Below are 56,261 nucleotides of genomic sequence, written 5' to 3' on the forward strand. Positions count from 1 at the left end.
ACCGTTTGCATGAACTGGGTCATGCGCACTCGATTGAAGTGTGGGAAGGCGACGAGCTGATTGGTGGGATGTATGGCGTCGCGCAGGGCTCGCTTTTCTGCGGTGAGTCGATGTTCAGCCGACGCGTAAATGCCTCGAAAACCGCCCTGCTGGTCTTTAGCGAGGAGTTCGCGAGACTTGGCGGTAAACTGATTGATTGCCAGGTGCTTAACAGCCATACCGCTTCCCTTGGCGCGGTGGAGATCCCCCGCCGCGACTATCTGCAATATCTCGCGGAACTACGTCTGGCCCCGCTGCCTTCACACTTTTGGGTGCCCCGTCGGCTCTTTCCGGCTCGTTGAAGAATGTTTTCGGCACATTTGTATTCAGAGTGTTATAATGGTCGCTCGTAGCAGCTTTTGCCTGTTGCCCCGCCCCATCCGGGAGTCGTTCGTATCAGGGATGCCCTTCGTTTACTTCTACCGCTCCCCTTTACGGTTGCGCTTTACTGGCGCTCTGGCTGCGGCGTGCGGGGAATCGGCAAAAGCTGTTTTGCTGCCTTTTATCAGCACAAATCTTTACTTAACACACGAACTTCGGCATTATCTTGCCGATTCAAAAAATTATGGTAGTGATACCCCCGAGGATTAGATGGCCAAAGAAGACAATATTGAGATGCAGGGTACCGTTCTTGAAACGTTACCTAATACGATGTTCCGCGTAGAACTGGAAAACGGTCACGTGGTCACTGCGCATATCTCTGGTAAGATGCGTAAAAACTACATCCGTATCCTGACGGGCGATAAAGTGACTGTGGAACTGACCCCGTACGACCTGAGCAAAGGCCGCATTGTCTTCCGTAGCCGCTAAGATCTTCCGTTAGCGCAACTGCGCACCTAATTTAAAGGCCGGGTAATCCCGGCCTTTTCTGTTTCTGCTCCAGCCGCTATTTAAAAGATGGTTTAACGATCAGGGATAGTGGCAGCCGCCCCGCTCGCGACAGGCTCTCCATTCAGCGGTACCGATATCCGGGCCTGACGCCGGATCGCGACAGATTGGCCACCATTTGCTGTAGAAGTTACAGGGAGCGGCTTTTCCGGCAAGCGGAGCAAGCAGTAAAAAACTGAGTATTACAGGTATAAAAATATGCCTCATGGTATCTCCTCCTTTTTGACCAACTTCTGATTCCGTTTCATGGCAATAACCCACTTCAGCGCTATTGCGCATAAAAACAACCTACAAAAAAACGACTTACACGGCAATATTTTTATTAATATCAATAACTTACATTAGGAATGTTTGCAAAAAGTACCGCAGTTAGCTCTGTAAAACAGTTTATCTCACGGTTTTAATGCGGTGACGGGAAGGGTCTTGCGTTGACAAAGTAGAAGGTGCGCCGCTTTTTCACGCACGTTTATCGACAGGCATAAAAAAACCGGGCGCAGGGCCCGGTTTGATGAGGTTAATGCAGAGATTAATGTGCGGCTTCCGGTTTGTGCTTCTGCGCACTGTGGAAACCATACTCCAGCTCATTCTTCTCTTTATTCAGCGTGACGGTGACCTGGCCGCCATCAACCAGCGATCCGAACAGCAGTTCGTTGGCGAGCGGTTTTTTCAGGTTGTCCTGAATCACACGCGCCATTGGTCGGGCACCCATCGCACGGTCGTAGCCTTTCTCTGCCAGCCAGTCGCGCGCTTCCTGGCTGACCTCCAGCGAGACGCCCTTCTGATCCAGCTGCACCTGAAGTTCGACAATAAATTTGTCGACCACCTGGTGAATCACCTCGGTAGACAAATGATCGAACCAGATGATGTTGTCCAGACGGTTGCGGAACTCCGGCGTAAAGATCTTTTTGATCTCCTCCATCGCATCGGTGCTGTTATCCTGGTGGATAAGGCCGATGGATTTACGCTCGGTTTCACGCACGCCGGCGTTGGTGGTCATCACCAGCACGACGTTGCGGAAATCGGCCTTGCGCCCGTTGTTATCGGTCAGCGTCCCGTTATCCATCACCTGCAGCAGGATGTTAAAGACATCAGGATGCGCTTTTTCGATCTCATCAAGCAGCAGAACCGCATGCGGATGTTTGATCACCGCGTCGGTCAGCAGGCCACCCTGATCGAAACCGACATAGCCCGGAGGCGCACCGATCAAACGGCTCACGGTGTGGCGCTCCATATACTCGGACATATCAAAACGCAGCAGCTCAATGCCCAGCGCTTTCGACAGCTGTACCGTCACCTCGGTTTTACCGACGCCGGTCGGGCCAGCAAACAGGAAGGAGCCGACCGGTTTATGGTCCTGACCCAGCCCTGCGCGGCTCATTTTGATCGCTTCGGTTAAGGCCTCAATGGCTTTATCCTGACCAAACACCAGCATTTTCAGACGGTCGCCGAGGCTTTTCAGCGTATCGCGATCGCTCTGAGAGACGCTCTTCTCAGGAATACGCGCAATGCGGGCAACCACGGATTCAATATCCGCCACGTTAACCGTTTTCTTGCGTTTGCTGACCGGCATCAGCCGTGCTCGCGCGCCAGCCTCATCAATCACGTCAATCGCTTTGTCCGGCAGATGGCGGTCGTTAATGTATTTCACCGCCAGCTCAACCGCGGCGCGTACCGCTTTCGCCGTGTAACGCACATCGTGGTGCGCTTCATATTTCGGCTTCAGGCCGTTGATAATCTGCACCGTTTCCTCAACGGAAGGTTCAGTGATATCAATTTTCTGGAAGCGGCGCGCAAGGGCGCGATCTTTTTCAAAGATGTTGCTGAACTCCTGATATGTCGTGGAGCCCATTACGCGGATCTTACCGCTGGAGAGCAGCGGCTTAATCAGGTTCGCTGCGTCAACCTGCCCACCGGACGCAGCGCCTGCACCGATGATGGTGTGGATCTCATCGATAAACAGAATGCTGTTGCTGTCCTGCTCGAGCTGTTTCAGCAGCGCCTTAAAGCGTTTTTCGAAATCGCCGCGGTATTTAGTACCCGCCAGCAGTGAGCCGATATCCAGCGAGTAGATGGTGCAGTCGGCCATAATTTCCGGCACGTCGCCCTGCACAATTCGCCAGGCCAGCCCTTCGGCAATCGCGGTTTTACCAACGCCCGATTCCCCCACCAGCAGCGGGTTGTTTTTACGGCGGCGGCACAACACCTGGACGGCGCGCTCAAGCTCTTTGCCACGTCCAATCAGCGGATCGATTCCGCCCACGCGAGCAAGCTGATTAAGATTGGTGGTGAAGTTTTCCATACGTTCCTCCCCGCCTGCTTGCTCTTCGCTGCTCGCCTGGCTGCTACTGCTGCTGCCCGCGTCAGAGGATGGACCCGGCTCGTCTTTGCGCGTGCCGTGAGAGATAAAGTTCACCACGTCAAGGCGGCTGACTTCATGTTTGCGCAGCAGGTAAGCCGCCTGCGACTCCTGCTCGCTGAAGATGGCAACCAGCACGTTCGCACCGGAGACTTCGCTGCGTCCGGAAGATTGAACGTGAAACACCGCGCGCTGCAGAACGCGCTGGAAGCTGAGCGTCGGCTGCGTGTCACGCTCCTCTTCGCTCATCGGCAGGACGGGTGTGGTTTGTTCGATGAAGGCCTCGAGTTCCTGCCGCAGCGCCACCAGATCCACGGAACACGCTTCCAGCGCATCACGGGCAGATGGGTTACTGAGCAGAGCCAGTAACAAGTGCTCGACGGTCATAAACTCATGTCGGTGCTCGCGCGCTCTGGCGAAAGCCATGTTTAAACTGAGTTCCAGTTCTTGATTGAGCATAGGCACCTCCCCCAAGTTTTATTGCCTGACGTCAGGCTTTTTCCAGCGTACACAGCAACGGATGCTCGTTCTCCCTTGCATACTTGTTCACCATGGCAACTTTCGTCTCCGCGACCTCGGCGGTGAAAACACCGCAGATAGCCTTACCGTGATAGTGAACCGTTAGCATCAGTTGCGTTGCACGTTCAACATCATAAGAAAAGAACTTTTGTAGCACGTCAATAACAAATTCCATTGGCGTGTAGTCATCGTTCATTATCATCACTTTGTACATCGATGGCGGTTTGAGCGCGTCGCGCAGTTTATCTTCCGCCAATTGCTCAAAATCCAGCCAGCTATTGCTCTTACCCATCGTTAGCGCTTCATCTTAGGTTACAGGTTCCGGCGCACGTCTAATCGGCCGATTACATGAGTTTAGATGCATTTTCAATCAGCATCAGATGTCAGGCAACTATAATGGATCGCCCTGCATTTGAATAACAACATTAAGTGGATGGTTATGTGAAGATGTCCTGCTTAGTGCACATTATATGGCTCGATTATAGGTTTTTTTGGCGATCCTTGCCATTTCACCTGTGTAAAAAGATTTCAATGTATCTTATTTTTCTTTTTTTTAAATTTTAAACATTATGCTAAATAAAAAAACGAACCGCTGAGGGTTCGTCTTTTTATTTATTTCAGGACTATTTATCCAGCTCCAGTAATGACCTCGCAACATCGGCATAGAAAGCATTAACGTAAGCCTGCGGGATAACATCAAATCCCATAAAGTCGAGATGATCCCAATCGTACATTACCGGGTAATAGCTCCACTGCCCTTTTTTCGGCTGGCCATCATAGGGTTTCGCATCGGCACCAAAGGGGTAATAGCTGGAGACTGAATTCACCAGCCCGTCATTCGTCGTCCAGGTGGCATTAATTAACGATGTTTGCGGATCGGTAATGGTTTTACCCATATAGGTTGCTGACGGCACCAGCAGTGGATTGGTATAGACGCCGGGGATCTGGAAAGAGGTAAACGGCACGCCAACGGTCGTTTTACCGGTATGTGAGAAATAATAGACGTTGGGCTTCGTCTCCAGGTACTGCTTATTCGCACTGACGCCAACTACCGAGAGATCGTAAGAGGCAATATCCTTCGAATCCCAGATGCTGCTGGTAAAAACATCGCGAATATATTCAGCCAGGCTCTCATCCGGGTCGCGACTCAGGCCAAACTGGTCGAGTTTGAAATCATAAACAAATGAAGAGAGCGACGACACGCCGGCAATAGTCGCCGCTTTGCGGACCATATCTTCAATCAGGCCAACGATCAGGTTTTTATCTTGTGCAAACGAACTGCCATTATTTGGCGTTGCGACGGTAGAGACGCTGAAAACATAATCTTTCCCGCCTGCAAAAAGCGGAGAGAGCTCTGTTCCGGGGTGCGATTCATGGAACGCGCGCTCCTCTTCGCTGCCGTCCTGCAGCATATCCACCAGCTGGCGGCTGGTTAACCCGCCCATACTGTGCCCAACGAGGTGGATCTTATGGTGCTCATCCCAGTGCGGATAGATGCCGGGGTAGGTTTTACCGTAGCGGGCATGGTTCGCTTTCAGGGAATGGGCGGCGCCATAATCAACGGTGCCACCTTTAATATAGTAATAGAGCTCAACCGCGCGATCCCAGTTGCTGGAAACCGGCCCAACAACGGCGGCGTAAGACTCCACCCCATTGCTATTTAAATAGGCAATGGTGTCATCAAACCCGCCCCAATATTTGAAACCCAGCATTTCATCGGGGCCCCAGCCGACAACACCATGAACAAAAATAAGGGGATAGTGGTTTCCTTTTTGGGCCATGTTTTGTGGAGCCGCGTCGACTGTCTCTGCCGCGACGAAAGAGGAATTAATAAGCGAAGCTGATACCAATAGCGCTAAAGATAATTTCTTTAAAGTTTTCAATGTAACTTCATCCTTTTTATTTACACCAACGTTGCGACGCTAATAGTACCTTTCACGGTGCTTTTCTTTTCAGCCCTTAAAGTGGATTAATATACAAGAATGCTCTCGGATAATTTTTGAATTGTCGTATTAAGGCGAAAGGGTAATTAATTTATTTGAATTAGGATAATTCACGTGAATTAATAACTTATTAAATTACATTTTAAATCACTGGTAATTAAGGTTTGTATTGTGCAACAGATAGCTGTGGAATAGCCATATTCGAGACATGCATCACATTTTTTTACCATAGCGTTAACTGCTTCAAAAAATTGATGCGCTGTCTCCCAGAATGCTTGCCAAATACTTGACGCATTATACGAATTATCTAAATTGTAGAGTCGTGAGTTGGCGAGGTTTTGAACAACCCGCCGCTCCGCCACCGGTTCATTCCATCTTACTTAAATAAGTTTTACGAAGGATGTCGAAGCATGGAAATGGGTACTGTAAAGTGGTTCAACAATGCCAAAGGGTTTGGCTTCATCTGCCCGGAAGGCGGTGGTGAAGATATCTTCGCCCATTACTCCACCATCCAGATGGATGGTTACAGAACGTTAAAAGCCGGGCAGACGGTCCGGTTTGATGTACACCAGGGCCCTAAAGGCAATCATGCCAGTCTTATCGTGCCAGTAGAACTGGAAGCGATAGCCTGACGCCTGTGACCTCGTTGTGTACAAAGTGCAGTTAAATGCCAGCCCGGTGGGCTGGCATTTTTATTACTCGCGTGCCAGCGCATCCACCGGATCGAGCCGGGCGGCATTGCGGGCAGGAAGCCAGCCAAACAGCACGCCGGTAAAGGTGGAGCACAAAAACGCCGTTAACAGCGCAACCGGCGAAAAGCCAATCTCCCAGCCCGGCAGAAAGAGCTGCAGAGTGAAAGCGATCAGCATCGACAGCATCACGCCCAGCGCACCGCCCACCAGGCAGACAAACACTGCTTCAATCAGAAACTGTGACAGCACGTCGCCCGCACGTGCGCCCACTGCCATTCGGATGCCAATCTCCCGGGTACGCTCGGTGACCGACACCAGCATGATATTCATCACGCCAATCCCGCCCACCAGCAGCGAGATCACCGCCACCAGCGTTAAAAAGAGTTGCAGCGTACGAGTGGTTTTCTCTGCCGTTTTCAGCACCCCGTCCATGTTCCAGACAAAGAAATCCTTTTTACCGTGGCGAAGATTAAGCAGCTGCGTCAGTTGCTGCTCGGCTTGTTCACTGCTGTAGCCCTCATTTACGCGCACGGTAATGGAGTTGAGCCATGACTGGCCCATAATCCGCCCGGCAATGGTGCTGTAAGGCAGCCAGACGCGCAGGATCTTGCTGCTGCCGAACATCGACTGCTTCTCCTCCGCCACACCAATCACCGTCGCCGGCATATTACCCACCAGAATCACTTCACCCACTACGCTGGCTTTATCCGGGAAGAGCTGCCGCCGGGTATTGCTGTCGAGCACCACCACCTGCGCGCGCCTGCCCTGCTGCTCGGCATTAAACGCGGTGCCTTCGCTAAAGGTCATACCGTAAACGTTAAAATATTGCCCGCTGACGCCGTTCGCGCTGGCCGCCACGTCGATATTGCCGTAACGCAGACGCAGGTTTTGCGATACCGATGGCGTGGCTGAGCGCACCCACGGCTGCTTTTGAATGGCAAGCAGATCGTCATACTTCAGCGCCTGCTGGTTTTGCGGCTCATCATCACCAAAATCTTTACCGGGGTAGACATCAATGGTGTTGGTGCCAATGGAGCGGATATCTGCCAGCACCAGTTGCTTGGCCGCATCGCCCACCACCACAATCGACACCACCGAGGCGATGCCAATAATAATGCCAAGCATGGTAAGTAGAGTGCGCATTTTGTTGGCCGCCATCGCCCGCCAGGCCATGGTCAGCGCCTCCTGGAAACGGCTGGTGAACTGCCGCCAGCCGCCGACGGACGTAACAACGCCTTCATGTTTTGCCGCAGAGGCAGCGGTAGTTTTTGCCGGCGGATTAGCAATAATTTCACCATCGCGGATCTCAATGATCCGCTCGGCCTGCGCGGCAACCTGCGGATCGTGGGTGACGATAATCACCGTGTGGCCGCGATCGCGCAGTTGATGGAGGATCGCCATCACCTCTTCGCCGGAGTGGCTATCCAGCGCGCCGGTTGGCTCATCGGCGAGGATCACCTGCCCGCCGTTCATCAACGCACGGGCAATACTGACGCGCTGCTGCTGGCCGCCGGAGAGTTGCGAAGGTTGATACTCGCTGCGATCGCCAAGCCCGAGGCGCGTCAGCAACTCTTTAGCGCGCGCCAGCCGCGCTTTGCGCTCCGTCCCGGCATAGACCGCTGGCACTTCAACATTCTGTGCGGCGGTCAGATGGGAGAGCAGATGGTAGCGCTGAAAGATAAAACCAAAGTGCTCGCGGCGCAGCTGCGCCAGTGCGTCGCCGCTAAGGGTCGAAACATCCGTTCCCGCCACGCGATAGGTGCCGCGGGTCGGCTTATCGAGACAGCCGAGAATGTTCATCAGCGTCGATTTACCGGAGCCGGAAGCGCCCACAATCGCCACCATCTCGCCAGCGTTTATGGTGAGCGTAATGCCTTTCAGCACTTCGACCATGCCGTCGCCGGAGGGGTAGCTGCGGCGAATCTCCTTCAGTTCAAGCAGGGCGGTCATTGCGCCGCGCCCTCTTTCCGCTCGCCGATTACCACTTCATCGCCCGCGTCCAGCCCTTTGACCACCACCACATCGGTATCGTTACGCGCGCCGAGGATCACCTCCCGCTCGCGGGTCTCGCCATTGCGCAGCACTTTAACCTTATAGCGGTTATCGCCGACTGGCTCGCCGAGCGCCGCCAGTGGGATGGTCAGCACGTTTTTCTGCCCGGTAAGCTGGATCTGCACCTGCGCGGTCATCTCCAGACGCAGCACGCCCTGCGGGTTGGGCACTTCAAAACGCGCGTAGTAGAAGATGGCGTCGTTGACCTTCTCCGGCGTCGGCAGAATATCTTTCAGTACCCCTTCATAGCGAGTACCCGGATCGCCCAGCACGGTGAACCACGCTTTTTGCCCCGGTTTGAGATGAATGACATCCGCTTCGGAGACCTGCGCTTTCACCAGCATGGCGCTCATGTCGGCGACCGTCAGAATGTTCGGCGCCTGCTGCATGGCAATCACTGTCTGCCCCTGCAGAGTGGTGATTTGCGTCACCTCCCCGTCCATCGGCGCGAGGATGCGGGTGTAATCAAGATTGGTTTTTGCCGTATCGAGCGTCGCCTGGTTGCGTTTAATCTGCGCATCGATGGTGCCAATCTGCGCCTGCTTCACGGCAACATCGGTTGCTGAGGTGTCAAGATCCTGGCGCGACACCAGGTGGCTCTGCACCAGCTGCTGCTGACGTCCGTAAGTCACCTGCGCCAGTTTCAGCTCGGCCTGCGCCTGGCGGCGCTGCGCACGCAGCTCCATCAGCGTCGCTTCCACTTCTTTAATCTGGTTTTCCGCCTGCGCCGGGTCAATGATGCCCAGCAGCTGATCTTTCTTCACCTTATCGCCGATGTTGACCGTCAGGCTTTGTAACTCACCGTTGACCTGCGCGCCGACGTCAACTTTGCGAAGCGCGTCGAGCTTGCCAGTCGCCAGCACCATTTGTTGCAGCTCGCCCGGCTTAACAATCAGCGTCTGATACTGCACCACCGGCGCATTTAACTTGCTCCAGAGCCAGAAAGCCGCCAGCACTATGATGACGATCAGCACAAACAACCCTGTCCTGCGTTTTCCCTTCAGTTTCATAAAATTTCCAGATAATCGGACATGCGATGGAGAGAGCAATTTTAACTAAACAGCGGCTCAACGAAACCTCATCTTCGCATTTTCTCCCTTATCCATTGAAGAGGCGTTGAGTCAGCACCTGATGAAATTGAGATCTCTTAATGAAATGTGAGTTGCACCATGTCCGTTATCGCTACTGTTTTTGAACCTCAACGGCCGCTCCCGAAAACGGCCTGGCAGCTATTCGCTTCTCTGCTTACCGGCGATCTTGTGCCGGGACCCGCCTGGGAGAAAGGCTCCCACCGGCGTAAATTCCTGCTGCGCTCGCTGGCGATGCCTTTTGCCACCGCGCACTTTTTGTCACGTCTCGTTGACCAGCCGCACCTCGCCCGCAAGCTGCATATGCAGCCGGGTCTGCCGTGCCGGTTACACCGCCCCTGGCTCTCCGTCAACCTGACGCGTCAGCAGGCCAGCGAAGCGATTTGCTGGCATTACGACACGTTCCATCGTCTGCTGCCCGAAGGGATGGTGAACAGCTATCTCACGACGTCGGGCTGCACGCTGGCCCGGCTGACCGGAAAAGATGAGCAGAGTTACTCCATCCGTCTCTGGTCAGACGCCGCGCTGGATAAAGAGGGCGAAGCGACGCTCACCTTCTATGACGCGCTGGAGACGCCGCTGGCGCGCCTCACCTTCACCATCTGCCCCTTTAACGGCTTGACCACGCTCTACATTGGCGGGCTGCAAGGGCCAAAATCCCATGTGCCCCACGAAGCGATCCAGGGCGCGACCAAAGCCTGTCACGGGCTGTTCCCGAAGCGGCTACTGGTCGAAGCGGCAATGATGCTGGCGCAGTTCCTCGAAGTAGAAACGATCCGTGCGGTAAGCAACGAAACCCACATCTACCAGAGCCTGCGCTATCGCAAGAAAAAACTGCGCCAGCTGCACGCGGACTACAACAGCTTCTGGGAATCGCTCGGTGGCGTTGTCGATGGCCAGAGAGACTTTGTGCTGCCACTGATGATGCCGCGTAAACCGATCGAGGAAATCGCCAGCAAAAAACGCGCAGAGTATCGCCGCCGTTATGAGCTGCTCGACAGCCTGCAAAGCCAGACTGCCGCACGTTGCCAGTGTTAATCGGCTCTCCCGCGCGCCAGCCACAGCACGCGGGAGAACATTTTACGCAGCAGCGGCGGGATCGCCTCCACGCCGCGCCTGCCCGCTTCCATCGCCACCTCAATCGCCAGATCCGGTTTTGACGCGCGGTGAATCGCTTTGGTGATCACCCGGTGCGCGTTCATCGGCACGTTCGCCGGCAGCTGTGCCACGCGGTGATAGACATCATCAAACCCTTCGCGATACATAAAATGCTCCATGTCGCGCGCCGGTAGTTCGGTTAAATGAACCCGCACCTGATCGGGATGGTTATCAAGCACGCCGCGCACGGTGGCGGCATATTTTTTCCCCGCTTCGTCGCCATCCACCAGCACATGCCACTCAATGCCCATCCGGCGGGCAAATTTGATCAGTGGCTTCAGGCCGGACTGCGCGAACTCAATCACCTTTATCCCTTCAGCATCAAAGTGGTGCCCACACTGGCGCGCAAGATCGTTAATCACCCAGGTTTCCGTCTCCCCCTCGACCAGTAGCCAGCAGCGGGCAAAGAGCGCCGAAGGACGGTTGACGCGAATATGAAACGCGATGCGTCGCCCATCCTCTGCGCTCAGCCCACCCGGCCCGAGGCGCCAGGCCGCGACGCGTGACGATTCGCGCACCAGACGGCAGACATGCTCGACGGGCGTCAGCGACAGCAGTTCGCCGGAGTTAGTGGTGGTAATACGCTGCAACGGCAGCAGGTTTAACAACTGCCAGGCGACGGAGAGCATAATCGGATGCAGCCGCGTTTCGGGATCTTCCACCAGCAACAGCGGACGCGCATCGCGGTCGAGGCGCACAGAGCCTTTGGCCTGCAATAGCGTGGAAAAAAAGCCCAGCAAGATCACCCGGTACATGCGCCCACCGGGCTTATCAATCATGCGGTTGATGGTGTCGAGATAGCGCCAGCTGCGCTGCTCATCATGGGAGCGGCGGCGCATCAAGCGCGGCAGCGACGTACCGCTGCCCTGCTCGGCAAAGTAGTGCTCCAGCAGTTGCACCATCGCCGATAAGCCGTGGCGGATCTGCGCATCGGTCAGGTTTTGCGGTCTTGATACCAGCTCGCGGGAGAGAAAATCGAGCTGGCGCGCGGTGCTCTCCAGCAGCGGTGTTTCCGGCGTGCCGCCGCTGCGCAGCCGGCGCATAAAACGCGCATCGCGCAGGCGCAGCACCGGCGAGAGGCGAATCAGGTGGCGCGCCATCTCATCACTGTCACGCAGCGGCAGCAATTCGCCTTTGGTGTCGAGGAAACCGCGCAGCGTCCTTACTTCGCCCCCGGCAGAAAGCTCCCCTTCATGGCGATAAAAGAGGCGGTGATAACCATCGTCACTGGGCACCCAGCACTCCGCCAGCGGTCGGTAGCGCCGCGTTTTGTGCCGCCCCGGCTCCGATTCGCGAAAGGTGAGAATAATGTGCAGGTGGTGCTCGCGGCCGTTGATGTCCCCCGGCGGGAACCAGAAGTCATCGCGCACAAAGTGGTAGAGATCGTTTTGCGGCGACAGTAGCAGGGTGAGCGCATCCAGCAGGCTTGATTTGCCCCATGCGTTCTCACCAATCAACACGTTGTTCTGTTCAAGCTGCAATGAGAGGCGATTAATACCCCGAAATCCAACAACCTCAACTCGCTCCAGAATCATCTCTCATCCTCCTGGTGTGTTGCCCTCTCCCTGCGCCAACAGCATAACGGCATGCGGGAAGCGCCAATGAAATCTGCATTTGCATAAAATCGCTCACTTTTCGCAGCTTTACTCACTTTCAGCCTTTCTGTAGTGTGTTGCAGTGAATATAAATTTACGTAAGGATTCGGGCTGTTCATGTTTTCAGGATTGTTAATTATTCTTCTGCCGCTGGTCGCGGGCTACCTCATTCCGCTGCGCCACGAGCCCGCGCTCAAACTGATCAATAAACTGCTCAGCTGGATTGTCTACGTGATCCTCTTTTTTATGGGTATCAGCCTCGCCTTCCTTGATAACCTTAGCGCTAACCTGCTGTCGATATTGCATTATTCCGCGGTCAGCGTGGTGATTATTTTACTCTGCAACGCCTGTGCGCTGCTGTGGCTGGAGCGATCCCTGCCGTGGCACCATCACCATCAGCAGGAAGTGCTGCCGTCTCGGCTGGCGATGGCACTGGAGTCGTTGCGCCTGTGCGGCGTGGTGCTGCTCGGCTTTGTGATTGGCCTGAGCGGGCTTGCGTTTTTGCAGCACGCCACCGAAGCCAGCGAATACACACTGATCTTCCTGCTGCTGCTGGTCGGTATTCAGCTGCGTAACAGCGGCATGACCCTGAAACAGATTGTGCTTAACCGCCGGGGAATGATTATCGCGGTGGTCGTTGCTGCCAGTTCGCTGGTGGGCGGTGTGATCAACGCGCTACTCCTCGATTTGCCGCTGAAAACGGGGATGGCGATGGCCTCCGGCTTTGGCTGGTACTCCCTTTCCGGGATTCTGCTTACTGAATCCTTTGGCCCGGTGATTGGCAGTGCGGCGTTCTTTAACGATCTGGCGCGCGAACTGATCGCCATTATGCTAATTCCTGGCCTGATTGGCCGCAGCCGCTCCACGGCGCTGGGGTTATGCGGCGCGACGTCGATGGATTTTACCCTGCCGGTGTTGCAGCGCTCTGGCGGGCTGGAGATGGTGCCCGCCGCCATTGTCCATGGATTCGTACTCAGCCTGCTGGTGCCGCTGTTAATGGCCCTCTTCTCTGCCTGATCGCCTTCGGCGGTGGGTTTCTGCCGCCAAACTTGCGCTAAATCAATCTCTGCGTAAATAGCCGCTAAAAGACCTTTCACGCCTTCGCCCGCACTATTAATCTTAAACATGTATTTTAAATATAACTTTAAAGAAGGTGTGACCATGTTTTGTGTGCAATGTGAACAAACCATCCGTACCCCGGCAGGAAATGGCTGTTCTTACGCGCAGGGGATGTGCGGGAAAACCGCTGAAACCTCCGATCTCCAGGATCTGCTGATTGCCGCCCTGCAGGGGCTTTCCGCCTGGGCCTGCAAAGCGCGCGACTACGATCTGATTGACCATGAGATTGATAACTTTGCGCCGCGCGCCTTCTTCTCCACCCTGACCAACGTTAACTTCGATTCCGTGCGCATTATCGGTTACGCCCGCGAAGCGATTGCCAAACGTGAAGCACTGAAAGCCCTCTGCCTGGCGATCGATCCGCAGGCGCAGGTAGATAACCCGATGGCAGATTTACAGCTGGTGAGCGACGATCTCGGCGCGTTGCAGCGCCAGGCAGCGGAATTTACCCCTAACAAAGATAAAGCGGCGATTGGCGAAAACATTCTTGGCCTGCGCCTGCTCTGCCTGTATGGCCTGAAAGGCGCGGCGGCCTATATGGAACATGCCCACGTGCTCGGTCAGTACGATAACGATCTCTATGCGCGCTACCACAGCATCATGGCGTGGCTCGGCACCTGGCCGGCGGATATGAACGCCCTGCTGGAGTGCGCGATGGAGATCGGCAAGATGAACTTCAGCGTGATGAGCATTCTCGACGCGGGTGAGACCAGCCTCTATGGTCACCCGACGCCAACCCAGGTCAACGTCAAAGCGGTGGCGGGCAAATGCATTCTTATTTCCGGTCACGATCTGAAAGATCTCTATAACCTGCTGCAACAGACCGAAGGCAGCGGCGTCAACGTCTATACCCACGGCGAAATGCTGCCGGCGCACGGTTACCCGGAGCTGCGTAAATTCAAACATCTGGTCGGTAACTACGGCAGCGGCTGGCAGAACCAGCAGGTTGAGTTCGCACGTTTCCCCGGCCCGATTGTGATGACCTCCAACTGCATTATCGACCCAACCGTCGGTTCCTATGATGACCGCATCTGGACGCGCAGCATCGTCGGCTGGCCGGGCGTTAACCATCTTGAAGGCGACGACTTTGCCCCGGTGATCCGCCAGGCGCAGCAGATGTCCGGCTTCCCGTTTAGCGAGATCGAGCATCTGATCACCGTTGGTTTTGGTCGCCAGACGCTGCTCGGCGCGGTCGATACGCTGATCGATCTGGTGAGCCGGGAAAAACTGCGCCACCTCTTCCTGGTCGGCGGCTGTGACGGCGCGCGCGGGGAGCGCAGCTACTTTACCGATTTTGCCACCCAGGTGCCGGATGACTGCCTGATCCTGACGCTGGCCTGCGGTAAATACCGCTTTAACAAACTCGACTTTGGCAATATTGAAGGCCTGCCGCGTCTGGTCGATGCCGGGCAGTGTAACGACGCCTACTCGGCGATAATTCTGGCGGTGACGCTGGCCGATAAGCTCGGCTGCGGCGTTAACGATCTGCCGCTCTCGCTGGTGCTCTCCTGGTTTGAACAGAAAGCGATTGTCATTTTGCTGACCCTGCTCTCGCTGGGTGTGAAAAATATCGTTACCGGCCCCACCGCGCCGGGCTTCCTGACGCCGGATCTGCTGGCGGTGCTGAACGAGAAGTTCGGCCTGCGCCAGGTGACCACCGTCGAGCAGGATATGCAGCAGTTACTGAGCGCATAAGGAGCGAAAAATGAGCATGCCAACCCCTCAATGCCCGTGGCGGATGCAGGTGCACCATATCCACCAGGAGACGCCGGATGTCTGGACGCTTTCGCTGCTGTGCCATGATTACTACCCCTACCGCGCCGGGCAGTATGCGCTGGTGAGTATTGGCAACAGCGTCAACACGCTGCGTGCCTATACGCTCTCCTCGACGCCGGGCGTCAGTGAATACATTACGCTGACCATTCGCCGTATTGATGAGGGCACAGGCTCGCAGTGGCTGACGCGTGAGGTTAAGCGCGGCGATTATCTCTGGCTCTCCGACGCGCAGGGGGAATTTACCTGCGATAACGAACCGAACGATAGGCTGTTGCTGCTGGCGGCAGGCTGCGGCGTGACACCGATTATGTCGATGCGCCGCTGGCTGGCGAAGCACCGTCCGCAGGCGGATGTGCAGGTGATTTTCAGCGTGCGCTCGCCACAGGATGTGATCTTTGCCGATGAGTGGCAAACCTATCCGGTGACGCTGGTGGCGGAGCATAACGCCACCGAGAGCTTTGTGGCGGGGCGTTTAAGCCGCGAGCTGCTGATCGCTGTGCCGGATCTGAGTGCGCGTACGGTGATGACCTGCGGTCCGGCGCCCTATATGGCATGGGTTGAGCAGGAGGTGAAAGCACTTGGCGTCACCCGCTTCTTTAAAGAGCAGTTCTTTACGCCGGTTGCCGAAGCCGCCACCAGCGGGCTGAAGTTCAGCAAGCTGTCACCGATGAAAACTTTCTATGCGCCGGTGGGCAGCACGCTGCTGGAGGCGCTGGAGAGCAACAAAATGCCGGTCAACGCCGCCTGTCGCGCAGGCGTGTGTGGCTGTTGCAAAACGCAGGTGATTTCCGGGGAGTACTCAGTCAGCAGTACCATGACGCTGACTGAGAAGGAGATTGCCGAGGGGTTTGTGCTCGCCTGCTCCTGCCACCCGCAAGGGGATTTGGTTTTAGCGTAAGGTGCAAGTCAACATGCCGGATGGCGCTGCGCTTATCCGGCCTACAACAAAGGTGATATGCCTTTGTAGGCCGGATAAGGCGCTAGCCGCCATCCGGCATTTTTACATCACAACTACTTCCACGCGGGCGCGACGGAATATCGCCCTGCCCCCATAAACGCCACCGCCAGCGCGCCTAAGAAGAAGTAGACAATACTCTCAATCGCCCACGCGCCGGTCACCTCCAGCGAACCGGTTTCGCCAATGCCCACCATCAGCCAGGCGACAACCATGGTAAACGCCAGCACCAGCGCCGCCGGGCGGGTAAAAATACCGAGAATAATCAGCACCGGGCAGAGCACTTCCCCCACCAGCACGCCGTAAGCAATAAACCCCGGCAGCCCTTTTGCCGCAAGCATTCCGGCAATGCCATCAATCCCGCCAATCAGCTTATGCACGCCGTGAAACAGCATCAGCCCGCCGACGGCCAGACGCAGCAGCAAGCGCCCCAAATCCTCATGCGAAAACATCTTATTAACTGAGTTTAACAATGATTTAACCATCTGAAAGTATTCCTGTTTTCGTTGACTGACACCAACCTATGCCTCTTCACCGTCAAAATAAACCCCTGTTTCACTTATGGATATAATATTCCCGTCTCGTCAGCGGTTGATTGTCTAAGCTTGTAAGCGTGATCACAAAAAGGAGCCTCAATATGAAACAGACAGTGGCCGCGTATATCGCCAAAACCCTCGAACAGGCGGGCGTAAAACGGATTTGGGGCGTCACCGGCGACTCCCTCAACGGGCTGAGCGACAGCCTGAACCGCATGGGCACCATCGACTGGATGCCCACCCGCCATGAAGAGGTGGCTGCCTTCGCCGCAGGCGCCGAAGCGCAGGTGTCGGGCGAACTTGCGGTGTGCGCAGGCTCCTGCGGGCCGGGCAACCTGCACCTGATCAACGGCCTGTTTGACTGCCACCGCAACCGCGTCCCGGTGCTGGCCATCGCCGCGCATATTCCGTCGAGCGAAATCGGCAGCGGCTATTTTCAGGAGACGCATCCGCAGGAGCTTTTCCGCGAATGCAGCCACTACTGCGAGCTGGTCTCCAACCCGGAGCAGATCCCGCAAGTGCTGGCGATTGCCATGCGTAAAGCGATCCTCAACCGTGGTGTTTCCGTCGTAGTGCTGCCCGGCGATGTCGCCCTGCAGGCGGCACCGGAAAGCGCCAGCAGCCACTGGTATCGCGCCCCGCAGCCGGTGGTGGTTCCCGCCGAGGAGGAGCTGCAAAAGCTGGCGCAGTTGCTGCGTTACTCCAGCAATGTGGCGCTGATGTGCGGCAGCGGCTGTGCCGGTGCGCATAAAGAGCTGCTGGCCTTCGCCGGTAAGCTCAACGCGCCGATTGTTCACGCCCTGCGCGGCAAAGAGCACGTTGAGTATGACAACCCCTTTGATGTTGGCATGACCGGGCTGATTGGCTTCTCATCCGGCTTCCACGCCATGATGAACGCCGACACGCTGGTGCTGCTCGGCACCCAGTTCCCCTACCGCGCCTTCTACCCGAGTGATGCGAAGATCATCCAGATCGATATCAACCCGGCGAGCCTTGGCGCACACAGCAAAGTGGATATGGCGCTGGTCGGCGATATCAAAGCGACGCTGGCGGCGCTGGTGCCGCTGCTGGAGCAGAAAACGGATCGCGCCTTCCTCGATAAAGCGCTGGAGAACTACCGCGATGCCCGCAAAGGGCTGGACGATCTGGCGAAGCCGAGCGACAAGGCGATCCACCCGCAATATCTGGCCCAGCGCATCAGTGATTTCGCCGATGATGACGCCATTTTCACCTGCGATGTCGGCACCCCGACCGTGTGGGCCGCGCGCTACCTGAAGATGAACGGCAAACGCCGGTTGGTTGGCTCCTTTAACCACGGCTCAATGGCTAACGCCATGCCGCAGGCGATTGGCGCTCAGGCCACCTACCCACAGCGCCAGGTGGTGGCGATGTGCGGGGATGGCGGTTTTAGCATGTTGATGGGCGATTTCCTCTCGGTGGCGCAGATGAAGCTGCCGCTGAAGATCGTCGTCTTTAACAACAGCGTGCTCGGCTTTGTGGCGATGGAGATGAAAGCGGGCGGCTATCTGACCGATGGCACCGAATTGCAGGCCACAAACTTTGCCCGCATCGCCGAAGCGTGCGGCATCACCGGTATTCGCGTGGAGAAATCCTCCGACGTTGACGAAGCGTTGCAGCGCGCCTTCGCCATTGATGGCCCGGTGCTGATTGACGTCACCGTCGCCAAAGAGGAGCTGGCCATGCCGCCGCAAATCAAGCTTGAGCAGGCGAAAGGCTTTAGCCTCTATATGCTGCGCGCGATCATTAACGGGCGCGGCGACGAGGTGGTTGAACTGGCGAAAACCAACTGGCTCAGGTAAAACAGAGGGCATTACCCATCGCAAGATAAGGAAATGCCGTGATTGATTTACGCAGTGACACCGTGACCCGACCTGGACGCGCCATGCTGGAGGCAATGATGGCCGCCCCGGTCGGGGATGATGTGTATGGCGATGACCCAACGGTTAACGAACTTCAGGCCTACGCCGCTGAACTGAGCGGCAAAGAGGCCGCCCTCTTTTTACCCACCGGCACACAAGCTAACCTGGTCGCCCTGCTCAGCCACTGCGAACGCGGCGAAGAGTACATCGTCGGTCAGGGCGCGCATAACTATCTCTACGAAGCGGGCGGTGCGGCGGTGCTGGGCAGTATTCAGCCCCAGCCGATTGATGCTGCCGCCGACGGCACGCTGCCGCTGGATAAGGTCGCGGCAAAAATCAAAGCTGACGATATCCACTTTGCCCGCACTAAACTGCTGAGCCTTGAAAACACCCATAACGGCAAAGTGCTGCCGCGCGACTACCTGCAACAGGCCTGGAATTTCACTCGCGAGCGCGGGCTGGCGCTGCACGTTGACGGCGCGCGCATCTTTAACGCGCTGGTGGAGTATGGCTGCGATTTGCAAGCGATCGCGCAATATTGCGACTCCTTTACCATCTGCCTCTCCAAAGGTCTCGGCACCCCGGTTGGCTCGCTGCTGGTCGGTGATAAAGCCTATATCGCCCGCGCTAACCGCTGGCGCAAGATGACCGGCGGCGGCATGCGCCAGGCGGGCTTTTTAGCCGCAGCCGGGCTCTATGCGCTGAAAAACAACGTTGAGCGGCTGAAAGAGGATCATGAGAACGCCGCCTGGCTGGCGACACAGCTGCGCGAACTCGGCGTCGACGTGATGCGCCACGATACCAATATGGTGTTTGTTCGCGTCGGGGATAACGCCCAGGCGCTGGGCGCGTTTATGCGCGAGCGCGGGGTGACGATCACCGCAGGCAGCGCAGTGCGGCTGGTGACGCATCTGGATGTCAGCCGCCAGCAGCTTGGCGAGGTGGTTCGCCACTGGCAGGCCTTTTTGCAGCGCTAAGGAGCAAATGTGGCGCAGCGGATAGCAGTGCTCGGTGCCAGTGGCTATATCGGGCAGCGGCTGGTAACAGCCCTCAGTGAGCAGGAGCATCAGGTGAAAGCCGTGGCGCGGCGCTTAGGGCGGCTGCAAAAGCTGGCGGTGGCGAATGTCTCGCTGCATGAGATTGACCTCTTCTGGCCGCAGGCGCTGCCCGCACTGCTGGAGGATGTCGATACCCTCTACTATCTGGTGCACAGCATGGGCGAGAGCGGCGACTTTGTCGCTCATGAACGGCAGATCGCCCTGAATGTGCGCGATGCGCTACAGGGCTCCGGCGTGAAACAGGTGATCTACCTCAGCTCCCTGCAAGCCCACGAGGGAAGCGACTCCGATCATCTGCTGGCGCGACAGCACACCGGCGATCTGCTGCGCGCCGCAGGCGTGCCGGTGACCGAGCTGCGCGCCGGGATCATTGTTGGTGCCGGTTCGGCGGCGTTTGAAGTGATGCGCGACATGGTCTTCAACCTGCCGGTGCTGACCCCACCGCGCTGGGTGCGTTCGCGCACTACCCCTATCGCGCTGGAGAATCTGCTGCACTACCTGCTTGAGTTGCTCAACCATCCGACCGATACGCACCGGGTGTTTGAAGCCGCGGGGCCGGAGGTGCTCACCTATCAGCAGCAGTTTATCCGCTTTATGGCGGTGAGCGGCGTCAAGCGCCCCCTGATCCCGCTACCGCTGCCGACGCGGCTTATCTCGGTGTGGTTTTTACACCTCATCACCTCCGTGCCGCCCTCTATTGCCAAAGCGTTAATCCAGGGGCTGAAACATGACCTGCTGGCGGATGACCGCACTCTCCGCGCCTTAATTCCGCAAACCCTAATCTCCTTTGATGAAGCGGTGCGCCGGACGCTCAGGGAGGAGGAGAAGCTGGTGAACTCCAGCGACTGGGGCTACGATCCGCAGGCTTTCTCCCGCTGGCGGCCGCAATATGGCTACTACCCGAAGCAGGCCGGTTTCAGCGTTACCACCCAGGCCAGCGCGCAGGCGTTATGGCGGGTGATCAACGGTATCGGCGGCAAAGAGCGCTACTTTTTTGGCAATCCTCTGTGGCAAACCCGCGCCGCGCTCGACAGGCTTATTGGCCATAAGCTGGCACACGGGCGGCCGCAACGCCCTTATTTGCAGGTTGGCGATGCGGTAGACAGCTGGAAGGTGATTATCGTTGAGCCGGAGCAGCAGCTTGCCCTGCTGTTTGGCATGAAAGCGCCGGGGCTTGGGCGGTTAGTTTTTACCGTGACAGATAAGGGCGATTGCCGGGTGCTGGATGTGCGCGCCTGGTGGCATCCGCACGGTATGCCGGGGCTCTTTTACTGGCTGCTGATGTTTCCGGCGCATCTGTTTATTTTTCGCGGTATGGCACAACGTATCGCCAGGCTTGCGGAAAAAGGCAGTGAAAAAGTCTGAGCCCATCGCCTTTCTTTTAACAATCCCATTGCATCACGACGTGATTCACGAAAGAATGCGCGCGATAAACGCTTAACACAGTGGATTGCTATGAAGGTTCTGGTCACGGGCGCAACCAGCGGTTTAGGCCGAAACGCGGTCGAATATCTGCGGCAAAAAGGCATTGCAGTCCGGGCGACGGGCCGCAACGAAGCGATGGGCAAGCTGCTCTGCAAGATGGGCGCTGAGTTTGTACCGGCGGATTTAACCCAGCTGGTCTCTTCGCAGGCGAAAGTGATGCTCGCGGGTATCGACACATTGTGGCACTGCTCGAGTTTTACCTCGCCATGGGGTACTCAGGAAGCGTTTGATCTCGCCAACGTGCGCGCCACGCGCCGTCTCGGCGAATGGGCGGTTGCCTGGGGCGTACGTAACTTTATTCATATCTCCTCCCCGTCCCTCTATTTCGACTATCACCACCACCGCGACATTGACGAAGCCTTCCGTCCACGGCGCTTCGCCAACGAGTTTGCCCGCAGTAAAGCCGCCGGGGAGCAGGTTATCGATCTGCTGGCGCAGGCGAACCCGCAAACCCGCTTTACCATTTTGCGCCCGCAGAGCCTGTTTGGCCCGCACGATAAAGTCTTTATCCCGCGGCTGGCGCAGATGATGCAGCACTACCGCAGCGTTTTACTGCCGCGCGGCGGCGATGCGCTGGTCGATATGACCTACTACGAAAATGCGGTGCATGCGATGTGGCTGGCGAGCCAGCCGGAATGCGACGCCCTTCCCTCCGGGCGCGCCTTTAATATCACCAACGGCGAACCGCGCTCGCTGCGCACCATTGTGCAGACACTGATCGATGAGCTGGGTATCGACTGCCGTATTCGCTCCGTGCCTTACACCATGCTGGATATGGTGGCCCGCAGTATGGAGCGCTTCGGCGACAAGCGCGCGAAAGAGCCCGCCTTTACGCACTACGGCGTCTCGAAGCTCAATTTTGATTTCACGCTGGATATCAAACGCGCGCAGCAGGAGCTGGGCTACACGCCGATTGTGACGCTCGATGAGGGCATCAGACGCACGGCGTTCTGGCTAAAAGATCACGGCAAGCTGCACCGCTAAGGGACTCAAAACGGCCCGGACCTGATTTCGGAAACCCGCTGGCCGTTTTTATTGATGTAAAACCACTCACCGCCGCCCAGCGCCGTATGTTCGCCTTCGCGCTGCGGCTTGCAGCCGTTACAGACCAGCGCTTTACCCTCCTGAAACTGCCAGGCGTAATCAAACTGCGGCGCAATATGATTGCGGAACGAATCGTCCCAGTAACCCACTTTGCCATTCTGCCGGGCGCGCACCAGCCCTTCGACAAACCAGTCCGGCCCGTTATCGAAATGCACTACCGGCAGGTAGCGATCCGGCGCGCGGACATAGTAATCGGCATCCGGCAGCCCGGCCTGGCGGGTGTAGTCATACAACCCAACCCACGACATGCCATCCACAGCCTGGCTCTTTTCGAACAGCTCCGGCAGGAACAGCAGCTTGCCCTCCTGCAGAGTGGCGCAGTTGGCGAGGGTCTCGACGTTGTCGGTTTTTTTATCCCAGTAAGCACAGCTAAAGGGCGGTGTCGGCGCACTGTGAGCGGCAAAAGCCGTCATCAGCAGCGCGCCGGTAAGGATGCGTAAACCCATCTCCATTGACCTCGTCATAAGCCGGTCGGCAGAGATCACTCTGCCTGACCATATTTTTCCAGTAAAGCCTCGGCGATCGCTAAGCTTTCGGCGTCAGCTACGCCGTCCCACTTCGCCGGGCGAAAATGCATTTGAAATGCCATGATGACCCGCTTTTGTTGCAGCGGTGTCATATACGATTTGACGTCATACCCGTAACGCGCCAGCAGGTCGAGCAGTGCCGCGTTGCTGACCCGCGTGTACTCCGCGCGGCCATTGAGGTAAAAAGCCACCCGCGCCGGATCGGGCCAGGCGCCAATCCCCTGCGCGGCTAGCACCTGCCAGGGAAACTGCGGGCCGGGATCGTCTTTGCGCTGCGGGGCGATGTCCGCATGCGCCACCACATTCTGCGGCGGGATGTTGTAACGCGCGACGATATCTTTTACCAGCGGAATCAACGCATTAATTTGTGCCTGCGCAAAAGGAACGAAGGTTTTACCGCCCGACGCCTTCTCCCAGCCGCGGTTTTCCAGCTCAATGCCGATGGAGGTGTCGTTAATGCGCGTCGATCCGCGCCAGAAGCTGGCCCCCGCATGCCACGCCAGTTTCTGCTCCGGTACCAGCTGCCAGATGCGCGGTTTACCCTTATCGCGCGGCGGATTGGCCGGGATTAAGTAGTGCGAACTGACATCTTTACCGAGTAGTGTGGTCAACGAGACATCAAAATCATCTGCCGTATAATGGATCACCAGCACCTTGATGCGGGGATAAGCCGCTTGCGCCTGATAACGGGTCACCAGTTGATAGCCAGGTTTCTCAATAACGCCTTTGTTGTCATCTTTTTTATCGCTGGCACAGCCTGCCAGTATCAGCGCCAGTAGCACTATTCCCCACGTTTTCATGCTTCTCCTTTTAACCATCAATGCGTTACCAGACACATTATGAGAGCAATACACTATTCTTGAAAGGTTGCGACTTCTGAACAGAAATAAGGAAATCATTATGCGCTATTCAGTTTTGACTCTTGTTATGCCGTGCGCGCTGCTGTTAAGCGCTTGTACCACCGTTGAGCCCGCTTTCAAAGATACCGGCGCACGCGTCAATGCCTGCGTCGAAGGCGGCCCCGACAGTGTGGCACAGCAATTCTATGACTACCGCATTGAACATCCGGGCGCTAACTGGTCTTCGCTGCGTCCTTATCTGAGTGACGATCTGAGCAAAATGCTCACTGCCGCCAGCCGCGACGCGCGCAATAACGTGCTGCTGAAAGGCGACCCCTTCTCCAGCCGTAATCTGGCACCGGAGAAAGCCGATGTCGCCAGCGCTTCTACCATCCCTAACAGCGACGCGCGCAATATCCCGCTGCGCGTGACCTTAACCAAAGGCGATCAGCGCTGGCAGGACGAGGTGCTGATGATCCGCGAAGGCCAGTGCTGGGCGGTTGATGATGTGCGCTACCTCGGCGGTACGGTGCATGCCCCGGCCGGCACGCTGCGCCAGTCGGTCGAGCACCGGTAAGTATTGACTAAACCCATCAATAACCCCCGTAAAATGTCTGGCATTCTGTGAGGAATGCCGACATTTATGCCTGGTTCCCACGTCGACCAGTGTTATGTGCTAACTTTATGTAGAAACCTGGTTTATTTTTAAGTTTTAACGCACAAATATTGCATAACTATTCTGTCAACGTTACTATTTGCGGCCTCAATTGCTATCAGACTGCTTCGATGAGTATTAAATTAAACAGCATCAATTGCTTCTACGGCGCACACCAGGCGCTGTTCGATATCACACTGGAGTGCCCGCAGGGTGAAACGCTGGTGCTGCTCGGCCCAAGCGGCGCGGGGAAAAGTTCGCTGCTGCGCGTGCTGAACCTGCTCGAAATGCCGCGCTCTGGCCAGCTGACCATCGCAGGCAATCATTTCGATTTCGCCAAAACCCCTTCTGATAAAGCAATTCGCGAATTGCGCCAGAATGTGGGCATGGTGTTTCAGCAATATAATCTTTGGCCGCATCTCACCGTGCAGCAGAACCTGATTGAAGCGCCGTGCCGCGTGCTCGGATTACGCAAAGATGAGGCGCTGGCCCGCGCCGAGAAGCTGCTCGAGCGTTTACGCCTGAAGCCCTACAGCGATCGCTATCCGCTGCACCTTTCCGGCGGCCAGCAGCAGCGCGTGGCGATTGCCCGCGCGCTGATGATGGAGCCGCAGGTGCTGCTGTTTGATGAGCCAACCGCCGCGCTCGATCCAGAGATCACCGCACAGATCGTCAGCATCATCCGCGAGCTGTCGCAAACCGGTATTACGCAAGTTATCGTGACCCACGAAGTGGAAGTGGCGCGCAAGACGGCCAGTCGCGTGGTGTATATGGAAAATGGTCACATTGTTGAGCAAGGGGATGCGGGCTGCTTTGCCGCGCCGCAGACCGACGCGTTTAAATACTACCTATCTCACTGAAGACTCGGGAATAATGACAATGAAAAAATTACTGATCGCCGCACTTGTTGCCAGCATCAGCCTTAGCGCTACAGCAGCCCAGACCATCCGTTTCGCCACCGAAGCGAGCTACCCTCCGTTTGAATCGACCGACGCCAATAATAAAATCGTCGGTTTCGATGTCGATCTGGCGAACGCCCTGTGTAAAGAGATCGACGCCACCTGTACTTTCACCAACCAGGCTTTTGACAGCCTGATCCCAAGCCTGAAATTCCGCCGCTTCGACGCGGTAATGGCCGGGATGGATATCACGCCGGAGCGTGAAAAACAGGTGCTGTTCACCACCCCGTATTACGACAACTCTGCGATCTTCGTCGGGCAAAAGGGTAAATTCACCGGCATCGACCAGCTGAAAGGCAAGCGTGTCGGCGTGCAGAATGGCACCACGCACCAGAAATTCATCACCGATAAGCACCCGGAAATCACCACCGTGCCTTACGACAGCTACCAGAACGCGCGTCTGGATCTGCAAAATGGCCGTATTGATGCCGTGTTTGGCGACACGGCGGTAGTGACAGAGTGGCTGAAATCTGACGCTAAACTGGCCGCCGTTGGCGATAAAGTGACCGACAAAGATTACTTCGGCACCGGCCTCGGTATCGCGGTACGCCAGGGTAACACCGAGCTGCAGCAGAAATTTAACGCCGCGCTGGAAAAAGTGAAGAAAGATGGGACTTACCAGACCATCTATAGCAAATGGTTCCAGAAGTAATACTGAATGAATGAAATGTTTCCATTAGCAAGCGCCGCCGGGATGACCGTCGGCCTTGCCGTCTGCGCGCTGATCATCGGCCTGGTGCTGGCGATGATCTTTGCCGTCTGGGAGTCGGTCAAATGGCGACCGATTGCCTGGATCGGCACCGCGCTGGTGACCATTTTACGCGGCCTGCCAGAGATTCTGGTGGTGCTGTTTATCTATTTCGGCTCCTCACAGCTGCTGCTGTTGCTGTCGGACGGCTTTACCCTCAACCTCGGCATTGTGCAGATTCCGGTACAGATGCAGATTGAGAATTTCGACGTCAGCCCGTTCCTCTGCGGCGTGATCGCCCTATCCCTGCTCTACGCGGCTTATGCCTCGCAAACCCTGCGCGGTGCGTTAAAAGCGGTACCGGAGGGTCAGCGAGAGTCGGGCCAGGCGCTGGGCTTATCGAAAGGGGCGATCTTCTTTCGCCTGGTGATGCCGCAGATGTGGCGTCACGCGCTGCCGGGGCTGGGTAATCAGTGGCTGGTGCTTCTGAAAGATACCGCGCTGGTGTCGCTGATAAGCGTTAACGATCTGATGCTGCAAACCAAAAGTATCGCTACCCGCACCCAGGAGCCGTTTACCTGGTATATCGTGGCGGCGGCGATCTACCTTGTGATCACCCTGCTCAGCCAGTGGGTGCTGAAACGCATCGATCTGCGTGCGACGCGCTTTGAACGGAGGCCGGGATAATGCTTGAGTTTATGCCCGAGCTGTTCAAGGGGCTGCACACCAGCCTGACGCTGACGGTAGCCTCGCTGATTGTGGCGCTGGTGCTTTCACTGCTCTTCACTATCGTGCTGACGCTGAAAACGCCGGTGCTGACGCAGATTGTCCGCGCCTATATCACGCTCTTTACCGGCACGCCGCTGCTGGTGCAGATCTTCCTGATTTACTACGGGCCGGGGCAGTTCCCGTCATTGCAGAACTATCCGGCGATCTGGCGCCTGCTCTCTGAGCCGTGGCTCTGCGCGCTTATTGCGCTGTCGCTTAACAGCGCGGCTTACACCACGCAGCTCTTCTACGGTGCTATTCGCGCCATCCCGGATGGGCAGTGGCAATCCTGCGGCGCGCTGGGGATGAGCAAGAAAGATACGCTGGCGATCCTGCTGCCCTACGCGTTTAAACGTGCGCTCTCCTCCTACTCCAACGAAGTGGTGCTGGTATTTAAAAGTACCTCGCTGGCCTACACCATTACCTTGATGGAAGTGATGGGTCACGGGCAACTACTGTATGGACGCACCTACGATGTGACGGTGTTTGGCGCGGCCGGTTTAATTTATCTGGTGGTTAATGGCCTGCTGACGCTGATGATGCGCCTGATTGAGCGCAAAGCGCTGGCCTTTGAGCGGCGTAACTAAACTGCATAGGTAATCTGTAGAGGCGAGCTAATGACCCCATTACTCGCCTTTATTTTTATCTTCAATAAAATAAATAAGCATTATAGTTGCATATAAATTCATACACTGGCATTGTTAATCCCATGCCTCCGGGTAACAACAATAAGATAGACAGACAGGAGTTTACTGATGAAAAAAATGATACTGGCCGCCCTTCTCGCTACCGTTTCCGCAGGGAGCTTTGCGGCCGATAAGATCAGCTTCGGCGTGTCGGCGACCTATCCACCGTTTGAATCCCTGGATGCGGGCAATAAGATTGTCGGCTTCGATATCGATCTGGCGAATGCGCTCTGCAAACAGATGCAGGCCAACTGCACCTTTACCAATCACGCCTTCGACAGCCTGATCCCGGCGCTGAAATTTAAGAAGTATGACGCGGTGATCTCCGGGATGGACATTACTCCGGAGCGTAGCAAACAGGTGGCGTTTACCGACCCCTACTACGCCAACTCCGCGCTGGTGATCGCCAAAAAAGATGCCTTTAAATCCTTCGACGATCTGAAGGGCAAACGCATCGGTATGGAAAATGGCACCACCCATCAAAAATATTTGCAGGATAAGCACCCGGAAGTGACCACCGTGGCGTATGACAGCTACCAGAATGCGATTATCGACCTGAAAAATGGCCGTATCGACGGGGTGTTTGGTGATACCGCGGTGGTGAATGAGTGGCTGAAAACCAACCCGCAACTGGGTGTGGCCACGCCGAAAGTGACCGATCCGCAATATTTCGGCACCGGTCTTGGCATTGCCGTGCGCCCGGATAACAAAGCGCTGCTGGAGAAGCTGAACGCTGCGCTGAAAGCGATTAAAGCCGACGGCACTTACCAGAAAATCAGCGACCAGTGGTTCCCGCAGTAAGCCATTCGTTGTAGGCCGGATAAGGCGTAGCCGCCATCCGGCAATTACATCCCACACCAATACCAGATGGCGCGCTTTTGTAGGCCGGATAAGGCGCAGCCGCCATCCGGCAATTACATCCCATCCCCATGCCAGATGGCGCGCTTTTGTAGGCCGGATAAGGCGGAGCCGCCATCCGGCAATTAACTCGGCACAAATGCCTGATGGCGCTGCGCTTATCAGGCCTACGGGTTTGGCTTATCGGGCCTACGGGTTTTACGTTTAACGCCGTGCGCCCGAGGTGGCGATCGGCGTTTCGACGCGCTCCATCGCTATCGGGATGCTTTTATACGCCGGGATGCCGCTTTTAGTGTCGTGGCTGTCCAGCGGCACCAGAATATTGGCCTCCGGGTAATAGGCCCCTACCGAGCCGAGCGCCATATCGATCACCACAACCGTCAGGTTATCCATGCGCCGCGAGGTGGGGTTCCCCTCGGGATCGAGCGCCACCACATTCACCTGATCGCCGACGCGCAACTCGCGTCGCTCCGCCTCATCGGCATTGATAAACAGCACGTCCCGCCGCCCGGTCACGCCGCGATAACGGTCATTCAGCCCGTAAAGCGTGGTGTTGTACTGATCGTGGCTGCGTAAGGTAGTAAGCACAAGGTCGTGGCACTTGAGCGAGCGCGGATCCTCATTAATCCCCTGCATCACTTTAAACTCGGCAAAGCCCGACGGCGTATTCCACTCCCGCTCCGAGGCGGCATTACGCAGGCGGAAGCCGCCCGGTTGTTTCACCCGTTCATTGAAATTAGCAAACGCCGGGAAGACCGCTTCGATGGCATCGCGAATATTGCTGTAGTCGTTAATCATCCGATCCCAGTTCACCACCGTCTGCGGCAGCGTCGCTTTCGCAAGGGCCGCCACCAGCGCCGGTTCCGACTTCAGATGTGGAGAGGCCGGGTTTAACGATCCGCGTGAGGCGTGCACCATCGACATTGAATCCTCCACCGTCACGCTCTGCGCCCCGGATAACTGCTCATCGGTTTCGGTCCGCCCAATCACCGGGAAGAGGTAGTTGTGTTTGCCGAGCAGCAGATGGGAGCGGTTCAGTTTGGTCGCCATATGCACTACCAGATCGAGCTTGCGCATCGCCGGGAAGGTGACCTGCGGATCGGAGATCGCTTCAGCCAGATTACCGCCCAGGCAGAGCAGCGCATTCACTTTGCCGTCGCGCATCGCCTGAATGGCAGCCACCGCGCCGTGCCCATGCTCACGCGGCGGTTTAAAACCAAACACCCGTTCGAGGTTATCGAGAAACTCGGCAGAGGGAATTTCAGTGATGCCAACGGTGCGGTCGCCCTGCACATTGGAGTGGCCGCGCAGTGGGCAGATGCCCGCCCCTTTTTTGCCAATATTGCCGCGTAGCAGCAGCAGGTTGGCAATCTGCTGCACGTTTTGCGTGCCGTACTGATGCTGGGTGATGCCCATGCCGTAGCAGATAATGGTGCGTTCAGACTTGGCGTAAAGCCGGGCGATATTCTGGATCTCCTCGCGCTCCATACCGGAGACTTTCAGGATATGGTCCCAGTCGGTGGCGTCGAGATCGGCTTTCAGCTCCGCAAAACCCTGCGTGTGCTGGCGAATAAACACCTCGTCGATTACGCCCGGTTCGCCGTTCGCCAGCGCCTGCTCGTGCATCGACAGCAGGATCTTCATGACGCCTTTCAGCATCGCCGCATCACCGCCGACGCGCACTTTGTAGTAGGTCGAGGCGAGTTTGGTCGAGCTAAGGGCCAGCATCTCTATCGGGCTTTGCGGTGAGGTAAAACGCTCAAGGCCGCGCTCGCGCAGCGGGTTGATGGCGACGATGGTCGCGCCGCGTTTTGAGACTTCCCGCAGCGTCCCGAGCATGCGTGGATGGTTAGTGCCAGGGTTATGACCGATGCAAAGCACCAGGTCGCAGTGGTCAAAATCCTCCAGTTCGACGGTGCCTTTACCGACGCCAATCGACTCCGGCAGCCCGACGCTGGTCGGCTCATGACACATATTTGAGCAGTCGGGGAAGTTGTTAGTGCCATATTCGCGCGCAAAGAGTTGCCAGAGGAACGCTGCTTCGTTAGAGGCACGCCCAGAGGTGTAAAACTCAACGCTATTTGGGTCGTCATAGCTTTGCAGCAGCGCGCCAATCTCCTGAAACGCGGTCTCCCACTCAATCGCCTGATAGGTGTCGCTCTCAGCGTCATATTTCATCGGGTGGGTTAAGCGCCCCTCGCCTTCCAGTTCAAAGGCGTTGCGCTGCCACAGTTCGCTGACGGTGTGCGCGGCGAAAAATTCCGGCGTCGCGCGCTTGCTGGTCGCCTCCCACGAGACTGCTTTGGCGCCGTTTTCACAAAATTCGAATGAGGAGGTGTGCTGCGGATCTGGCCACGCGCAGCCGGGGCAGTCAAAGCCCTGCGGCTGGTTTACTTTAAATAGTGCAATCACATCCTGCTTGACGGACATCTGCCCACGCAGCGCATCGGCCACCGCTTTTAACGCGCCCCAGCCGCCTGCCGAGCCGCCGTATGGCGCGATCCCTACCGTTGATTGTTTCTGCTCTTTCATATTGCCCCACACTGTTCGCGTCTCTTTTGGCTTAAGCCTGGTACAAAAAACGCGCCTGTGGGGCAAAAAAGTCAGTATTTCGTCGCGCCAAATGGCGTTTAAGCGGGAGAATTAACGCCTGATAAGCAGGGTAAGCACTTCGTAATGGGCAGTATGGGGAAACATATCAAACAGTTGCACGCGCGCAACGCGGTAATCCGCCAGCGCGGCGAAATCCTTCGCCATCGTCTGCGCATTACAGCTGGAGTAGATGATCCACGGCGGCGCCATGCGGCTCAGGTAGTCACACAGCTCTGCGCCAATGCCGCGGCGCGGCGGGTTGACCAGCACCAGATCCGGCACCGACTCCTGCGCGGTGGCGAAACGGGTTGAATCGAGTGCCTGAAAGTGAAGATTGTGCAGACCCAGCGCCTCGGCGGATTGCGTTGCACAGGCGATCGCTTCCGGCGCGATCTCAATCCCGGTCAGCTTCATCTCCGGCGTGGCGCAGTGCAGGCCAAAGCCGCCAACGCCGCAGAAGAGATCCCACATATGGTTAACCGGAAGCTGGCGCACCCAGTCGCGCGCCGTGGCGTAGAGCTGGCTGGCGACCGCCGGGTTGGTCTGGAAAAAACTCTGCGGGCGAATAGCGAGCGGCACACCGTTGAAGTTCTCCGCCAGCGCCTGCTGGTCGGTAAGAAAGATCTCCCTCTCCCCTTCCATGATCGCCATATGCACCGGCTGGATATTTACCGAGATCACCTTTAGCTGCGGCAGCTGCGCCTGTAACGCTGGCAGCGCGGCGCACAGTTGCTCAATTTTCGCCTCTGAGCGCAGTACAAAACGCAGCATCATGCCGCCGTCGAGCTGGCTCTCGGTCAATAAGAGGTATTTCAGTTCACCACGTTTGCGCGCCACGTTATAGGGCGTTAACCCGGCGCGGGCGATAAAGGGTTTCAGAGCGGCAAATACCGGGGCGAAGGTCTCCGGGTAGAGCGGGCACGCGGTGAGGTCTTCCGGCGTCCCGTCGCGGTGCAGCATGCCGAGCAACGGTTTTTCAACGCTGCCGCTGACTACCATTTTGGCTTTATTACGAAAGCCCTGCTCCGGGCCGCGCACCGGCTCGCACCATGACTCCACCGCAAAGGGGGCGAGCAATGCGCGCAGATGATCCATCTTGGCGGAGAGTTGCAACGGGAGCGGCTGGTCGATCCACTCACAGGAGCGGCAGCGACCGGCGTCGAAGAGAGCGCACTGCATAGATAAAGCCTTTCAATTTGCGGGGGCGGGATTGTACCACCGTTATTGCAGGCGGAAAAAGCGTCGGCTCGGCGTCGGCACAAAGAGCAGGAACAGCACCAGCAGATCGGGGAGCTTTTGCATTATCAGGGAGTGGAAGATCTCACGGCGCGAACTGCCGGCGATGCTGAAGAGTTCCGGGTAGCCATAGCCCAGTGACGCGGCCCACAGGTAGGCGGTCGAGGTGAGTTGCGTTACCAGATAGAGCCAGCGCGCCCAGCGCCGCCCTTTTATCACCGAGAAGGCGCAGAGGATCTCGACAAAGACCAGCATCAGGCTGCCAAGGAAGATCAGCGTCAGGCTCCAGGTCTGGGCGCTGCGGTGCACGAAGTCGAGCAGCCCGCGCCAGCCGAGCAGGTTCATGATCATCAGCACGTCGACACAGCGAATGGTAATGATGGCGATAGCCGCCACCTGAACCAGCGCCGGTATATTTGGCGTCGCGTGGTGCGTGGTTTTGTTGAAGAACCCCAATTCCATGATTTCCCTGTGAAAAATGCCGCGCAAGCGCGGCATCAACGACACAATTTCCAGATTCTAATGAGTTCAGCCCTGTCTTGCACGCTGGATATCACGCTGGCGCTGTTTTTCCGTTCTCGCCATCAGGAACCAGGCAATAAGACCGACAATCCCCACCACGCCGAGAATAATCGATGCCAGCGCGTTGATCTCCGGGTTGACCCCCATTCTCACGCTGGAGAAGACCAGCATCGGCAGCGTAGTGGCACCAGGACCGGAGACAAAACTGGCGATCACCAGGTCATCCAGTGACAGGGTAAAGGCCAGCAGCCAGCCGGAGACAATCGCCGGCATGATCATCGGCAGCGTAATCACAAAGAAGACCTTCAGCGGCGTTGCGCCAAGATCCATCGCCGCCTCTTCAATTGAGCGATCCAGCTCGCGCAGCCGCGAGGAGATCACCACCGCGACATAGGCGGTACAGAAAGTAACGTGCGCCAGCCAGATGGTGAGCATGCCGCGATCCGCTGGCCAGCCGATAGCGTGTGCCAGCGCGACAAACAGCAGCAGCAGCGACAGGCCGGTGATCACATCCGGCATTACCAGTGGCGCGGTGATCATAAAGGCGAAACCGTTCGCGCCGCGAAAGCGCCCAAAGCGCACCATCACTACCGCCGCAATGGTGCCTAAAATCACCGCCATCGTCGCCGCGCAGGCAGCAATCGTCAGGCTTAAGCCCACCGCGCTCATCATCGCGTCATCGTGGAACAGCTCGCTATACCAGCGCGTTGACCACCCTGCCCACACCGTCACCAGTTTTGAGCTGTTAAAAGAGTAGACCACCAGCATCAACATGGGGGCATAAAGGAAGGTGAAACCTATCACCAGGATCAGGATGCGCCAGGGTGAACGCACTACCGGTAAATTGCTCATGCCTTCTCCCCCGTCTGTTTCTGCTGATGCTTGTGGAACCACATGATCGGCACAATCAACAGCAGCAGCATGATCACCGCCACCGCCGAGGCCACCGGCCAGTCGCGGTTATTAAAGAACTCCTGCCACAGCACGCGGCCAATCATAATGCTGTCCGGCCCGCCGAGCAGCTCCGGGATCACGAACTCACCGACCGCCGGAATAAACACCAGCATAGAACCGGCGATAATTCCACCTTTGGTCAGCGGCACAATCACGCTGAAGAAGGTTTTCAGCGGACGCGCGCCAAGATCGAGGGAGGCTTCCACCAGCGAGTAGTCAATACGCGTCAGCGCGGTGTAGATCGGCAGCACCATAAAGGGCAGATAGGCATAGACAATGCCGATGTAGACCGCGAGATTGGTGTGCAGAATGGTCAGCGGCTGATCGATAACCCCCAGCCAGAGCAGAAAGTTATTCAGCACGCCGTTGTTTTTCAGGATCCCCATCCAGGCGTAAACGCGGATCAGAAACGAGGTCCACGACGGCAAAATCACCAGCAGCAGCAGGATATTGCGCGTCGACGGCTTACTGTGCGCCACCGCCCACGCCAGCGGATAGCCGAGAAGCAAGCAGCAGATGGTCGAGATGCCCGCCACCTGCAACGACTGCAAATAGGCTTCGATATAGAGCGGATCGTCGGTCAGTTGCAGGAAATTGCCGAGATTAAGCGTAATCGTCAGTTGCCCGTCGGCCCACTCCAGCAGATCGGTATAGGGTGGGATTTGACGCGCCATCTCCGCGAGGCTGATTTTGAAGACGATCAAAAACGGCAGCAGAAACAGCAGCGTCAGCCAGATATAGGGCAGCGCAATCACCAGCTTGCGCCCGTGGCGCATTTGCAGGCGCGCCAGCCACAGCTTTACACCGCCCGGTTTTGTTACGCGGGCCGGTGGCTCGAGTGTACTCATCGCCGCTCCTTAAACCGTCAGAACCACACAACTGTCGGCATCCCAGCAGAGACGCACTTCATCGCCCCATGTTGGCGCGCCTTTGCGGTAGCGATGCGCGTTTTGCAGCTGGGCACTGATCATCTGCCCGCTCTGCAACCGCACGTGATAAATAGAGAGATCGCCAAGGTAGGCGATATGCACCACTTCGCCGACGGCAAAGTTGTAGCCATCGGCCGGCGGATCGTCGCACAGCATGATCTTCTCCGGGCGCAGCGCCACGTAGACCGGCACGTTATCCACCACCGAGGCATCGGGGTCGACTTTCAGCGGATGCACCAGCCCCGGCGACTCAATTACCAGACCATCTTCCTGACGATCCTTCAGCAACCCTTCGAAGACATTGACCGAGCCGATAAACTCGGCGCTGTAACGGGTGGTCGGATGCTCGTAAATCTCTTCCGGCTCGCCAATCTGCACAAACTTACCGCGGTTCATGATGGCGATACGCCCGGCCATGGTCATCGCCTCTTCCTGATCGTGGGTCACCATCACGCAGGTAACGCCGACGCGCTCAAGGATATCGACCACTTCCAGCTGCATGCGGTCGCGCAGCTTTTTATCCAGCGCGCCCATCGGTTCATCAAGCAGCAGCAGTTTTGGCCGCTTGGCGAGGCTGCGCGCCAGCGCCACGCGCTGACGCTGGCCGCCAGAGAGCTGGTGCGGCTTACGTTTGGCAAACTCACTCATATGCACCAGGTGCAGCATTTCGGCGACGCGGCTGGCGATCTCCGCTTTTGGCAGCTTGTCCTGCTTGAGGCCAAAAGCGATATTCTGCTCAACGGTCATGTGCGGGAAGAGCGCGTAGGACTGGAACATCATATTGATCGGGCGCAGGTAAGGCGGCACGTGGGCGAGGTCGACGCCGTCGAGCATAATCTGCCCGTGGGTCGGCTGCTCGAAGCCTGCCAGCATGCGCAGCAGCGTTGATTTACCGCAGCCCGATGCGCCGAGCAGGGCAAAGATTTCGCCTTTATAGATAGTCAGGCTGACATCATCCACGGCGTGCTGGCCGTCGAAGGATTTGGTCAGGTTACGGATCTCCAGCAGCGGCGTCAGAACCTTGCGGCTCTTCGCCTGCGGGCGGGGAATAGCGTCATTCACTACGGTGCTCTCCGGCATAAGCATCACCCTGCTTCAACAGGTTGTCATACAGATGACGGGACAGCAGGTGCGCCCGCTGTCCCGTTTTGGGGCGGCTGCACCGGCGCGGTGCAGCGCTTTCACCAGTCAGGTGATTGATTTATTTGCCGCTTTTGACTTTCGTCCAGGCGCGGGTACGTACGCGGTCGATTTTCGGCTCCTGCACTTTCAGCGTGAAGAGCTTGGCGAATACATCCGGCGGCGGGAAGATCGCCGGGTTGTTACGCACCTCTTCGCTGATCAGCGGTACAGAAGCTTTGTTGCCGTTCGCGTAGTAGACGTGGTCACTGATGTGCGCCATCACGTCGGGACGCATCAGGTAGTTAAGGAACTGGTAGGCTTCATCGGTGTTTTTGGCATCTTTCGGCATGGCGAAGACGTCAAAGAAGGCCAGCGCCCCTTCCTTCGGAATGATGTAGTTGATGTTAACGCCGTTCTTCGCCTCTTTCGCACGGTTAGCCGCCTGCCAGACGTCGCCCGCCCAGCCAATGGCTACGCAGATATCGCCGTTAGCGAGATCGTTAATGTATTGCGAAGAGTGGAAGTAGCGGATATTCGGACGCAGCTTCAGCAGCAGATCTGTCGCCGGGCCGGTGTAATCATCCGCTTTGGTGCTGTTAGGATCTTTGCCGAGGTAGTTCAGCACGGTGGCGAAAATCTCTTCCGGCGCATCGAGGAAGGAGACGCCGCAGCTCTTCAGCTTCTCAAGGTTTTCCGGCTTCAGCACGACATCCCAGCTATCGATCGGCACATCTTTGCCGAGCACCGCTTTGACTTTATCAACGTTGTAGCCAATACCGGTGGTCGCCCACAGATAAGGGAAAGCGTATTTGTTATCCGGGTCGTGTTTCGCGACCATCTTCAACACTTCCGGATCGAGGTTTTTCCAGTTCGGCAGCTTGCTCTTATCGAGCGGCTGGAAGACCCCCGCCGAGAGCTGGCGCTCAAGGAAACTGGCGGACGGCACGACGAGATCGAACCCGGTGCTGCCGGCCATTAATTTGCCTTCCAGCACTTCGTTGGAGTCGAAGACGTCGTAAACCACTTTAATGCCGGTCTCTTTCTCAAAATTTGCGACGGTGTCCGGCGCAATATAGTCAGACCAGTTGTACACATGCAGCGTCTTTTGCCCGGCGGCGAGCGTGCCGGCAGAGAGAGCCATTAACGCACCCGCAACAACACCCGATACCCATTTTTTTCTTGAGGCACTCATATCTCATTCCTTCTGGAAAGCTCGTTAAGCTACGAACTACATCTACGCTTTCTGGGATATGCAAGATTCATGCATAGTTTGTCACTCTGCTCTGCGCCAGAGAACAAAATCGCTCCGGCAGACGCCGCACGCTTTTTAAAGCAGCGCAAGAATAACTGTAGCCAGGGTTTGAGGCTATAGGGCAGATAAAAAACCGCCTTTTATCAATTTTTTATGCAATAAGTCTCTATGGGATAAGCCAGAAGCGGAGGAATGATGGTGAATCATTCTTTAAAGAAAGGTTAAATGCAGAATAAAAAATGTGGCAGCGCAACCGCTGTGGTAGTGGCTGCGCTAATTGATGCGGGAATCAGTGGAGAAAATTGTTCGGCTCTTCGTCGCCGGAAAGCGAATCTTCCTCGCCCGGCGTGAAAAGCAGCTGGTGCGCATTGGCTTCCATAATCACCATCGAGACCTGCTCTTCGCTCTGGCGCATAAACCATGCGAACTGCTCAAAGGCGACGCCGGGGCCGATGCTGAGCGTCTGACACACCACCAGCTTCGGCAGATTATCATCCTGCATATCGAGGAAAGCTTTGACCGTCAGCGAGCTGGCGTTGATCGCCGAAAGATCCGCCGCCAGCGCCAGCAACGCAGAGGGTTTTACTTCCGCCATGGCGGTAAAAAGCAGAACATCATTGACCAGGTCGACTTTCGCATCGAACACGCCGTCAAAATTCTGCATATGTGGCAGGTGCAGCGCCTGGCAGGTGTCGCACTCAAAGAAGTTAATGCTGAGTTGATCAAGCCATTGGCGAAGCGTGTCCAGACCGGGGACGACCAGTGAATCCATAGAAAACGTGCTCTGTTGGGAAAAAAATTGCCCATAGCTTACGCAAAAAGCCGTGGGCGCACCATGCTCAGGCAGGAAAATCCTCTTAGCCGCCGGTTTTCAGGCAGAATCCCGGCATCGCCTGGCGCTCGATCCAGTGGATCATTCGCCCGGCAATATCCAGCCCGGTGGCTTTTTCGATCCCTTCAAGCCCCGGCGAGGCGTTGACTTCCATTACCAGCGGGCCGCGGTTGGCGCGCAAAATATCGACCCCTGCGACATCCAGCCCGAGCGTGTGCGCCGCGGCCAGCGCGATCTCCCGCTCGCGCGGCGTGATCTCGACCACGGTCGCCTGCCCGCCGCGGTGCAAATTGGAGCGGAAATCCCCCGCTTTCGCCCGCCGCTCAATTGCTGCCACCACTTCGTTGCCGATCACCAGGCAGCGAATGTCGCACCCTTTTGCTTCCTCAATAAACTCCTGCACCAGAATATGGGCGTTGAGGCCGCGAAAGGCGTCAATCACGCTCTCTGCCGCCTGGCGGGTCTCCGCCAGCACCACGCCGATCCCCTGCGTCCCTTCCACCAGCTTCACCACCAGCGGCGCGCCGCCGACCATATCGATCAGATCGCTGGTGTCGTCGGGCGAATGGGCAATGCCGGTAACCGGCAGATCGATCCCCTGGCGCGCCAGTAGTTGCAGGGAGCGCAACTTGTCGCGGGCGCGGGTGATGGCGACCGATTCGTTGAGCGGATAGCTGCCGAGGATCTCAAACTGGCGCAGCGCGGCGGTGCCATAAAAGGTGATGGCCGAGCCGATGCGCGGGATCACCGCATCATAATGGGGAAGCTGGCGGCCTTTGTAGTGAATCGAGGAGGCAGCCGGGGTGATGTTCATATAACAGGAGAGCGGATCGAGGATCTCAATCTGGTGCCCGCGCTGCACAGCGGCTTCACGCAGGCGTTTACAGGAGTAAAGCGTTCCATCCCGGGATAATACGGCTATTTTCACCCTGCACCTCGCGCAGAAGACCAGTTAAAAGCCTGCGTATGATACACGCAGCACGGGGCAGGATGAACGGGTATTAGCGCGTTGCCCAGCCCTGTTTATGCAAATAGTCGAGAATAAACGGACGGCTCTCTTTAATGATGGTGCGACGGATATGATCGCTCCAGTTATCGCGGCGCTTATTGCTGTCGCGCGTCATATAGTAGTGCTCCAGCTCCGCGTCATACTCCGCCAGTTTCTTTTCATCGAGCGGCTGGTAGTGGTTTTCATGTACCAGCATGGCAGCCGGCATACGCGGTTTGATATCCGGGTTATCGGCAGGCCAGCCGAGGCAGAGACCAAACAGCGGCAGCACCTGCTTCGGAATACGCAGCAGTTCGCCGACCGCTTCGATATTGTTACGGATGCCGCCGATGTAGACGCCGCCCAGCCCCAGCGACTCCGCGGCGGTAAAGGCGTTTTGCCCCATGATTGCCGTATCGACCACGCCGAGCAGTAGTTGCTCCGCGAGACCCGGTTTTGCTTCCGGGCAGATCTCAAAGTTGCGGTGGAAATCGGCGCAGAAGATCCAGAACTCGGCCGCCTGTGCGATATGCGGTTGTCCGCCTGCTAACGTCACCAGTTGCTCGCGCATGGCCGGATCGGTGATGCGGATAATGGAGCTGCACTGCAAAAAGCTGGAGGTCGATGCCGCCTGAGCGCTGGCGATAATCGCCTCGCGCTGTGCGTCCGTAATAGGCTCATCGGTAAAGTGGCGAATGGAACGATGGGCGCACAGCAATTCAATAGTAGGTGTCATGTTGAATAATCCCCCAGTTAAACAAGTCGTTCAGTATAGGCTAAGCCGCTGCGCTCGTTGTAAGCGGAAGTTGCGAACAACCTGTCAGACGCGCCGCCGCGCGCGCGCAATCCGGTAAACGAAGTCGCAGCCAAGGCCGCCGAGAGCGCACCAGAACATGGCGCTAAAGAGCCAGGCCACCTCCTGCCAGAAGGTGCGTACCGGGGTGAATAAAATATGAATCAAAATATAACAAAGGGGTGCGGCGAGCAGCGCGCCCACCAGCGGCACGATGGCACGGCGTCGGCGGGAGACCAGACCGCCCAGGATGCCTGGCAGGGTAAAGAGCAGCAAACCGGTCGCCGGATCGCCAGGCGCGGGCAGTTTGCCCTGCATATTCATCACCAGAGAGAGACAAATTGCGATAAAAAGGAGACCACAGCAGATAACGCCGAACCAACTACGCCTGTTCTTCAAACACGCCTCCTGACTTTTTCTCTATCGACGTTTACACCGTTTTAAAGAATGTCGGACGGATAAAGCGTTGCGGCAATTATTGCCTGAATGGCACCCGTGCAAACAGACGATTGTCACTAGCCGTTGTTATGCAATGAGATTAAACTAACGGCCAGTTTATGTTTTGTGCGGGGTGTCTGGTGTTGCACGGCTTTAATTTATCCGCCAGCGCATAGGCAAAACACTAGCTCAAATCACCATTTCTATCAACAGCTTACAAGTAAACAAGAAGTTAGACTCCGTGAATATAAACGTCGCAGATTTGTTAAATGGGAATTACATACTGTTATTGTTTGTGGTTCTGGCGCTTGGGCTTTGCCTTGGAAAATTACGACTTGGATCTATCCAACTGGGTAATTCTATTGGCGTTTTAGTCGTTTCTTTATTATTAGGCCAGCAACATTTCAGCATTAACACCGATGCCCTGAACCTCGGCTTTATGCTGTTTATTTTCTGCGTTGGCGTCGAAGCCGGACCTAACTTTTTCTCAATTTTTTTCCGCGACGGTAAGAATTACCTGATGCTGGCGCTGGTATTAGTCGGTAGCGCGCTGTTGATTGCGCTCGGTCTCGGCAAACTCTTCGGCTGGGATATCGGCTTAACCGCCGGGATGCTCGCCGGCTCGATGACCTCGACGCCGGTTCTGGTTGGCGCGGGCGATACGCTGCGCCACTCGGGCATGGAGAGCAGCCAGCTTGCCAGCGCGCTGGACAACCTCAGCCTCGGCTACGCCTTAACGTATCTGATTGGTCTGGTGAGCCTGATCTTTGGCGCGCGCTACTTGCCGAAGTTACAGCACCAGGATTTACAGACCAGCGCCCAGCAGATCGCCCGCGAGCGCGGGCTGGATACCGATGCTCACCGCAAAGTCTACCTGCCGGTGATCCGCGCCTATCGCGTCGGGCCGGAGCTGGTGGCCTGGGCAGATGGCAAAAATCTGCGCGAGCTGGGGATCTATCGCCAGACCGGCTGCTATATCGAGCGTATTCGCCGCAACGGTATTCTCGCCAACCCGGACGGGGACGCGGTATTGCAGATGGGCGATGAGATCTCGCTGGTCGGCTACCCGGACGCCCATGCGCGCCTCGACCCAAGTTTCCGTAACGGTAAAGAGGTGTTCGACCGCGACCTGCTGGATATGCGCATCGTCACCGAAGAGGTGGTGGTGAAAAACCACAATGTGGTCGGCCGCCGCCTGGCGCAGCTGAAGCTGACCGATCACGGCTGCTTCCTTAACCGCGTGATCCGCAGCCAGATTGAGATGCCGATCGACGACAATATCGTGCTCAACAAAGGGGACGTGTTGCAGGTGAGCGGCGATGCGCGGCGCGTGAAAACCATCGCTGACCGCATCGGCTTTATCTCCATTCACAGCCAGGTGACCGACCTGCTCGCCTTCTGCGCCTTCTTTATCGTCGGCCTGATGATCGGCATGATCACCTTCCAGTTCAGCTCCTTCAGCTTCGGCGTCGGTAACGCCGCCGGTCTGCTCTTCGCTGGCATCATGCTCGGCTTCCTGCGCGCGAACCACCCGACGTTTGGTTATATTCCGCAGGGCGCGCTGATGATGGTAAAAGAGTTCGGCCTGATGGTGTTTATGGCCGGGGTCGGTTTAAGCGCCGGGAGCGGCATCGGCAACGGCCTTGGCGTTGTCGGCGGACAGATGCTGATCGCCGGCTTGCTTGTCAGCCTCGTACCAGTGCTGATCTGCTTCCTGTTTGGTGCCTACGTGCTGAAAATGAACCGCGCCCTGCTCTTCGGCGCGATGATGGGCGCACGCACCTGCGCACCGGCAATGGAGATCATCAGCGATACCGCGCGCAGCAACATCCCCGCGCTGGGCTATGCTGGCACCTACGCCATCGCCAACGTGCTGCTTACCCTCGCCGGGACATTGATCATCATTATCTGGCCAGGACTCGGATAACTCCGAAGCTAAGAAATATTTCGCTTATACGCAGAACTTTTTTGTGGGGTGTCAGTCATAACTAGTGCCACTGCTTTTCTTTGATGTCCCCCGATTGTGGAGCCCATCAACCCCGCCGCTTAGGTTCAAGGTTGATGGGTTTTTTGTTGCCTGAACTTTACTGCCACATTAAATCAAACGCTTACATGACTACTCATATATGCACAGCGACAAAGTGGCGGCTGAGGTTTTGCTATAACGCCGTAAGTCATTGCGCTATGCGATTTCGATCGCGTATAGCACTTCAACCAAATCAACTGCGCTAACATCATCCCAGCGCCAATAATATGGCAAAGAACTTGTTCCGGACTCCCTTCCTAAAACTTTCTGACAGATAGCCTGATGATCGGCTGAAGCGGAAACCCATACGGCTCCACCCTGTTGGCAAAAGTATGTTGAGCCTCTCAAACCGTCCCGCTGAATGCGTTTCTTCCATGTATCTACGTGCTGGGTCGTCACTTTTAAACTCATACCTCCCCCTCAGTAAATCAAGCATTTCCATATGATGATCCCATAGAATGACCGGAATCAATCAGCGTGGAGAATATCAGTGTTTGATTTTTATCCTGAGAAGACATTTAGCAGAGCAGAGGTCATGAGCCGACCTACACCAGTCCCAGCCATCAACGGTGTCTATTTCTGGTGGTTCAAAGAAATCCCACCCGGCGTTCCGACTGAAGGTTGCATCACTCAGGATGGTTATACCCTGCTCTATGTTGGTATTTCGCCTGATAAAAAGGGCAAACCGAACAGCCGGGCCAATCTTAAAACACGCATCAGAACTCATTACAGTGGTAATGCCGAGGGCTCTACGCTCAGACGAACGCTCGGTGTATTACTTGCGACGGAAAGCAATTATCCCCTTCGCCGGGTTGGCTCCGGAACCAGAACGACATTTACCCATTCAGGTGAGCAATGGCTCGATCGGTGGATGGAACACAATGCAAAAGTTTCCTGGATAGCAGACGAGGAACCATGGCTACTGGAAGGAATTTTAATTGCCAACATTCCTCTACCGTTAAATATTCAGGATAACAACCATGCTTTTAAGCCAATACTGTCGGCAATGCGTAGCAAAGCCATGGCAGAGGCCAAAATCATGGAGATCGCAGACGAAGCAGGATTTAGCAGGCGTCGAATTGTAGAGATGGAAGCCAGCAATAAAGGTATCTGCTAACAATACTCAATGGCGGCAAAAGTCGGCGCTAACCCTTAATTGCCGCCTAAACTTTAAAAATCCATCCTAAACCACATCGCCCACAGCATATAAACCCCAGCGATCAGGAAGAAGCCTCGGTAGACGTTAACAATCCCTGACTGGTTGCGCAGGTAAAACTTAAGCGGGTTACGGTGCAGATTGGCTGCATTATGGGTGGTGTGAAACTGCGTCATTTTCTCTGCACCTTTGCCCGCGAGTGCGATAAAAAAGCTCAGGGCCATAATCGCCATCAGCACCATATAGCTTTTTAGCAGGATCGTCATGGCTGTGACCGTCATCGCGCTGGAGTGGTGTTTAACCAGCACAACCCCCTGTTTGCTCAGCACCATCGCGCCGATATTCAGCGCCAGATGCACCACTATGAATATCCCGAAGTATTTCGCATTCGTTTTAAAGGTGTTTTTGAGGGTAACGTTGAATACCCACGCAAAAAGCGCTGCCGTCGACGCTAACCACATGATTGTGTTGATAATCATCCCTTCCCTGCCTGCATCACGTTGCTTAAGTCATAAAAAAGGGCCGTAGCGGCCCGGGAAGCGGGTATCCTGCCATCAATCGCGCAGCGTGTTAAAAACTTTTTCGTCTACCCCTCTGTCACGGCATAGCAACATTCCCTCGTGTGAGGTTCGGCTTAGACTGAAGCGTTGACCATCAAAGTAGAGCCCGAAGCCTTTTGTGCCGCAGGTTGATGGGTCTTTAACTCGCCAGATCTTCTGCTCATCCGCCGTAAGCGGATTGCCGAGAATGATAAACAGCGCCTTAATACCGTCTCGCGGATAGGCGAAATGTTTAGGTTGCGTTCCCGCGCCGTACAGGAAGTAGCATGGCGAATGGAGGTCAAGCCCGTAACGCTTTATCGCCCCATCGGGTGAGGTGACGCTTAACTGGCACTTTTCACCCTCGTTCTGCAACGCCAGGGCGTGCGCTTCATAGGTAAAACTGTCGGTGGTAGTGGATTGCGCATAACTCACATTGCTGGCCAGCAACAATGCCGCTGCGGTCTGCATGATAAATTTCACGTCTAATGCTCCCTCAATAAGCTATTACACCAATGTATCATTAACGTAACCGTATGCATTTTCTTAATTATATTGAGTAACCTCATGGCTGTTATTCACCTCCTGCCACCGTAACCACGCAAAAAATGCTAGTGTTACTTCACCTTACTTTTTTTGATGTGAATCTATGACTGAAAACGCCACCCGAAAAGCCCTGCGCCATCGCTTATGGGCGCTGTTCACCTTCTTCTTTCTCCCCGGATTATTAATGGCCTCATGGGCGTCACGCACGCCGGCGATCCGCGATGTGCTCTCGGTCTCGACGGCTGAAATGGGCGCGGTGCTGTTTGGTCTGTCGGTCGGGTCGATGAGCGGCATTCTCTCATCGGCATGGCTGGTGAAGCGCTTCGGGGCGCGCAAAGTGATCCGCGCCAGCATGTCCTTCTCGGTGCTCGGGATGGTGATTTTAAGTATCGCCCTGTGGTTCGCCTCGCCGCTGCTCTTTGCCGTTGGTCTGGCTTGCTTCGGCGGCAGCCTGGGCGCGGGCGAAGTGGCGATGAATATTGAAGGCGCGGTGGTTGAGCAGGAGATGAACAAAACCGTGCTGCCGATGATGCACGGCTTTTACAGCCTTGGCACGCTGGTTGGCGCAGGCGTCGGGATGTCGTTAACTGCCCTTGGCATCAGCGCGAATCTGCACATTCTGCTGGCGGCGCTGGTGGCGATTGTGCCGATTATTCTGGCGATCTCCGCCGTGCCGGAGGGGACCGGGCAAAACAGCGCCGAAGAGCACGCGAACCGTCAAAAAGGGATGCCCTTCTGGCGCGATACGCAACTGCTGTTAATTGGCGTAGTGGTGCTGGCGATGGCGTTCGCTGAAGGCTCGGCTAACGACTGGCTACCGCTGCTGATGGTGGATGGTCACGGCTTCAGCCCTACTTCCGGCTCGCTGATCTACACCGGTTTTACGCTCGGCATGACCACCGGGCGCTTCTGCGGCGGCTGGTTTATCGACCGCTACAGCCGCGTCGCCGTGGTGCGCGCCAGCGCGATAATGGGCGCACTGGGCATCGGCCTGATTATTTTTGTCGACAGCGCCTGGGTGGCGGGCTTCTCGGTCATTTTGTGGGGATTAGGCGCATCGCTCGGCTTCCCGCTGACCATCTCGGCGGCCAGCGATACCGGGCCGGATGCCGCGACGCGCGTCAGCGTGGTGGCAACAACGGGTTACCTTGCTTTCCTCGTTGGCCCGCCGCTGCTCGGCTTCCTCGGCGAGCACTACGGATTGCGCAGCGCGATGCTGGTGGTGCTTGGCCTGGTGCTAATTGCCGCGCTGGTGGCGCGCGCGGTGGCAAAACCGGAACCACAAGCCCAGGCGGAACTCGGTTAATAATGCGGCGGCGGCCTGCGGGCTGCCGCCTTATCCTTCCAGCGAATTCCCCATGCGCTTATCGCGCAAAAACACCACCATCAGCCCCAGCCAGATAATACCGTTCAGCAGGTTGAACAGGCTGAACAACCCGTTACCGCCGATCAGCCAGGCATGTTTACTCACCTCAATACCGACGGTGAAGATAAACATCTGCAACATGCCCATCGCCGCTGACACCGTGCCCTTGCTCATCTCGCTGGCGAACAGCGTCAGGCGCACCAGCCCGGCGTTGGCAAGGCCAATCCCGAAGGCGTAAACGCTTAACCCGGCCGTCATCCACAAATAGGCGTGGGAAGAGGCAAATGTGGCAACCGCTGCCAGCAGCAGGCCAGCAACGATCGGCCAGCCGCCAAGAATGATCAGCGCGCGCACGGTGCGCCGCGAAGTCAGCCGCGCCAGCACCAGGTTGCCCACAATCAGCGCGCCGAAAATCGGCACCTGCAACAGGCCGTACTCATAGCTGCTGAGCTGCTCGCCGCTGATGATAATAATCGGCGACTGGGCAATCCACGCCAGCAGCGGCAGGCTGACAAAGCCGATAGCCAGCGCGCCCGCGACAAAGCGCACGTTTTTCAGCACCTCGGCGTAATCACGCCACAGGGATTTAAACGAGAGCTTCTCGCCAAGTCGTGTGGCAGTCTCCGGCATCGCTCGCTGAAGCCCGAAGAAAGAGAAGGCCGCCAGCAGCGCAAAGAGGACGAACATCCCCTCCCACGGCGCGGCATGCACCCAGGCCGCACCTACCAGCGGGCCAAGCAATGGCGCAATCAGCGCGACGTTCGCCATCAGGGCGGTGATCTTGATACAGACCGCCTCCTCAAACGACTCCTGAATCGCCGCGTACCCCACGGCGCCAATAAAGCAGAGGCTAATACCCTGTAAAAAGCGCAGCAGCGTGAACTGCTCAATATTCTGCGCCAGCAGCGTCGCAAGGCAGGTGACAATAAACCACACCACGCCGGTAAGCATCACCGGGCGACGGCCGATGCGGTCGGAGAGCGGCCCTAACAGCCACTGTAAGAACATGCCGCCCGCCAGGTAGGCGGTCATCGAGGTCGGAACCCACTCAATGCCCGCGTTATATTGCTCGACCACCGTTAACATACCGGGCTGAATCATATCGTTGCCGATATAGGTGGAGAATTCGTAAAGCACCAGACAGAGGGGGAATAACAGCGCCCGTCGTCCCAGACGTTGGCCGGAAAGGGTATGGTTTTGCATGCAATCTCTTCCTTTGAAAAATCGCGCAGAGTGTAATCAATGCCACCGCGCGACGGTAGTGAATTCTCCCGTAAAAACAGATAAAGCACTTATTCACTCGTTTAAGGTTTGCTTAAGTGACAGGGCGTACTCTGAGACCAGGAATCGTCTAACTCTCTGCGGAGTAAGACAAAACCCCTTTACCCTGTGCCGCACCACTTTTATGGTGAGCGCTTTGATCAATCCGGACTGTCATCAAAGAGTAATCTGTCTATGTTAGAGAGCCTGAATCACACCCTGTTCTACTGGATTAACGCCACGCCCGACTCGCCAGCCTGGCTCCTGACCGTCGCCCACTTTATTGCCAAAGATCTGATCAATATCGTGCCGCTGCTGGCGGTTGGTCTCTGGCTATGGGGGCCGCGCAGCCAGGTCAGCGCCCAGCGTCAGCTGGTGATCAAAGTGGCGCTGGCGATCGTGGTCAGCCTCTCGCTCTCATGGATTTTAGGCCATACCTTTCCCCACGACAGGCCTTTTGTCGATCATGTTGGTTATAACTTCCTGCCACACGCGGCGGATGACTCCTTCCCGAGCGATCACGGAACGGTGATCTTCACCTTTGCCGTCGCGTTTCTTGCCTGGCACCGTTTCTGGTCCGGCGCAGCCCTGATGGTGACGGCGTTCGCCATCGCCTGGTCACGCGTTTATCTTGGCGTCCACTGGCCGCTGGATATGCTCGGCGGCTTGCTGGTCGGCATCTGCGGCTGCCTGAGCGCACAAATTCTGTGGCAGGCCTTCGGCGAGAAAATTTATCACACCGCGCAGCAGATCTATCGCCTCTGTTTTGCCTTGCCGATCCGTCGCGGCTGGGTGCGTGACTAAGCGCCAGGGCGCAGGTAAGATAAAGGCCCCGCTTATGCGGGGCTTTCTTTTATTCGGGTGAATTATGGAAACAAGACGTGACGAGCGGATCAACCAGCTGCTGGCAGCGCTCAAGCGCAGCGATAAGCTGCATCTGAAAGAGGCAGCCAGCCTGCTGGGCGTTTCTGAAATGACCATTCGTCGCGATCTCAGTGCCAACAGCGCTCCGGTAGTGCTGCTCGGGGGCTATATTGTGCTCGAACCGCGCTCCGCCAGCCACTATCTGTTGAGCGATCAGAAAAACCGCCTCGTCGAGGAGAAGCGCCGTGCCGCAAAGCTCGCCGCTGCCCTGCTGCAACCGCACCAGATGGCCTTTTTTGACTGCGGCACCACCACGCCGTGGATTATTGATGCGCTGCCTCAGGATCTGCCCTTCACCGCCGTCTGCTACTCGCTGAACACCTTTCTGGCGCTGCAGGAGAAACCGTTGTGCCGCGCCATTCTCAGCGGTGGCGAATTTCACGCCAGCAACGCCATTTTCAAGCCGCTGAACTTCAATGAAACCCTGAGCAACCTGCGCCCGGACATCGCTTTCTACTCGGCGGCGGGCGTGCACACGGAACAGGGCGCGACCTGCTTTAACCTTGAAGAGCTGCCGGTAAAACACTGGGCGATGAACAGCGCGCAGCGTCATGTGCTGGTGGTCGATCACAGTAAATTTGGCAAAGTGCGCCCGGCCTGCATGGGCGCGTTAAACCGTTTCGACGTGATTGTCAGCGACCGCCGGCCGGATGATGGTCTGGTCAGCGCGGCGAAAAAAGAGCAGATCACCCTTCTCTACTGACCGCGCCCGCCGGGCACGGTCACCACGGCTACGAGAACCAGCTACCAAACCACTGGTGGAACTTCAGCAGGACAAAATCCCATATCCGGCCAACGAAGCCCGCTTCATTCACCGCTTCCATCACCACCAGCGGGCGCTGCTCAATGGTTTTATCATTGAGCTGGAAGTTGATGGTGCCCACCACCTGCCCCTTTTTCAGCGGCGCTTCAAGCTCCGGCTGGTTGAGGGTGAAGCTCGCTTTCAGGTTTTTAAACTGCCCTTTGGGAATGGTGATCGATCCCGCCTCGCCCGCGCCGAGCTTCACTTCGCTGCTGTCGCCAAACCAGACGCGCTGGCTGACAAAGGTGGCGTCAGGTTTCACCGGCGTCACCGTTTCGAAAAAGCGGAAACCCCACGTGAGCAATTTTTCTGACTCGTTAAAGCGGATGCGGTCGGTTTTTGCCCCCAGCACCACGGAGATTAGGCGCATGTCGCCCTGCGTTGCTGAGGCGACGAGGTTGTAGCCAGCCCCTTCGGTAGTGCCGGTTTTCATGCCGTCCACGTTCATACTGGTGCTCCACAGCAGCCGGTTGCGGTTTGGCTGGCGGATCTTATTGAAGGTGAACTCTTTCTCTTTATGGATCGCGTACTCGTCTGGCACGTCGTGGATCAGCGCTTTGCCGAGCAGCGCCATATCCCGCGCGGTGCTGAACTGCCCCGGCGCATCAAGCCCGTGGACGGTTTTAAACGTGGTATTGGTCAGCCCGAGCTTTTGCGCATAGCTGTTCATCAGGCTGACGAAGGAGTCCTGGCTGCCAGCAACATAATCGGCAATGGCGATGCTGGCGTCATTGCCGGACTGAATAATGACCCCTTTATTCAGGTCCTCTACCGATACATGGTCGCCCGGCTTCAGGAACATCAGCGATGAGCCACGCAGCGCCGGGTTGCCCGTCGCCCAGGCATCTTTGCCGACGGTGACGGTATCGGTCAGGTGAATTTTTCCCGCTTTCAGCGCCTGGCCGACCACATAGCTGGTCATCAGTTTGGTCAGGCTGGCAGGGTCGAGTTTTTCATCGGCGTTGCCCTCGGCCAGCACTTTGCCGCTGGCGTAATCCATCAGGATCCACGCACGGGCATCGACCGGTGGCGCGGCAGGCGTCTGTTCCACTGCATATAACGACGGGGAGAAGAGAAACAACAACGCGGAGCCTGCTGCCAGGCCGCGAAGGGATAGAGAGAACTGCGTCATATAAGCCACCCGAGTATCCTTTCAATAAAACGTCACATCACCGTGCCGTAACAAACGGTGAGTAATAACGCACAAACGAAACGAAAAAAACCGCTACTGGGTAAAGTTTTTAAAGTTTACGCAATAACAGCCTGTTGCGCGCCTGTTGTGCATTATTTTTCTAAGTCGTTGCCAGAACGTTAAGTTTCGCCCACGATAGATTCACTGAAACACACTTTTGCACGGGGGTAAAAATGATCACGCTGTGGGGACGGAATAATTCGACGAATGTCAAAAAAGTGCGCTGGCTGCTGGATGAACTTGAGCTGCCCTATGAGCATATTCTGGCGGGCCGGGAGTTTGGCGTTAATCACGATCCTGAATATCTGGCGATGAACCCTAACGGGCTGGTACCGCTGCTGCGTGACGACGAAACCGGTGCCGTGCTGTGGGAATCGAACACCATTGTTCGCTACCTGGTCGCGCAGTATGGTCAGAGCCGCCTGTGGCTGGAGTCGCCTGCCGCACGGGCGCAGGGTGATAAGTGGATGGACTGGTCGCTGAGTATGCTGGCCCCCAAACATAGCCCACTGCTGATGAACCTGGTACGAACGGCACCAGAAAAGCGCGATCAGGCGGTGATTGCGTCGTCAAAAGAGGCGCTCGATAGCGCGTTACAGCTGCTTGATAATGAGCTGGCCAATACGTCGTGGCTTTCGGGCGAAGCGTTTGGCTGTGGCGATATCGCCGTCGCACCGTTTATCTATAACCTGTTTAATATTCCTGGCCTGAGCTGGGTCACGCACCCGCATTTGCAGCGCTGGTACGCGCAGCTCTGCGAGCGCCCGGCGTTTCGCCATAACGTGATGATCCCGGTAACGTGATGGCTTGATTGCCGGATGGCGGCTCCGCCTTATCCGGCCTACGCATGCACCATGCTTTTGTAGGCCGGATAAGCGTTAGCGCCATCCGGCAAGACAAACCGCACCTGCCTGTACCGGATAACTGCGCGCCATCCGGCACTCACCCGGCGCAATTACGATGCCGGACTCACCTTCCACAATTCGCCATTGCTCTCGTCGGTTAAGACGTACAAATACCCATCCGGGCCGACGCGCACGTCGCGAATACGATGCTTGCGCTCGCGTAGGCCGGATAAGCGCCAGCGCCATCCGGCAAGACAAATCGCACCTGGCCTACACCGGATAACTGCGCGCCATCCGGCAATAACACGCCGCGATTACGATGCCGGGCTGACCTTCCACAATTCGCCGTTGCTCTCGTCGGTTAAGACGTACAAATACCCATCCGGCCCGACGCGCACATCGCGAATACGGTGATTACGATCGCCAAGAATGCGGCCATCTTCGCTCACTTTGTTGCCATCGACGCTCATCACAATGACATCCTTATCCTTCAGCGCGCCGATAAAGAGCTTGTTCTGCCACTGCTTGAAGGTGTCCGCATTATAAAAAGCCATGCCGCTGACCGCCGGCGACTCCTTCCAGTAGAAGATCGGCTGTTCGGTTCCCTCGACAATGCCGCCTTTCGCTTCCGGGATCTTCAGCCCGCTGTAGTTAATCCCCCAGGTGGCAATCGGCCAGCCATAATTTTTACCCTTTTCAGGCACGTTAATCTCATCCCCGCCGCGCGGGCCGTGCTCATTCAGCCACAGCGCCTGGCTCCACGGGTTGATCGCCATACCCTGCGGGTTGCGGATGCCGTAAGACCAGATCTCCGGCCGCGCGCCCTGCTTGCCTGCAAATGGGTTATCGTCCGGCACTTTGCCCTGATCCGTCAGCCGCACCAGCTTGCCCTGTAGCTTATCGAGCTCCTGCGCCGTCGGCCGCTGATTGTTCTCACCCAGCGCTACCCACAGATAACCTTTGCCATCAAACACCATGCGGCCGCCAAAGTGGTTACCGGTCGAAAGTTTTGGCTGCTGACGGAAAACGGTCTGGAACTGCTCAAGCTGTTTACCATCATCACTCAGGCGACCGAAGCCGACGGCGGTACCCGCTTTACCATCCTGCCCCGCTTCGGCATAGCTCAGCCACACGCGCCTTGATGAGGCAAAATCAGGTGCCAGCGCCACATCAAGCAAGCCCCCCTGACCCTGCGCCCACACTTTCGGCACGCCGCTTATCGGATCGGAAAGCCCTTTACCCGCCTGCCAGTGGCGCAGTTCGCCGCCGCGCAGGGTGATTAGCATTCCGCCATCATCGGGTAAAAAGGCCAGCGCCCAGGGGTGATCGAGTTTTGTTTGCAGGACATCGACGTTGACCGCAGCCGGGGCCGCGAGCACAGAGGTTGAGAGAAAAAGTAATGACAGGGGAAGATGGCGCATACGGCACTCCTTTATTAAGCGGTAAGCCTGGATAAAGGTTAGCCATCGATTTCGCGGCTGGGTTTGCTTTTACAAAAGCTTAAGCATAAAGGGGAGCGAGCTCCCCTTTATGGTCAGGGTATGGAAGCGCTTCAGGCTTCAGCAAGCGGAGAGTGCTCATTCAGATATTGAATGCTGTAATCAAGGATATTGAGCGAACGCTCCAGCTTATCGACATTCACCGAGATAAAGTTGGCGCAATCTCTTCGCCCGCTCATCAGTGAAACGGCGGCGGAAGAGAGCGCCTCTTCGGCACTGTACATGGCGCTGCGCGTATCGCGATCCTGTATCTCTTGCAGTCTTTCGCTTTTATCGCGGATCTCCAGCGCCAGGGCAAAAAACATCTCTCGCAGACGATCGTTTTCGTTGACTGACATATACCCTTTCGCTTTGCGCATCTGGATATAGGCCGCAAGGTCTGTTCTGGCAGCCATCAACTTCATAACTAAACGACGAGCGAGTTCATCAGCAGTCATACTTTTACCTCCCTTGTCAGCCATTGGGCAGACTAATAGTATGGCCGCTTTTTGACCAAAGGCATGGGTTTGGTCAATAATATTCTCCTTTTGACGATCTTTTACACAGGCCGCGCCAGCTCTGGGCTGGGCTGCCGTTTCGCTTGTTAAAAAAGCGCTTCGCGACGCCAGGAGATAAGGAGAATGAAAGCAGTCGCTTACCCGCAGCAAACTACCGTAAAAGTGATCCGTGACTATTGCTCGGCCTATCCCGATCCGCTGACTATCCGCAAGGGGGAAAGAGCACAAATTGGCCACTGCGATTTGCAATGGCGCGGCTGGATTTGGGTGACATTAGAGTCGGGAAAAGCGGGCTGGGCACCGCAGCAGCTCTTTACGCCAGTCAACACCCATGAGGGGATCTGCCAGCAGGCCTACTGCGCACACGAACTGACCGTGCAAACCGGTGAGCGACTTACGGTTCATCAGCGCCTTAACGGCTGGTATCTGGCAGAAAAAGCGGACGGCGACCTCGGCTGGGTACCGCAGGAGCACGTCGCGCTTGCGTGAAGTTGCGCGAGGGGGGTTGAGCGTAGTGATGGCAGAACCGTAAGGGATTAATGCGGGATCTCTTTTTGAGGTAACAACATCACATCCCCGCGACCGATCATTATCCCAATAACCTCCCCGGTCACCATGCTGACGTAATACTCAACCGGCGTACCCGAAACCCTTTCATTCCAGGGCGTATCCGTTTCATTTCCACTTTCATGGCTGACCTTCCAGCAAGGCTGTTGGTGAAGGTTAACTTTCACGCAGACGTAGTTATTGTCATCCCATGTACTGCCGCGCGAATAGGCAAAGCGTTTTGCCTTTTCGACCGCAGCCTCTTTCTTAATCATTGATCAATCCATAATAAACGTTATAAACCAGGCCACCGACCACCACTGGCCCCAATAAAATGCCCGCCGCCTCATGCCTCATCAATGTGTAGGTGATTTGATTATTAGTGTAGGCAATGGGATATTTGAGCCCGCTGATAATCGTTTCGCTACTCAGTCCTCTTGCACGCATCAAGGCTACCGTTTCAGCCAGTGCCTCTTCAAGATAACGTAAAAGGTACGATTTCAGATAACCGCTTTGTCGCATGAACGATCTGAACTCACGAAAGAGGTAAAATTTTGGAGCGATAAATTGGTGCACCTGTTCATGATACAAAGTCATCAGCATTCTTTCGCGTGCTTCCTGACCACTCATTGCGTTTCTGAATACGTCTCTACCAACCTTAATATCACCCGCTATGTTAGTGCTGCCTTCACTGACATTTAGTCGTTTAGTAAATGTAATTTTGGGTTTATATCGCCACGCCGGGGATCCATTCCTGGGAAGATTCATTTTGCTGGCAATCGTATTACCGTAACGAGGAACTTTTACACCGCCTTTCGTCGTTTGAAAAGTATCAGAGGGTTTCTTCCTAAGAAGCAGAGCCATGACTGTATTAACGCCGATCAACGTTATGGCCTGAGCCAGATCATGTGCAGCGTTCTCCAGATCATTATCACTCCGGGCTTGATAGGTTTTATTAATAAAATCAAAAAGCTTTTTTGCTGCCTCTATCGCTACGCCACCAACAGCAGCCCAACCAACGAGTAACAGGATAATATCTGCAGCCTCGCCGACACCAAAAAAATGCGCGCCAATCCATACCACGGTGATCCCTGCCATTGCTGCCAAGGCTTCAGGTGTAATAAATGCAAGTAGCTGTTGACCAATTTCATGTGGTAATAATGCAGCAGCCCGAACAACAACAGATTGCAACTTCTCTTCCATATTCATGGTTGAAATATTCATCGTATTCCCTCACGTATTTAAAAATACTTTCCAGTGCTATCAGAAAATTGCCCTCACCTCACGTTAACTGTTTCAGCTCTGCCTCGGTGTGATCATGCCCCATTATTGCTAAGCCTGATGACCTTAAGTAGCAGATAGCAGGAATAAAAAAGACCTGCGTGAATATCACAGCAGGCCTTCAGTTAAATCGATATTACGAAAAGTATTACCAGCGCGTAGCCTGCATATCGATAACAAAGCGGTATTTCACATCGCCTTTCAGCATGCGGGCGAAAGCGCTTTCAATTGCTTCACCGCCAATCATCTCCACATCCGCCGTGATGCCGTGCTGGCCGCAGAAATCGAGCATCTCCTGCGTCTCGCGGATACTGCCAATCGACGAGCCGCTGATGCTTAAGCGGCGAAAGACCATCGGCGTGATGTTGGGTGACGCATGCGGTTGATCCGGAATACCCACCAGCACCAGGCGACCGTTGGTTTTCAGCGTCGCCAGGTAGGGGTCGAGATCGTGCGGTGCCGCGACGCAGTCGATAATGAAATCCAGCGAGGTGTGGCAGGCGGCCATTTGCGCGGCATCGCGCGAAACAACCACGCGTTTTGCACCAAGGCGGCGGGCATCTTCGCCCTTCTCCGGCGAGGTGGTAAACAGCGTTACCTCGGCGCCCATCGCGCTCGCCAGCTTAACCGCCATATGCCCTAACCCGCCAAGACCGACAACGCCCACCGCATCACCCGCTTTAACGTTGAAGTGGCGCAGCGGCGACCAGACGGTAACGCCTGCGCAGAGCAGCGGTGCAACGCCCGCCAGCGGCAGGTTTTGCGGCACCGAGACGACAAAATCCTGATCGACAATCACGCTCTCGGCGTAACCACCCCAGGTGCTCTCGCCGGTGTATTTATCAATCCCGTTATAGGTGGCGGTAAAGCCCGCTTCGCAATACTGCTCTTCATGCTGTTTGCAGAAGTGGCATTCACGGCAGGAATCCACCATCACCCCGACACCCACAATATCGCCGACCTGAAAGGCCGACACGCCTGCGCCAGTGGCGCTGACGCGGCCGACAATCTCATGTCCCGGCACCAGCGGATAGCGGCTTACCGCCCACTCGTTGCGCGCCATATGCAGATCCGAGTGGCAGACGCCGCAGTAAAGAATGTCGATTTTCACATCCTGGTTTTGCAGCGGGCGAAGGGTAATGTCGCCGGATGTCAGCGGTTTGGCGGCATCGACCGCGACCAGTGCATTGATTTTCATAAGGCCTCCAGGTTGGGCTGGCGTTAATAACGTGAAGGCGGCAGACTATAGTCCGCAAGGTTCACAATTGATAGTAGTTACCATTTGGTGACCACAGATGAGGGCTTCTTATGCCAGCCTGGGTTGACGGCAAACTCTTTTTCTACGCGGACTCGCCGCCGCGCCGCCTGATGGATCTCTTCTCCGTCAAGTGGAGCACCATGGTGCTGCACGCGCTCTACCACTGGCCTGATGAGCGCGCCCGCACCGGCGAGTTGCAGCGCAGCTTACAAGGGATCTCCAAAAAAATGCTTTTTCAGACGCTAAAAGAGCTGGAGCAGCGCGGCCTGATCGCCCGCCACGTTTATGACGTTGTCCCGCCGAAAGTCGATTACCGCCTCACGCCGCTTGGCAAAACCTTCGCCGGGCCGATTGAGCAGATGTACCAGTGGGGGCTGGAGAACCAGGCCGCGCTGGATGAGATGGAAGCCCATTACCGTAAAGCACAGGGCTAACACACACAGGAGTGTGAAATGGAGATAGTTTTAATGCGCCATGGCGAGCCTGAATTCAGCGCTCAGCAGAGTTCCGCACGGGTAAAAGCCACAGACATGCACGGCTGGATTGCAGGCTATGATGCCTCAGGCGTCACTGGCGAACCCGATTGCCACGCCGTTCTGGCGGATAAACGCCACGCTTTTGTTATCAGCAGCCCGCTGCCGCG

55 protein-coding genes and 1 pseudogene (2 of these 56 cut by a window edge) are annotated in these 56,261 nt (G+C 56.4%); 26 read left to right on the forward strand and 30 right to left on the reverse strand.

Translation table 11 applies throughout. From position 1 onward, the window contains the following. On the forward strand, positions 1-341 hold the 3' portion of the coding sequence (gene aat, locus ABIC80_RS09040) for a leucyl/phenylalanyl-tRNA--protein transferase (protein ID WP_094420347.1). 361 nt of this gene lie to the left of the window's left edge; 341 of the gene's 702 nt are visible here — the last part of the coding sequence; the start codon falls outside the window, past its left edge; it ends in the stop codon at positions 339-341. 289 nt (positions 342-630) lie between these two features. Further along, complete coding sequence (gene infA / locus ABIC80_RS09045) at positions 631-849, forward strand: translation initiation factor IF-1 (RefSeq protein ID WP_001040187.1); 219 nt, start codon at positions 631-633, stop codon at positions 847-849. A gap of 604 nt (positions 850-1,453) precedes the next feature. Here infA and clpA read toward each other — a convergent pair. The 3 genes from clpA to ABIC80_RS09060 form a co-directional block, all read right to left on the reverse strand. Next, entirely contained in the window at positions 1,454-3,742 is a 2,289-nt protein-coding gene (gene clpA, locus ABIC80_RS09050) for an ATP-dependent Clp protease ATP-binding subunit ClpA (RefSeq protein WP_023481807.1), read from the reverse strand. A gap of 31 nt (positions 3,743-3,773) precedes the next feature. Next, a complete protein-coding gene (gene clpS / locus ABIC80_RS09055; protein ID WP_023481436.1) occupies positions 3,774-4,094 on the reverse strand; it encodes an ATP-dependent Clp protease adapter ClpS in 321 nt (106 codons plus the stop codon). Between the two features lie 331 nt (positions 4,095-4,425). Next, positions 4,426-5,583, reverse strand: coding sequence for an esterase/lipase family protein (locus ABIC80_RS09060; RefSeq protein WP_429176705.1), 1,158 nt, complete (start codon positions 5,581-5,583; stop codon positions 4,426-4,428). Positions 5,584-6,155: 572 nt separating this feature from the next. On the opposite strand from ABIC80_RS09060, the gene cspD reads away from it, so the two are divergent. Beyond that, on the forward strand, positions 6,156-6,377 hold the full coding sequence (cspD, locus tag ABIC80_RS09065; protein ID WP_023481381.1) for a cold shock-like protein CspD: 222 nt from the start codon (positions 6,156-6,158) through the stop codon (positions 6,375-6,377). A 63-nt stretch (positions 6,378-6,440) separates the two neighbouring features. On the opposite strand, the gene macB is transcribed toward cspD, so the two are convergent. After that, positions 6,441-8,387 carry a macrolide ABC transporter ATP-binding protein/permease MacB gene (gene macB / locus ABIC80_RS09070; RefSeq protein WP_312478163.1) on the reverse strand — a complete coding sequence of 649 codons (1,947 nt, stop codon included), beginning with the start codon at positions 8,385-8,387 and terminating at the stop codon, positions 6,441-6,443. Beyond that, positions 8,384-9,499 carry a macrolide transporter subunit MacA gene (macA, locus tag ABIC80_RS09075; protein ID WP_429176708.1) on the reverse strand — a complete coding sequence of 372 codons (1,116 nt, stop codon included), beginning with the start codon at positions 9,497-9,499 and terminating at the stop codon, positions 8,384-8,386. Before macA ends, macB begins: the two co-directional genes overlap by 4 nt. Positions 9,500-9,658: 159 nt before the next feature. Here macA and ABIC80_RS09080 point away from each other — a divergent pair, with 159 nt between their 5' ends. Beyond that, complete coding sequence (locus ABIC80_RS09080) at positions 9,659-10,615, forward strand: VirK/YbjX family protein (protein ID WP_429176709.1); 957 nt, start codon at positions 9,659-9,661, stop codon at positions 10,613-10,615. On the opposite strand, the gene ABIC80_RS09085 is transcribed toward ABIC80_RS09080, so the two are convergent. Next, complete coding sequence (locus tag ABIC80_RS09085; RefSeq protein ID WP_312605386.1) at positions 10,612-12,270, reverse strand: ATP-dependent endonuclease; 1,659 nt, start codon at positions 12,268-12,270, stop codon at positions 10,612-10,614. The genes ABIC80_RS09080 and ABIC80_RS09085 overlap by 4 nt on opposite strands. 177 nt (positions 12,271-12,447) lie before the next feature. Between ABIC80_RS09085 and ABIC80_RS09090 the strand changes: the two genes are divergently transcribed. The 3 genes from ABIC80_RS09090 (at position 12,448) to hcr (ending at position 16,123) form a co-directional block, all read left to right on the forward strand. Further along, positions 12,448-13,347 (forward strand): lysine exporter LysO family protein, encoded by a 900-nt coding sequence (locus ABIC80_RS09090; protein WP_263752838.1) that lies wholly within the window; start codon positions 12,448-12,450, stop codon positions 13,345-13,347. Positions 13,348-13,491: 144 nt separating this feature from the next. Next, entirely contained in the window at positions 13,492-15,144 is a 1,653-nt protein-coding gene (hcp, locus tag ABIC80_RS09095; RefSeq protein ID WP_263752840.1) for a hydroxylamine reductase, read from the forward strand. A gap of 10 nt (positions 15,145-15,154) precedes the next feature. Then, the gene (gene hcr, locus ABIC80_RS09100; protein ID WP_429176712.1) at positions 15,155-16,123 is read left to right on the forward strand and encodes an NADH oxidoreductase; all 969 of its coding nucleotides are present in this window, start codon (positions 15,155-15,157) and stop codon (positions 16,121-16,123) included. Between the two features lie 113 nt (positions 16,124-16,236). Here the strand turns inward: hcr and ABIC80_RS09105 are convergent, their stop codons facing one another. After that, on the reverse strand, positions 16,237-16,665 hold the full coding sequence (locus ABIC80_RS09105; protein ID WP_042716323.1) for a DoxX family protein: 429 nt from the start codon (positions 16,663-16,665) through the stop codon (positions 16,237-16,239). A 152-nt stretch (positions 16,666-16,817) separates the two neighbouring features. Here ABIC80_RS09105 and poxB point away from each other — a divergent pair, with 152 nt between their 5' ends. From poxB to ABIC80_RS09125, 4 genes are all read left to right on the forward strand, one after another. Further along, complete coding sequence (gene poxB / locus ABIC80_RS09110; protein WP_312605389.1) at positions 16,818-18,536, forward strand: ubiquinone-dependent pyruvate dehydrogenase; 1,719 nt, start codon at positions 16,818-16,820, stop codon at positions 18,534-18,536. A 38-nt stretch (positions 18,537-18,574) separates the two neighbouring features. Beyond that, the gene (gene ltaE, locus ABIC80_RS09115; protein WP_429176714.1) at positions 18,575-19,573 is read left to right on the forward strand and encodes a low-specificity L-threonine aldolase; all 999 of its coding nucleotides are present in this window, start codon (positions 18,575-18,577) and stop codon (positions 19,571-19,573) included. 9 nt (positions 19,574-19,582) lie between these two features. Further along, positions 19,583-21,019, forward strand: coding sequence for a DUF2867 domain-containing protein (locus ABIC80_RS09120; protein ID WP_429176717.1), 1,437 nt, complete (start codon positions 19,583-19,585; stop codon positions 21,017-21,019). A gap of 90 nt (positions 21,020-21,109) precedes the next feature. Continuing rightward, a complete protein-coding gene (locus ABIC80_RS09125) occupies positions 21,110-22,123 on the forward strand; it encodes an NAD-dependent epimerase/dehydratase family protein (protein WP_054804032.1) in 1,014 nt (337 codons plus the stop codon). Positions 22,124-22,128: 5 nt separating this feature from the next. Here ABIC80_RS09125 and ABIC80_RS09130 read toward each other — a convergent pair whose 3' ends face one another. After that, entirely contained in the window at positions 22,129-22,689 is a 561-nt protein-coding gene (locus ABIC80_RS09130) for a WG repeat-containing protein (RefSeq protein ID WP_225975620.1), read from the reverse strand. A 35-nt stretch (positions 22,690-22,724) separates the two neighbouring features. After that, a complete protein-coding gene (locus ABIC80_RS09135) occupies positions 22,725-23,570 on the reverse strand; it encodes an N-acetylmuramoyl-L-alanine amidase (RefSeq protein WP_429176720.1) in 846 nt (281 codons plus the stop codon). Between the two features lie 100 nt (positions 23,571-23,670). Here ABIC80_RS09135 and ABIC80_RS09140 point away from each other — a divergent pair, with 100 nt between their 5' ends. From ABIC80_RS09140 to artJ, 6 genes are all read left to right on the forward strand, one after another. Then, complete coding sequence (locus ABIC80_RS09140) at positions 23,671-24,186, forward strand: lipoprotein (protein ID WP_270220584.1); 516 nt, start codon at positions 23,671-23,673, stop codon at positions 24,184-24,186. A 209-nt stretch (positions 24,187-24,395) separates the two neighbouring features. Beyond that, positions 24,396-25,124: an arginine ABC transporter ATP-binding protein ArtP gene (artP, locus tag ABIC80_RS09145; RefSeq protein ID WP_023481454.1), complete on the forward strand. Its 729-nt coding sequence runs from the start codon at positions 24,396-24,398 to the stop codon at positions 25,122-25,124. 19 nt (positions 25,125-25,143) lie between these two features. Next, positions 25,144-25,875, forward strand: coding sequence for an arginine ABC transporter substrate-binding protein ArtI (gene artI, locus ABIC80_RS09150; RefSeq protein ID WP_396461763.1), 732 nt, complete (start codon positions 25,144-25,146; stop codon positions 25,873-25,875). Positions 25,876-25,881: 6 nt separating this feature from the next. Continuing rightward, a complete protein-coding gene (gene artQ / locus ABIC80_RS09155; RefSeq protein WP_312605393.1) occupies positions 25,882-26,598 on the forward strand; it encodes an arginine ABC transporter permease ArtQ in 717 nt (238 codons plus the stop codon). Next, complete coding sequence (gene artM / locus ABIC80_RS09160) at positions 26,598-27,266, forward strand: arginine ABC transporter permease ArtM (protein ID WP_023481628.1); 669 nt, start codon at positions 26,598-26,600, stop codon at positions 27,264-27,266. Before artQ ends, artM begins: the two co-directional genes overlap by 1 nt. A 168-nt stretch (positions 27,267-27,434) precedes the next feature. Continuing rightward, positions 27,435-28,166: an arginine ABC transporter substrate-binding protein ArtJ gene (gene artJ, locus ABIC80_RS09165; protein WP_023481799.1), complete on the forward strand. Its 732-nt coding sequence runs from the start codon at positions 27,435-27,437 to the stop codon at positions 28,164-28,166. A 261-nt stretch (positions 28,167-28,427) separates the two neighbouring features. Here the strand turns inward: artJ and ABIC80_RS09170 are convergent, their stop codons facing one another. The 11 genes from ABIC80_RS09170 to ABIC80_RS09220 form a co-directional block, all read right to left on the reverse strand. Next, positions 28,428-30,755 (reverse strand): FdhF/YdeP family oxidoreductase, encoded by a 2,328-nt coding sequence (locus ABIC80_RS09170; protein WP_429176722.1) that lies wholly within the window; start codon positions 30,753-30,755, stop codon positions 28,428-28,430. 111 nt (positions 30,756-30,866) lie between these two features. Next, entirely contained in the window at positions 30,867-31,994 is a 1,128-nt protein-coding gene (rlmC, locus tag ABIC80_RS09175; protein WP_429176725.1) for a 23S rRNA (uracil(747)-C(5))-methyltransferase RlmC, read from the reverse strand. 42 nt (positions 31,995-32,036) lie between these two features. Then, on the reverse strand, positions 32,037-32,513 hold the full coding sequence (locus tag ABIC80_RS09180) for a YbjO family protein (RefSeq protein ID WP_225975621.1): 477 nt from the start codon (positions 32,511-32,513) through the stop codon (positions 32,037-32,039). Between the two features lie 66 nt (positions 32,514-32,579). Further along, a complete protein-coding gene (gene potI / locus ABIC80_RS09185) occupies positions 32,580-33,425 on the reverse strand; it encodes a putrescine ABC transporter permease PotI (RefSeq protein ID WP_042716478.1) in 846 nt (281 codons plus the stop codon). After that, complete coding sequence (potH, locus tag ABIC80_RS09190; RefSeq protein ID WP_023481728.1) at positions 33,422-34,375, reverse strand: putrescine ABC transporter permease PotH; 954 nt, start codon at positions 34,373-34,375, stop codon at positions 33,422-33,424. The genes potI and potH overlap by 4 nt, the downstream gene beginning before the upstream one ends. A 9-nt stretch (positions 34,376-34,384) precedes the next feature. After that, positions 34,385-35,518 (reverse strand): putrescine ABC transporter ATP-binding subunit PotG, encoded by a 1,134-nt coding sequence (potG, locus tag ABIC80_RS09195; protein ID WP_023481693.1) that lies wholly within the window; start codon positions 35,516-35,518, stop codon positions 34,385-34,387. Between the two features lie 139 nt (positions 35,519-35,657). After that, complete coding sequence (gene potF / locus ABIC80_RS09200; protein WP_076769621.1) at positions 35,658-36,770, reverse strand: spermidine/putrescine ABC transporter substrate-binding protein PotF; 1,113 nt, start codon at positions 36,768-36,770, stop codon at positions 35,658-35,660. Between the two features lie 349 nt (positions 36,771-37,119). Beyond that, positions 37,120-37,602, reverse strand: coding sequence for a YbjN domain-containing protein (locus tag ABIC80_RS09205; protein WP_042718570.1), 483 nt, complete (start codon positions 37,600-37,602; stop codon positions 37,120-37,122). Between the two features lie 85 nt (positions 37,603-37,687). Then, positions 37,688-38,590 carry a 30S ribosomal protein S6--L-glutamate ligase gene (rimK, locus tag ABIC80_RS09210; protein WP_094420368.1) on the reverse strand — a complete coding sequence of 301 codons (903 nt, stop codon included), beginning with the start codon at positions 38,588-38,590 and terminating at the stop codon, positions 37,688-37,690. A gap of 73 nt (positions 38,591-38,663) precedes the next feature. After that, positions 38,664-39,386, reverse strand: a complete 723-nt coding sequence (gene nfsA / locus ABIC80_RS09215; RefSeq protein ID WP_200579289.1) for an oxygen-insensitive NADPH nitroreductase — start codon at positions 39,384-39,386, stop codon at positions 38,664-38,666. A gap of 84 nt (positions 39,387-39,470) precedes the next feature. Continuing rightward, positions 39,471-39,842: an inner membrane protein YbjM gene (locus ABIC80_RS09220; protein ID WP_094420370.1), complete on the reverse strand. Its 372-nt coding sequence runs from the start codon at positions 39,840-39,842 to the stop codon at positions 39,471-39,473. A gap of 280 nt (positions 39,843-40,122) precedes the next feature. Between ABIC80_RS09220 and ABIC80_RS09225 the strand changes: the two genes are divergently transcribed. Together ABIC80_RS09225 and ABIC80_RS09230 are read left to right on the forward strand one after the other, a co-directional pair. Then, complete coding sequence (locus tag ABIC80_RS09225) at positions 40,123-41,808, forward strand: aspartate:alanine antiporter (protein WP_023481407.1); 1,686 nt, start codon at positions 40,123-40,125, stop codon at positions 41,806-41,808. A gap of 589 nt (positions 41,809-42,397) precedes the next feature. Continuing rightward, positions 42,398-43,024 (forward strand): GIY-YIG nuclease family protein, encoded by a 627-nt coding sequence (locus ABIC80_RS09230; RefSeq protein WP_429176728.1) that lies wholly within the window; start codon positions 42,398-42,400, stop codon positions 43,022-43,024. A 53-nt stretch (positions 43,025-43,077) separates the two neighbouring features. Here the strand turns inward: ABIC80_RS09230 and ABIC80_RS09235 are convergent, their stop codons facing one another. Next, entirely contained in the window at positions 43,078-43,542 is a 465-nt protein-coding gene (locus tag ABIC80_RS09235; protein ID WP_429176731.1) for a hypothetical protein, read from the reverse strand. A 75-nt stretch (positions 43,543-43,617) separates the two neighbouring features. Further along, the gene (locus tag ABIC80_RS09240; protein ID WP_263752870.1) at positions 43,618-44,085 is read right to left on the reverse strand and encodes a hypothetical protein; all 468 of its coding nucleotides are present in this window, start codon (positions 44,083-44,085) and stop codon (positions 43,618-43,620) included. Between the two features lie 166 nt (positions 44,086-44,251). On the opposite strand from ABIC80_RS09240, the gene ABIC80_RS09245 reads away from it, so the two are divergent. Then, a complete protein-coding gene (locus ABIC80_RS09245; protein ID WP_429176734.1) occupies positions 44,252-45,454 on the forward strand; it encodes an MFS transporter in 1,203 nt (400 codons plus the stop codon). 30 nt (positions 45,455-45,484) lie between these two features. Here the strand turns inward: ABIC80_RS09245 and ABIC80_RS09250 are convergent, their stop codons facing one another. Continuing rightward, positions 45,485-46,717: an MFS transporter gene (locus tag ABIC80_RS09250; RefSeq protein WP_054804045.1), complete on the reverse strand. Its 1,233-nt coding sequence runs from the start codon at positions 46,715-46,717 to the stop codon at positions 45,485-45,487. 252 nt (positions 46,718-46,969) lie between these two features. Here ABIC80_RS09250 and ybjG point away from each other — a divergent pair, with 252 nt between their 5' ends. Both ybjG and deoR read left to right on the forward strand, forming a co-directional pair. Next, positions 46,970-47,578, forward strand: coding sequence for an undecaprenyl-diphosphate phosphatase (gene ybjG / locus ABIC80_RS09255; protein WP_312605336.1), 609 nt, complete (start codon positions 46,970-46,972; stop codon positions 47,576-47,578). 64 nt (positions 47,579-47,642) lie between these two features. Then, positions 47,643-48,401 (forward strand): DNA-binding transcriptional repressor DeoR, encoded by a 759-nt coding sequence (deoR, locus tag ABIC80_RS09260; protein WP_124968939.1) that lies wholly within the window; start codon positions 47,643-47,645, stop codon positions 48,399-48,401. 28 nt (positions 48,402-48,429) lie between these two features. On the opposite strand, the gene dacC is transcribed toward deoR, so the two are convergent. After that, positions 48,430-49,632 carry a serine-type D-Ala-D-Ala carboxypeptidase gene (gene dacC / locus ABIC80_RS09265; protein WP_023481806.1) on the reverse strand — a complete coding sequence of 401 codons (1,203 nt, stop codon included), beginning with the start codon at positions 49,630-49,632 and terminating at the stop codon, positions 48,430-48,432. A 233-nt stretch (positions 49,633-49,865) separates the two neighbouring features. Here dacC and ABIC80_RS09270 point away from each other — a divergent pair, with 233 nt between their 5' ends. Then, on the forward strand, positions 49,866-50,495 hold the full coding sequence (locus tag ABIC80_RS09270) for a glutathione S-transferase family protein (protein ID WP_429176736.1): 630 nt from the start codon (positions 49,866-49,868) through the stop codon (positions 50,493-50,495). 152 nt (positions 50,496-50,647) lie between these two features. Here the strand turns inward: ABIC80_RS09270 and ABIC80_RS09275 are convergent. From ABIC80_RS09275 to ABIC80_RS09285, 3 genes and pseudogenes are all read right to left on the reverse strand, one after another. Beyond that, positions 50,648-50,761, reverse strand: a pseudogene (locus tag ABIC80_RS09275) (PQQ-dependent sugar dehydrogenase); the annotation flags it as partial. Between the two features lie 90 nt (positions 50,762-50,851). After that, positions 50,852-51,958 (reverse strand): PQQ-dependent sugar dehydrogenase, encoded by a 1,107-nt coding sequence (locus ABIC80_RS09280; RefSeq protein ID WP_429176739.1) that lies wholly within the window; start codon positions 51,956-51,958, stop codon positions 50,852-50,854. Between the two features lie 131 nt (positions 51,959-52,089). Continuing rightward, entirely contained in the window at positions 52,090-52,473 is a 384-nt protein-coding gene (locus ABIC80_RS09285) for a biofilm formation regulator BssR (RefSeq protein WP_042718451.1), read from the reverse strand. Positions 52,474-52,656: 183 nt separating this feature from the next. Between ABIC80_RS09285 and ABIC80_RS09290 the strand changes: the two genes are divergently transcribed. After that, positions 52,657-53,022: an SH3 domain-containing protein gene (locus ABIC80_RS09290; RefSeq protein ID WP_429176741.1), complete on the forward strand. Its 366-nt coding sequence runs from the start codon at positions 52,657-52,659 to the stop codon at positions 53,020-53,022. 47 nt (positions 53,023-53,069) lie between these two features. Here the strand turns inward: ABIC80_RS09290 and ABIC80_RS09295 are convergent, their stop codons facing one another. The 3 genes from ABIC80_RS09295 to ABIC80_RS09305 form a co-directional block, all read right to left on the reverse strand. Continuing rightward, on the reverse strand, positions 53,070-53,354 hold the full coding sequence (locus ABIC80_RS09295) for a hypothetical protein (RefSeq protein ID WP_305206392.1): 285 nt from the start codon (positions 53,352-53,354) through the stop codon (positions 53,070-53,072). Then, positions 53,347-54,303, reverse strand: coding sequence for a hypothetical protein (locus tag ABIC80_RS09300; protein ID WP_200134021.1), 957 nt, complete (start codon positions 54,301-54,303; stop codon positions 53,347-53,349). The genes ABIC80_RS09295 and ABIC80_RS09300 overlap by 8 nt, the downstream gene beginning before the upstream one ends. A 205-nt stretch (positions 54,304-54,508) precedes the next feature. Continuing rightward, on the reverse strand, positions 54,509-55,558 hold the full coding sequence (locus ABIC80_RS09305) for an NAD(P)-dependent alcohol dehydrogenase (protein ID WP_242388848.1): 1,050 nt from the start codon (positions 55,556-55,558) through the stop codon (positions 54,509-54,511). A gap of 110 nt (positions 55,559-55,668) precedes the next feature. Between ABIC80_RS09305 and ABIC80_RS09310 the strand changes: the two genes are divergently transcribed. Together ABIC80_RS09310 and ABIC80_RS09315 are read left to right on the forward strand one after the other, a co-directional pair. Beyond that, positions 55,669-56,052, forward strand: coding sequence for a winged helix-turn-helix transcriptional regulator (locus tag ABIC80_RS09310; protein WP_139568160.1), 384 nt, complete (start codon positions 55,669-55,671; stop codon positions 56,050-56,052). An 18-nt stretch (positions 56,053-56,070) separates the two neighbouring features. Then, positions 56,071-56,261, forward strand: partial view of a histidine phosphatase family protein gene (locus ABIC80_RS09315; protein ID WP_429176743.1) — the 5' end (the start) only. 391 nt of this gene lie beyond the right edge of the window; 191 of the gene's 582 nt are visible here — the first part of the coding sequence; it begins with the start codon at positions 56,071-56,073; its stop codon lies off the right edge, out of view.

The organism is Kosakonia sp. 1610, from assembly GCF_050435845.1.
Taxonomy (GTDB): Bacteria; Pseudomonadota; Gammaproteobacteria; order Enterobacterales; family Enterobacteriaceae; genus Kosakonia; species Kosakonia cowanii.

Excerpts from the sequence above, each read along its gene's own strand:
- infA (WP_001040187.1), top strand. The coding sequence starts at position 631 with ATGGCCAAAGAAGACAATATTGAGATGCAGGGTACCGTTCTTGAAACG.
- clpA (WP_023481807.1), bottom strand. The coding sequence starts at position 3,742 with ATGCTCAATCAAGAACTGGAACTCAGTTTAAACATGGCTTTCGCCAGA.
- clpS (WP_023481436.1), bottom strand. The coding sequence starts at position 4,094 with ATGGGTAAGAGCAATAGCTGGCTGGATTTTGAGCAATTGGCGGAAGAT.
- ABIC80_RS09060 (WP_429176705.1), bottom strand. The coding sequence starts at position 5,583 with ATGGCCCAAAAAGGAAACCACTATCCCCTTATTTTTGTTCATGGTGTT.
- cspD (WP_023481381.1), top strand. The coding sequence starts at position 6,156 with ATGGAAATGGGTACTGTAAAGTGGTTCAACAATGCCAAAGGGTTTGGC.
- macB (WP_312478163.1), bottom strand. The coding sequence starts at position 8,387 with ATGACCGCCCTGCTTGAACTGAAGGAGATTCGCCGCAGCTACCCCTCC.
- macA (WP_429176708.1), bottom strand. The coding sequence starts at position 9,499 with ATGAAACTGAAGGGAAAACGCAGGACAGGGTTGTTTGTGCTGATCGTC.
- ABIC80_RS09080 (WP_429176709.1), top strand. The coding sequence starts at position 9,659 with ATGTCCGTTATCGCTACTGTTTTTGAACCTCAACGGCCGCTCCCGAAA.
- ABIC80_RS09085 (WP_312605386.1), bottom strand. The coding sequence starts at position 12,270 with ATGATTCTGGAGCGAGTTGAGGTTGTTGGATTTCGGGGTATTAATCGC.
- ABIC80_RS09090 (WP_263752838.1), top strand. The coding sequence starts at position 12,448 with ATGTTTTCAGGATTGTTAATTATTCTTCTGCCGCTGGTCGCGGGCTAC.
- hcp (WP_263752840.1), top strand. The coding sequence starts at position 13,492 with ATGTTTTGTGTGCAATGTGAACAAACCATCCGTACCCCGGCAGGAAAT.
- hcr (WP_429176712.1), top strand. The coding sequence starts at position 15,155 with ATGAGCATGCCAACCCCTCAATGCCCGTGGCGGATGCAGGTGCACCAT.
- ABIC80_RS09105 (WP_042716323.1), bottom strand. The coding sequence starts at position 16,665 with ATGGTTAAATCATTGTTAAACTCAGTTAATAAGATGTTTTCGCATGAG.
- poxB (WP_312605389.1), top strand. The coding sequence starts at position 16,818 with ATGAAACAGACAGTGGCCGCGTATATCGCCAAAACCCTCGAACAGGCG.
- ABIC80_RS09125 (WP_054804032.1), top strand. The coding sequence starts at position 21,110 with ATGAAGGTTCTGGTCACGGGCGCAACCAGCGGTTTAGGCCGAAACGCG.
- ABIC80_RS09130 (WP_225975620.1), bottom strand. The coding sequence starts at position 22,689 with ATGGGTTTACGCATCCTTACCGGCGCGCTGCTGATGACGGCTTTTGCC.
- ABIC80_RS09135 (WP_429176720.1), bottom strand. The coding sequence starts at position 23,570 with ATGAAAACGTGGGGAATAGTGCTACTGGCGCTGATACTGGCAGGCTGT.
- ABIC80_RS09140 (WP_270220584.1), top strand. The coding sequence starts at position 23,671 with ATGCGCTATTCAGTTTTGACTCTTGTTATGCCGTGCGCGCTGCTGTTA.
- artP (WP_023481454.1), top strand. The coding sequence starts at position 24,396 with ATGAGTATTAAATTAAACAGCATCAATTGCTTCTACGGCGCACACCAG.
- artI (WP_396461763.1), top strand. The coding sequence starts at position 25,144 with ATGAAAAAATTACTGATCGCCGCACTTGTTGCCAGCATCAGCCTTAGC.
- artQ (WP_312605393.1), top strand. The coding sequence starts at position 25,882 with ATGAATGAAATGTTTCCATTAGCAAGCGCCGCCGGGATGACCGTCGGC.
- artM (WP_023481628.1), top strand. The coding sequence starts at position 26,598 with ATGCTTGAGTTTATGCCCGAGCTGTTCAAGGGGCTGCACACCAGCCTG.
- artJ (WP_023481799.1), top strand. The coding sequence starts at position 27,435 with ATGAAAAAAATGATACTGGCCGCCCTTCTCGCTACCGTTTCCGCAGGG.
- ABIC80_RS09170 (WP_429176722.1), bottom strand. The coding sequence starts at position 30,755 with ATGAAAGAGCAGAAACAATCAACGGTAGGGATCGCGCCATACGGCGGC.
- rlmC (WP_429176725.1), bottom strand. The coding sequence starts at position 31,994 with ATGCAGTGCGCTCTCTTCGACGCCGGTCGCTGCCGCTCCTGTGAGTGG.
- ABIC80_RS09180 (WP_225975621.1), bottom strand. The coding sequence starts at position 32,513 with ATGGAATTGGGGTTCTTCAACAAAACCACGCACCACGCGACGCCAAAT.
- potI (WP_042716478.1), bottom strand. The coding sequence starts at position 33,425 with ATGAGCAATTTACCGGTAGTGCGTTCACCCTGGCGCATCCTGATCCTG.
- potH (WP_023481728.1), bottom strand. The coding sequence starts at position 34,375 with ATGAGTACACTCGAGCCACCGGCCCGCGTAACAAAACCGGGCGGTGTA.
- potF (WP_076769621.1), bottom strand. The coding sequence starts at position 36,770 with ATGAGTGCCTCAAGAAAAAAATGGGTATCGGGTGTTGTTGCGGGTGCG.
- ABIC80_RS09205 (WP_042718570.1), bottom strand. The coding sequence starts at position 37,602 with ATGGATTCACTGGTCGTCCCCGGTCTGGACACGCTTCGCCAATGGCTT.
- nfsA (WP_200579289.1), bottom strand. The coding sequence starts at position 39,386 with ATGACACCTACTATTGAATTGCTGTGCGCCCATCGTTCCATTCGCCAC.
- ABIC80_RS09235 (WP_429176731.1), bottom strand. The coding sequence starts at position 43,542 with ATGATTATCAACACAATCATGTGGTTAGCGTCGACGGCAGCGCTTTTT.
- ABIC80_RS09245 (WP_429176734.1), top strand. The coding sequence starts at position 44,252 with ATGACTGAAAACGCCACCCGAAAAGCCCTGCGCCATCGCTTATGGGCG.
- ABIC80_RS09250 (WP_054804045.1), bottom strand. The coding sequence starts at position 46,717 with ATGCAAAACCATACCCTTTCCGGCCAACGTCTGGGACGACGGGCGCTG.
- ybjG (WP_312605336.1), top strand. The coding sequence starts at position 46,970 with ATGTTAGAGAGCCTGAATCACACCCTGTTCTACTGGATTAACGCCACG.
- deoR (WP_124968939.1), top strand. The coding sequence starts at position 47,643 with ATGGAAACAAGACGTGACGAGCGGATCAACCAGCTGCTGGCAGCGCTC.
- dacC (WP_023481806.1), bottom strand. The coding sequence starts at position 49,632 with ATGACGCAGTTCTCTCTATCCCTTCGCGGCCTGGCAGCAGGCTCCGCG.
- ABIC80_RS09270 (WP_429176736.1), top strand. The coding sequence starts at position 49,866 with ATGATCACGCTGTGGGGACGGAATAATTCGACGAATGTCAAAAAAGTG.
- ABIC80_RS09280 (WP_429176739.1), bottom strand. The coding sequence starts at position 51,958 with ATGCGCCATCTTCCCCTGTCATTACTTTTTCTCTCAACCTCTGTGCTC.
- ABIC80_RS09285 (WP_042718451.1), bottom strand. The coding sequence starts at position 52,473 with ATGACTGCTGATGAACTCGCTCGTCGTTTAGTTATGAAGTTGATGGCT.
- ABIC80_RS09290 (WP_429176741.1), top strand. The coding sequence starts at position 52,657 with ATGAAAGCAGTCGCTTACCCGCAGCAAACTACCGTAAAAGTGATCCGT.
- ABIC80_RS09295 (WP_305206392.1), bottom strand. The coding sequence starts at position 53,354 with ATGATTAAGAAAGAGGCTGCGGTCGAAAAGGCAAAACGCTTTGCCTAT.
- ABIC80_RS09300 (WP_200134021.1), bottom strand. The coding sequence starts at position 54,303 with ATGAATATTTCAACCATGAATATGGAAGAGAAGTTGCAATCTGTTGTT.
- ABIC80_RS09305 (WP_242388848.1), bottom strand. The coding sequence starts at position 55,558 with ATGAAAATCAATGCACTGGTCGCGGTCGATGCCGCCAAACCGCTGACA.
- ABIC80_RS09310 (WP_139568160.1), top strand. The coding sequence starts at position 55,669 with ATGCCAGCCTGGGTTGACGGCAAACTCTTTTTCTACGCGGACTCGCCG.